The 57,671-nt window shown below is 36.9% G+C and carries 49 protein-coding genes and 3 pseudogenes (1 of these 52 running past the window's edge); 2 read left to right on the plus strand and 50 right to left on the minus strand.

Annotated elements, in window-relative coordinates; genetic code table 11:
- The 4 genes from PY093_RS00005 to yneA all read right to left on the minus strand — a co-directional run.
- Positions 1–687: reverse transcriptase domain-containing protein (locus tag PY093_RS00005; protein WP_275643805.1), on the minus strand; the 687-nt coding region annotated here is incomplete at its 3' end.
- Between the two features lie 475 nt (positions 688–1,162).
- Positions 1,163–1,396: a DUF896 domain-containing protein gene (locus PY093_RS00010; RefSeq protein ID WP_275643806.1), complete on the minus strand. Its 234-nt coding sequence runs from the start codon at positions 1,394–1,396 to the stop codon at positions 1,163–1,165.
- A 66-nt stretch (positions 1,397–1,462) separates the two neighbouring features.
- On the minus strand, positions 1,463–2,116 hold the full coding sequence (locus PY093_RS00015) for a YneB family resolvase-like protein (RefSeq protein ID WP_275643807.1): 654 nt from the start codon (positions 2,114–2,116) through the stop codon (positions 1,463–1,465).
- Positions 2,117–2,118: 2 nt separating this feature from the next.
- A complete protein-coding gene (yneA, locus tag PY093_RS00020) occupies positions 2,119–2,445 on the minus strand; it encodes a cell division suppressor protein YneA (protein ID WP_275643808.1) in 327 nt (108 codons plus the stop codon).
- A gap of 161 nt (positions 2,446–2,606) precedes the next feature.
- On the opposite strand from yneA, the gene lexA reads away from it, so the two are divergent.
- Positions 2,607–3,230: a transcriptional repressor LexA gene (gene lexA, locus PY093_RS00025; RefSeq protein ID WP_275643809.1), complete on the plus strand. Its 624-nt coding sequence runs from the start codon at positions 2,607–2,609 to the stop codon at positions 3,228–3,230.
- A gap of 176 nt (positions 3,231–3,406) precedes the next feature.
- Here lexA and glnA read toward each other — a convergent pair whose 3' ends face one another.
- The 4 genes from glnA to hflX form a co-directional block, all read right to left on the minus strand.
- Positions 3,407–4,741 (minus strand): type I glutamate--ammonia ligase, encoded by a 1,335-nt coding sequence (gene glnA, locus PY093_RS00030; RefSeq protein ID WP_275643810.1) that lies wholly within the window; start codon positions 4,739–4,741, stop codon positions 3,407–3,409.
- A 55-nt stretch (positions 4,742–4,796) separates the two neighbouring features.
- Positions 4,797–5,195: a MerR family transcriptional regulator gene (locus tag PY093_RS00035; protein ID WP_275643811.1), complete on the minus strand. Its 399-nt coding sequence runs from the start codon at positions 5,193–5,195 to the stop codon at positions 4,797–4,799.
- Positions 5,196–5,316: 121 nt separating this feature from the next.
- Positions 5,317–6,597 carry a methionine gamma-lyase family protein gene (locus PY093_RS00040; RefSeq protein ID WP_275643812.1) on the minus strand — a complete coding sequence of 427 codons (1,281 nt, stop codon included), beginning with the start codon at positions 6,595–6,597 and terminating at the stop codon, positions 5,317–5,319.
- Positions 6,598–6,608: 11 nt separating this feature from the next.
- A complete protein-coding gene (hflX, locus tag PY093_RS00045; protein ID WP_481769255.1) occupies positions 6,609–7,874 on the minus strand; it encodes a GTPase HflX in 1,266 nt (421 codons plus the stop codon).
- A gap of 179 nt (positions 7,875–8,053) precedes the next feature.
- Between hflX and PY093_RS00050 the strand changes: the two genes are divergently transcribed.
- Positions 8,054–8,683 carry a trimeric intracellular cation channel family protein gene (locus PY093_RS00050; RefSeq protein WP_275643813.1) on the plus strand — a complete coding sequence of 210 codons (630 nt, stop codon included), beginning with the start codon at positions 8,054–8,056 and terminating at the stop codon, positions 8,681–8,683.
- Between the two features lie 99 nt (positions 8,684–8,782).
- Here the strand turns inward: PY093_RS00050 and spoVK are convergent, their stop codons facing one another.
- The 42 genes and pseudogenes from spoVK to PY093_RS00250 form a co-directional block, all read right to left on the minus strand.
- The gene (gene spoVK / locus PY093_RS00055) at positions 8,783–9,712 is read right to left on the minus strand and encodes a stage V sporulation protein K (RefSeq protein ID WP_275644172.1); all 930 of its coding nucleotides are present in this window, start codon (positions 9,710–9,712) and stop codon (positions 8,783–8,785) included.
- Positions 9,713–10,448: 736 nt separating this feature from the next.
- Positions 10,449–10,673 (minus strand): RNA chaperone Hfq, encoded by a 225-nt coding sequence (gene hfq / locus PY093_RS00060; RefSeq protein ID WP_275643814.1) that lies wholly within the window; start codon positions 10,671–10,673, stop codon positions 10,449–10,451.
- Between the two features lie 42 nt (positions 10,674–10,715).
- Positions 10,716–11,669 (minus strand): tRNA (adenosine(37)-N6)-dimethylallyltransferase MiaA, encoded by a 954-nt coding sequence (miaA, locus tag PY093_RS00065; RefSeq protein WP_275643815.1) that lies wholly within the window; start codon positions 11,667–11,669, stop codon positions 10,716–10,718.
- Between the two features lie 334 nt (positions 11,670–12,003).
- The gene (mutL, locus tag PY093_RS00070) at positions 12,004–13,878 is read right to left on the minus strand and encodes a DNA mismatch repair endonuclease MutL (protein WP_275643816.1); all 1,875 of its coding nucleotides are present in this window, start codon (positions 13,876–13,878) and stop codon (positions 12,004–12,006) included.
- Positions 13,879–13,902: 24 nt separating this feature from the next.
- Complete coding sequence (mutS, locus tag PY093_RS00075; RefSeq protein WP_275643817.1) at positions 13,903–16,509, minus strand: DNA mismatch repair protein MutS; 2,607 nt, start codon at positions 16,507–16,509, stop codon at positions 13,903–13,905.
- A 301-nt stretch (positions 16,510–16,810) separates the two neighbouring features.
- Positions 16,811–17,359: an outer spore coat protein CotE gene (locus PY093_RS00080; RefSeq protein ID WP_275643818.1), complete on the minus strand. Its 549-nt coding sequence runs from the start codon at positions 17,357–17,359 to the stop codon at positions 16,811–16,813.
- 302 nt (positions 17,360–17,661) lie between these two features.
- Positions 17,662–18,093 carry a YlbF/YmcA family competence regulator gene (locus PY093_RS00085; protein WP_275643819.1) on the minus strand — a complete coding sequence of 144 codons (432 nt, stop codon included), beginning with the start codon at positions 18,091–18,093 and terminating at the stop codon, positions 17,662–17,664.
- 1 nt (position 18,094) lies between these two features.
- Positions 18,095–19,624 (minus strand): tRNA (N6-isopentenyl adenosine(37)-C2)-methylthiotransferase MiaB, encoded by a 1,530-nt coding sequence (gene miaB / locus PY093_RS00090; RefSeq protein WP_275643820.1) that lies wholly within the window; start codon positions 19,622–19,624, stop codon positions 18,095–18,097.
- A 221-nt stretch (positions 19,625–19,845) separates the two neighbouring features.
- Entirely contained in the window at positions 19,846–21,021 is a 1,176-nt protein-coding gene (locus PY093_RS00095; RefSeq protein ID WP_275643821.1) for a glycine C-acetyltransferase, read from the minus strand.
- 112 nt (positions 21,022–21,133) lie between these two features.
- Positions 21,134–22,174 (minus strand): L-threonine 3-dehydrogenase, encoded by a 1,041-nt coding sequence (gene tdh, locus PY093_RS00100; RefSeq protein WP_275643822.1) that lies wholly within the window; start codon positions 22,172–22,174, stop codon positions 21,134–21,136.
- A 381-nt stretch (positions 22,175–22,555) separates the two neighbouring features.
- The gene (locus PY093_RS00105; protein WP_275643823.1) at positions 22,556–23,422 is read right to left on the minus strand and encodes a 2-oxoacid:ferredoxin oxidoreductase subunit beta; all 867 of its coding nucleotides are present in this window, start codon (positions 23,420–23,422) and stop codon (positions 22,556–22,558) included.
- Entirely contained in the window at positions 23,423–25,162 is a 1,740-nt protein-coding gene (locus PY093_RS00110; protein WP_345774203.1) for a 2-oxoacid:acceptor oxidoreductase subunit alpha, read from the minus strand. It abuts the gene before it with no gap.
- Between the two features lie 538 nt (positions 25,163–25,700).
- Positions 25,701–25,961, minus strand: coding sequence for a stage V sporulation protein SpoVS (spoVS, locus tag PY093_RS00115; RefSeq protein WP_009330666.1), 261 nt, complete (start codon positions 25,959–25,961; stop codon positions 25,701–25,703).
- 405 nt (positions 25,962–26,366) lie between these two features.
- On the minus strand, positions 26,367–27,161 hold the full coding sequence (locus PY093_RS00120) for a TIGR00282 family metallophosphoesterase (protein ID WP_275643824.1): 795 nt from the start codon (positions 27,159–27,161) through the stop codon (positions 26,367–26,369).
- 126 nt (positions 27,162–27,287) lie between these two features.
- Complete coding sequence (gene rny, locus PY093_RS00125) at positions 27,288–28,850, minus strand: ribonuclease Y (protein WP_275643825.1); 1,563 nt, start codon at positions 28,848–28,850, stop codon at positions 27,288–27,290.
- Positions 28,851–29,249: 399 nt separating this feature from the next.
- Positions 29,250–29,672 (minus strand): annotated as a pseudogene (locus tag PY093_RS00130) (recombinase RecA family protein); the annotation flags it as partial.
- 86 nt (positions 29,673–29,758) lie between these two features.
- Entirely contained in the window at positions 29,759–29,962 is a 204-nt protein-coding gene (locus PY093_RS21315; RefSeq protein ID WP_481769256.1) for an HNH endonuclease, read from the minus strand.
- Complete coding sequence (locus PY093_RS00135; RefSeq protein ID WP_275643826.1) at positions 29,889–31,817, minus strand: reverse transcriptase/maturase family protein; 1,929 nt, start codon at positions 31,815–31,817, stop codon at positions 29,889–29,891. Before PY093_RS00135 ends, PY093_RS21315 begins: the two co-directional genes overlap by 74 nt.
- 725 nt (positions 31,818–32,542) lie before the next feature.
- A pseudogene (locus tag PY093_RS00140) lies at positions 32,543–32,902 on the minus strand (recombinase RecA); the annotation flags it as partial.
- 363 nt (positions 32,903–33,265) lie between these two features.
- Positions 33,266–33,664 (minus strand): reverse transcriptase domain-containing protein, encoded by a 399-nt coding sequence (locus PY093_RS21320; RefSeq protein ID WP_481769259.1) that lies wholly within the window; start codon positions 33,662–33,664, stop codon positions 33,266–33,268.
- Complete coding sequence (locus tag PY093_RS00145; protein ID WP_275643827.1) at positions 33,634–33,885, minus strand: hypothetical protein; 252 nt, start codon at positions 33,883–33,885, stop codon at positions 33,634–33,636. The genes PY093_RS21320 and PY093_RS00145 overlap by 31 nt, the downstream gene beginning before the upstream one ends.
- A gap of 838 nt (positions 33,886–34,723) precedes the next feature.
- Positions 34,724–34,981, minus strand: a pseudogene (locus PY093_RS00150) (recombinase RecA); the annotation flags it as partial.
- A 279-nt stretch (positions 34,982–35,260) separates the two neighbouring features.
- Positions 35,261–36,496, minus strand: a complete 1,236-nt coding sequence (locus PY093_RS00155) for a competence/damage-inducible protein A (protein WP_275643828.1) — start codon at positions 36,494–36,496, stop codon at positions 35,261–35,263.
- A 188-nt stretch (positions 36,497–36,684) separates the two neighbouring features.
- Complete coding sequence (gene pgsA / locus PY093_RS00160; RefSeq protein ID WP_275644174.1) at positions 36,685–37,263, minus strand: CDP-diacylglycerol--glycerol-3-phosphate 3-phosphatidyltransferase; 579 nt, start codon at positions 37,261–37,263, stop codon at positions 36,685–36,687.
- A 179-nt stretch (positions 37,264–37,442) separates the two neighbouring features.
- Positions 37,443–38,366, minus strand: a complete 924-nt coding sequence (locus PY093_RS00165; RefSeq protein ID WP_275643829.1) for a helix-turn-helix domain-containing protein — start codon at positions 38,364–38,366, stop codon at positions 37,443–37,445.
- Between the two features lie 11 nt (positions 38,367–38,377).
- On the minus strand, positions 38,378–39,169 hold the full coding sequence (locus tag PY093_RS00170; RefSeq protein ID WP_275643830.1) for a YmfK family protein: 792 nt from the start codon (positions 39,167–39,169) through the stop codon (positions 38,378–38,380).
- A 475-nt stretch (positions 39,170–39,644) separates the two neighbouring features.
- The gene (locus PY093_RS00175) at positions 39,645–39,905 is read right to left on the minus strand and encodes a DUF3243 domain-containing protein (protein ID WP_275643831.1); all 261 of its coding nucleotides are present in this window, start codon (positions 39,903–39,905) and stop codon (positions 39,645–39,647) included.
- 84 nt (positions 39,906–39,989) lie between these two features.
- On the minus strand, positions 39,990–40,718 hold the full coding sequence (gene ymfI / locus PY093_RS00180) for an elongation factor P 5-aminopentanone reductase (RefSeq protein ID WP_275643832.1): 729 nt from the start codon (positions 40,716–40,718) through the stop codon (positions 39,990–39,992).
- Between the two features lie 215 nt (positions 40,719–40,933).
- Positions 40,934–42,223, minus strand: coding sequence for an EF-P 5-aminopentanol modification-associated protein YfmH (yfmH, locus tag PY093_RS00185; protein WP_275643833.1), 1,290 nt, complete (start codon positions 42,221–42,223; stop codon positions 40,934–40,936).
- On the minus strand, positions 42,223–43,503 hold the full coding sequence (yfmF, locus tag PY093_RS00190) for an EF-P 5-aminopentanol modification-associated protein YfmF (RefSeq protein ID WP_275643834.1): 1,281 nt from the start codon (positions 43,501–43,503) through the stop codon (positions 42,223–42,225). Before yfmF ends, yfmH begins: the two co-directional genes overlap by 1 nt.
- Positions 43,504–43,782: 279 nt before the next feature.
- On the minus strand, positions 43,783–44,742 hold the full coding sequence (locus PY093_RS00195) for an ABC transporter permease (protein ID WP_275643835.1): 960 nt from the start codon (positions 44,740–44,742) through the stop codon (positions 43,783–43,785).
- Positions 44,743–44,745: 3 nt separating this feature from the next.
- Positions 44,746–45,804: an ABC transporter permease gene (locus PY093_RS00200; RefSeq protein ID WP_275643836.1), complete on the minus strand. Its 1,059-nt coding sequence runs from the start codon at positions 45,802–45,804 to the stop codon at positions 44,746–44,748.
- Positions 45,804–47,330, minus strand: a complete 1,527-nt coding sequence (locus tag PY093_RS00205; protein ID WP_275643837.1) for an ABC transporter ATP-binding protein — start codon at positions 47,328–47,330, stop codon at positions 45,804–45,806. Before PY093_RS00205 ends, PY093_RS00200 begins: the two co-directional genes overlap by 1 nt.
- Positions 47,331–47,534: 204 nt before the next feature.
- Positions 47,535–48,623 (minus strand): BMP family lipoprotein, encoded by a 1,089-nt coding sequence (locus tag PY093_RS00210; protein ID WP_275643838.1) that lies wholly within the window; start codon positions 48,621–48,623, stop codon positions 47,535–47,537.
- 101 nt (positions 48,624–48,724) lie between these two features.
- Positions 48,725–49,450 (minus strand): GntR family transcriptional regulator, encoded by a 726-nt coding sequence (locus tag PY093_RS00215; protein WP_275643839.1) that lies wholly within the window; start codon positions 49,448–49,450, stop codon positions 48,725–48,727.
- Positions 49,451–49,803: 353 nt separating this feature from the next.
- Positions 49,804–52,125 carry a DNA translocase FtsK gene (locus PY093_RS00220; RefSeq protein WP_275643840.1) on the minus strand — a complete coding sequence of 774 codons (2,322 nt, stop codon included), beginning with the start codon at positions 52,123–52,125 and terminating at the stop codon, positions 49,804–49,806.
- A 186-nt stretch (positions 52,126–52,311) separates the two neighbouring features.
- Complete coding sequence (locus tag PY093_RS00225) at positions 52,312–52,530, minus strand: YlzJ-like family protein (protein ID WP_275643841.1); 219 nt, start codon at positions 52,528–52,530, stop codon at positions 52,312–52,314.
- On the minus strand, positions 52,527–53,285 hold the full coding sequence (locus PY093_RS00230; protein ID WP_275643842.1) for a ClpP family protease: 759 nt from the start codon (positions 53,283–53,285) through the stop codon (positions 52,527–52,529). The genes PY093_RS00225 and PY093_RS00230 overlap by 4 nt, the downstream gene beginning before the upstream one ends.
- A 192-nt stretch (positions 53,286–53,477) precedes the next feature.
- Positions 53,478–54,344, minus strand: a complete 867-nt coding sequence (dapA, locus tag PY093_RS00235) for a 4-hydroxy-tetrahydrodipicolinate synthase (RefSeq protein ID WP_275643843.1) — start codon at positions 54,342–54,344, stop codon at positions 53,478–53,480.
- Between the two features lie 18 nt (positions 54,345–54,362).
- Entirely contained in the window at positions 54,363–55,604 is a 1,242-nt protein-coding gene (dapG, locus tag PY093_RS00240) for an aspartate kinase (RefSeq protein WP_275643844.1), read from the minus strand.
- Positions 55,605–55,752: 148 nt separating this feature from the next.
- On the minus strand, positions 55,753–56,802 hold the full coding sequence (gene asd / locus PY093_RS00245) for an aspartate-semialdehyde dehydrogenase (protein ID WP_275643845.1): 1,050 nt from the start codon (positions 56,800–56,802) through the stop codon (positions 55,753–55,755).
- A 302-nt stretch (positions 56,803–57,104) separates the two neighbouring features.
- Positions 57,105–57,671: the 3' portion of a dipicolinate synthase subunit B gene (locus tag PY093_RS00250; protein ID WP_275644175.1), read on the minus strand. The gene runs 33 nt beyond the window's last position; the window shows 567 of its 600 coding nt (coding positions 34–600); its start codon lies beyond the right edge, outside the window; its stop codon occupies positions 57,105–57,107.

A 57,671-nucleotide genomic window follows, 5' to 3' on the forward strand; every position in this document is an offset into this window, starting at 1 on the left:
TGGAGTTCCTTCTTTGGATGCTTGAACTAAACCGTTTACCATAATACCGCTTTTGAGGTATTGGCGGATAAGATGTAAAACACGCTTATCTTTTACCTTTTCCTCGATGTAGTACATGAGTTTATCGTGGTTCACTGTGTCAAAATAAGCTTTCATATCCATATCTACAACGTATCTGTACCCTTGCTCGTAGTACGACTTCGCTTGTATGATAGCCTGGTGTGCACTACGCTTCGGACGAAACCCAAAGCTATTATCGGAGAACGTAGGGTCAAATATTGGTTGTAAGACTTGATTGATTGCTTGCTGAATCATCCGGTCGATAACAGTTGGAATCCCTAATTTTCTTACACCACCGTTAGGTTTTGGAATTTCAACCCGCAACACGGGTTGTGGGCTATAAGTTCCGTCATGTAATTTCGTTAGTAACTCTTCCCTGTGCTCCTTCAAGTGCGGGAGTAACTGGTCGTAAGTCATACCGTCTACGCCTGCGGCTCCCTTATTTCTGACAACTTGGAGGTAGGCTTGATTGAGATTATTCCTTGTAAGAATTCTCTCATACAGATTTACACCATTTTGATTGTTCAGTTCACCATGGAAATTACTATGCACTCCGTTATACTCTTCATGTTCCACATTATCTCTCTGACGGTAGCCAGGTTTCCCTGTTTTCTGCGGTTGTCGCAATTTCCACACCTCCTTGTATCCTCAAAATTATTATTGTTCAGTCCTTCACGTCCTGTCAGCGAACGCTACTATGACCTCGGCTGACTTCTTACGATTCATCCTCATGTCACCATGAAGATTGCACTGGTTCGTTATCACTTAACTTGCACTGTGCCCTCGTAAGACCTCCCCTGGTAAGAGTGAATACTTTCCTCCCATGTAACTGCTAGATTTACTGTATAGGTTTCGAGCAGTATTGGACTTCAGTTTGTCTTGCAACCTTATCCGACCTAATTCAGCCTTATATCTAGTTTCTGTTCGTCAGTTCAGGAGTTTGCGTCCGACTTCCTTCAGCCACTACCTCACGATAGCCACCTTGTCTTTCGCTAACAGTTCCTACTGCCAAGCCTGTAGTGGACTTTCACCACCGAGTATTCACCCATGCAGGGCGCACAAAAAGAATACATAATCTTTTTATGTATTCTTGGGATCGTGTTTAATTCATCCGTTTTCTGATCTTACTCTTTTTTAATTTTTCAGGTGTAACATCAGCACCCGTTGAATCAACAATTTTCACATTATGAAGGGTATCAGTCATTGAACTCTTAAACGTTTGAAGATATTCTTGACGTAGTCTTTGTTGCTCATTTGTTTCTTCTGCAGATAAGCCTTCGCTTTTTGATTTTCTTGAAAGCTCATTAATTCGAGCAATTTTATCTTTTGATAGCATTATAATAGGACTCCTTTTACTTCTTAAGTCAATATAATAAAATATGTTACTAAAAAGGAGTCCATATTACAAGTTATCCGTCTTTAGTATAAATTCTTTATACCTTCTATGTACAGTCGCTTTAGAAACATTGTATCCGAGCCCTCTTAATGTGGATGCTATTTCTGAAAATGTTAAATCTTTTTCTCTTAACTTTACAATCTCTTCAACAGGAATATCAAGCTTTTCACGACCCGATCGATCATGAGGAAGATGGGGAAAATTTTTTTCCGGGCGATAGCCCCTCTTAATGGCTCTATTCATACCTCTTCGTATTTTAACATTATGGATTTTGCGTTGATATTCTTCGACGATACTTACTATATCTAGTACCATGGAGTCCGTTTCAGAAAGCTGCAATTCACCGTGGTTGCTAATTGTAAATATCTTTACATTTGTTTTATAGATACACCGTAGGATAGCAATCCTTGCATTCCCACGACCCAATCTTGTTTCATCTTGAATTAGAACAGCCTCCACCTCTTCGGATTTTAATGTAGATAATAAATCTAGTATGCCGTCTCGATCTACTTCATATCCACTTTCCTTTTCTTCAATCACCTTTATAACGTCCATCTTATAGAAATTTGCTAATTTAGTCAGCTCCTCTATTTGTCTTGCTATTGACGCTTCCTGGGTATTCTTGTTTGTACTAACTCTGGCATAGATTATAGCTTTCATTATCAGTACCCATTGCTTGCATAAGCAGGGACATTTTTAAGATCATCTGTCATTTTAATAGGAACATATAATTTATCACCAGGATTTAAACTATCATGCTGAACATTATTTTTACTTTCAACCCATGAGACAAATTCACTAAATGAAAGATTATGTTGATTCTTAAACGATTCATTAATACCCCATAACGTGTCACCATTAGTTATTGTGATTACAATGTATTTATTTTCATTCTCATAATTAACACCTGTGCTAATTGCTAAAGTCATAGTTATTAATAATATGAGAAAAAGTATGTAGTAAACGATTGATACTTGTCCTTGTTTCATGTAAAAACCCCCAATAAGAATATTTGTTCCCATTACTCACTTTTATTATAATAAGAACAAATGTTTCGTGTCAATATCTTTTTTCGAACTTATGTTTGTACAAATAGGAAAATCATGCTATAATCTAGTTAAATATTAGGAAGATTCGAGGTGCAACGAAAATGACGAAAATATCAAAAAGACAACAGGATATCTTAAATTTTATTAAAGACGAAGTGAAAGCGAAAGGTTATCCACCTTCTGTCCGTGAGATAGGGGAAGCTGTTGGACTGGCTTCCAGTTCAACTGTACATGGCCATTTATCTAGACTCGAAAGTAAAGGACTCATTCGAAGAGATCCTACTAAACCGCGTGCAATTGAAATATTAGAAATCGATTCTACTAGCCATATACCTCGCAGTGAGGTGATAAATGTACCTATTATCGGTAAAGTTACTGCTGGGCACCCCATTACTGCCATTGAAAACGTGGAGGAATACTTCCCTCTACCTGACAGGTTTGTTTCTCCAGACGACAATGTTTTCATGCTTGAAATTATGGGAGAAAGTATGATTGAAGCTGGAATACTTAATGGAGATTTAGTTATCGTAAGGCAACAACAAACAGCAAATAATGGGGATATTGTCGTGGCTATGACCGAAGATGATGAAGCAACTGTAAAACGCTTCTTTAAGGAGAAAGATTATATTCGATTACAACCAGAAAATTCAAGCATGGAACCAATTATCCTACGTAATGTTTCAATATTAGGCAAAGTTATAGGTGTTTACCGAACTGTACATTAGAATGAATTTGGGGTACTAATAAAAAAGCGCTAAACACCCGGAGCTAGACGCCATAACTAGGTATAAAATTTTATACTTTCATAAATTTCACACAGCAATTTGGGACATTTGCCCAAATTGCTTTTTTATAACCCTAAAAAACCTTACCACTGAAAAAGTGATAAGGTTTTGGCTTTTTAATACATTGACATATATTGCTCGCGTTCCCAAGGATGAACTTGTGTGCGGAACATATCCCACTCAATTTCTTTCGCTTCAACAAAGTGTTCAGCCAAGTGTTCCCCTAGAGCATTAACAATAATTTCATCTGCCTTAAATAGATCCAGTGCCTGAGCTAATGTTGCAGGTAAATCAACGATTCCAGCTTCTAGTCGTTCTGCTTTGTTCATGACGTAAATGTTACGATCTATTGGAGCTGGAGGAGTTAATTTGTTTTTAATTCCATCTAGTCCAGCCGCTAGTAGAACAGCCATTGCTAAGTAAGGATTTGCTGCAGGATCAACACTTCTAACCTCTACACGAGTACTTAGTCCACGTGAAGCAGGTATACGAATTAACGGACTTCTGTTACGCGCTGACCATGCCACATAACAAGGAGCCTCATATCCAGGAACCAAACGTTTATAAGAGTTAACTGTCGGGTTAGTAACAGCCGTAAAATTAGGCGCATGGTTAATAATTCCAGCGATAAATTGTCTCGCCACATCACTTAATTCTAGCTCGTTGTTAGTGTCGTAGAAAGCATTTTTCCCATTAGTAAATAATGATAAATTACAGTGCATACCAGATCCATTTACCCCAAATAGTGGTTTGGGCATAAAGGTTGCGTGCAGACCATGCTTACGTGCAATTGTTTTTACTACCAATTTAAACGTTTGAATATCATCACAAGCCTTTAATGCGCTCGCATACTTAAAATCAATTTCATGTTGACCTGGAGCAACTTCATGATGTGAAGCTTCTACTTCAAAGCCCATTTCTTCTAGTTCAAGTACGATATCACGACGACAGTTCTCACCTAAATCCATTGGCGCTAAGTCAAAATATCCTCCACTATCATTTAGCTCTAAAGTCGGCTCGCCTTTTTCATCTAGTTTAAATAAGAAGAATTCAGGCTCTGGCCCAAGGTTGAAATCCGTGAATCCTAATTCTTCCATCTCTTTTAAGACTCTCTTTAAATTAGTACGAGGGTCACCATCAAATGGAGTTCCATCTGAGTTATAGATATCACATATTAAACGAGCGACTTTTCCTTTTTCTGCAGTCCAAGGGAAAATTACCCATGTATCTAAGTCTGGGAAAAGATACATATCTGATTCTTCAATACGTACGAAGCCTTCAATAGAAGAACCATCAAACATCATTTTATTATCTAATGCTTTTTCTAACTGACTTACAGGTATTTCAACGTTTTTAATTGTGCCTAAAATATCAGTAAATTGTAAACGGATATACTTCACATTTTCTTCTTTCACAATACGAAAAATATCTTCTTTAGAAAACTTAGACATAAACAATGTCCTCCCCGAAATAATTTTATTTAGTGATATTACACTAATCGTGATTTTAATGAAAAAATCTTGAAATGTCCCCTTGTCTTAAGGTTGATTTATTAAATCTTCCTGCATCAATGAGCTCTGCTTTTAACAATCGTCTCAATTCATTATCTGTCAAGTCTTTTTTGACTGGAGCGGCTGGCGTTTCCTTAATAAGTTCTGCTTCTTGTTTAACCGCAAATAGTTGTTTAATTCCAGCTAAATTTACCCCTTGTTCAATCAACTTCTTAATTTCTAAAAGCCGATCGACGTCATTGAATGAAAACATCCTTCGATTACCCTCTGTTCGAGCCGGAAAAACTAATCCATTCTCTTCATAATAGCGGATTTGCCGAGCAGACAACTCTGTTAATTGCATCACTATTCCAATCGGAAACAATGGCATGGTACGTCTTATGTTGTCACTCAATGCAGCGCCTCCTTTATTTACTAACTTATAAAACTACTATAACTCATGTTAGTTTACCTGTCAATATTACGTGAGGAAATATAACATTAAAATTTTAAAAATAAACAAGGATAACTAAATGTTATCCTTGTTTTCCTACTTTTATTAGATTCTTTGTAATTAATTGGTCTAATGCTATACATATTGATATTTTCACGTGTGAATAGGTTAATCCACCTTGTACATAAGCCACATACGGTGGTCTTAACGGTCCGTCTGCTGTCAATTCAATACTAGCACCTTGGATGAAAGTCCCAGCAGCCATAATAACATCGTCTTCATATCCTGGCATATAGGCAGGGTATGGTGTTACATGTGAATTAATTGGGGAAGTGTATTGAATTGATTGACAAAAGGCAATCATCAGGTCTTTATCATCAAATTGAACTGATTGGATTAAATCAGTACGTGGACCATTCCACTTTGGATTTGTGTTTAAACCCATCTCCTCGAGTATTGCAGATGTAAATACAGCACCTTTAAGGGCTTGTCCAACAATATGGGGAGCCAGGAAAAATCCTTGGTACATTTCTTGTAGGCTATACAAAGAAGCTCCCGCTTCTGCCCCTATTCCTGGAGATGTCATTCGGTAGGAACACGCTTTTACATAATCTTTTTTCCCTACAATATATCCGCCAGTTTTCGCAAGTCCCCCACCTGGATTTTTAATAAGTGAACCCGCGATTAAATCTGCACCAACATGACACGGTTCAATATCCTCAACAAATTCACCATAACAATTATCCACAAACACAATTATATTAGGGTTTATTTCTTTAACAAACGCAATCATTTCTTTCATTTGATTTATAGTAAATGACGGTCTCGTAGCATATCCTTTTGAACGTTGAATACCAATCATTTTTGTTTGCTCATGAATTGATCTTCTTATTTCTTCATAGTCTATATTTCCATTATCGATTAATTCAACTGTGTTATATCCAATATTAAAATCTTTTAAGGAACCCACACCCGAACCGCGTATTCCGACTATTTCTTCCAACGTATCATATGGTTTCCCAGTAATATAGAGCAGCTCATCATTTGGTCTTAGAATCCCAAATAACGCTATTGAAATGGCATGGGTTCCTGAAATTATTTGCGGACGAACTAGCGCTGCTTCACCACCAAAGACATCTGCATATATTTTTTCAAGTGTATCTCTGCCCATATCATCATAACCATACCCGGTTGACGGAATGAAGTGTGAATCGCTTACTTGATATTTCTGATAGCTTTGCAATACTCGGTATTGGTTATTATCTATCCTTTGATCAATTTCCTTATGGATACCAGCGATTTGCGCTTCGACTTTTACAACTAGCTTAGATAAAACTTCCCCATTATTTAGTTGACTAAACATTTTGTTCTCCTTTATGCTTGAAAATGTCTTAGTTGCCCTGATAACGAATGACTTGGTAGAATAAAACCCATACATTCATAAGTTTCAGTATCATCATTATAATGTAAATCTTTTAGTATTGTATCTGTTTTTAAACTCGAAAGTAATTTACCCTCAGTGCTTGGCAAAGAAACACGATATTCATTCATCGTTATGATCATTTCATCTTCGATTTGTCGTTTTAACGTAAGAATATCATTTCGTTCAAAAGCGCTTATAACAACTGAATCAGTTGTTGAACTCGGAACAAATTCATGGTGTTTCTTATCAGCTTTATTATAAACAGTTAAAATTGGAATACCCTCAATTCCTAGATCATTTAAAAGATCATACACTGTTTTTTCATGATTAAAATAATCAGGATTTGCAGAATCAACAACATGAAGAATAAGGTCAGCTTCTTTCACTTCTTCTAGAGTTGAACGGAATGCTGCAATTAGAGTCGTCGGTAGGTCCTGTATAAAACCGACAGTATCGGTTAATAAAGTCGTTAAACCACAAGGCAAAATCATTTTTTTAGTCATTGGATCAAGTGTTGCGAAAAGTAAATTCTCTTCAAACGTACCCGCTTCAGTGATTCGATTAAATAAAGTAGATTTCCCGGCATTCGTATAACCAACTAACGCTATTTGAAGGGCATTATTCTTCTTTCTGCGTTCACGATAACGCTCCCTGTGCTCGACAATAACCTTAAGCTGATGTTTAATATCATCAATACGTCTATGAATATGTCGACGATCGCTTTCGAGTTTTGTTTCACCTGGTCCTCTTGTTCCAATACCCCCTGCTAATCGGGAAAGCTGAAGCCCCTTTCCTATAAGACGTGGTAATAAATATTTTAGCTGTGCTAACTCAACTTGAAGCTTACCCTCTTTCGAATTGGCCCTGGATGCAAATATATCTAAAATCAGCTGGGTACGATCAATCACACGCGCTTGTAGCTTTTCAGATAAATTACGAACCTGACTTGGCGAAAGCTCATCATTAAAAATAATGACATCTGGTTCAAGCTCAGCTTCAAGGGAAACAAGTTCCTCAACCTTACCTTTTCCTATGTATGTTGCTGGATGTCGTTTTTCCCGTTTCTGGGACAATTCAGAAACAACCTGACCCTTTGCAGTCTTAGTTAATGATTTTAATTCATCAAGAGAATATTCAAAGCGAGTATCATCATCACCAGGTAATTGACAACCTACTAATATTGCTTTTTCTAACGAATTTTTCTCAATATTATTCAATACCGTTCCTTCTTTCATAAAAAAGTCAAAGTCTTATCTATAGCTATATTAACAAAATTAATGATAATACTCTAATTTTCTATATTATTTCTTAAACTGTTGCTTTCTTGCAGCAAAGTAGCTAAAATTTTAGGGTGGTACTTCATCATTTAATGACAGGACAGAGAGGAAAATACAAGATGACATGGGATGTCCTAAGTGTTATTGGAACCGTTGCATTTGCAATTAGTGGAGCCATTGTAGCTATGGAAGAAGAATATGATATATTAGGTATTTATATTTTAGGAATTGTTACAGCGTTTGGTGGTGGGGCTATTCGTAATTTGTTTATCGGTGTCCCAGTATCAGCACTTTGGGATCAAGGTAGTCTCTTTCAAGTAGCTTTACTTGCAATGACAGCAGTTTTCCTTTTTCCAAATGGATTATTAAAACAGTGGAAAAGGTGGGGAAACTTCTTTGATGCTATCGGCCTAGCTGCATTTGCTATTCAGGGAGCACTGTTTGCATCAAATATGAACCATCCTATCAGCGCAATTGTAGTTGCAGCGGTTTTAACTGGAAGTGGTGGAGGTATTATCAGAGATCTACTCGCCGGTCGTAAGCCACTTGTACTACGTTCAGAAATTTATGGATTCTGGGCAATTCTTGCTGGATTAATTGTCGGTTTAGGATTTGCCAATTCTCCTTTTGAACTTTATACACTGTTTATAGTAATCGTGGCACTGCGAATGCTTTCATACATTTACAAATGGAAATTGCCAAACAGAGCTTTTAAGCGAACTAAAACCTATCAAAATCATAATCTATAAAACTACACAGAAAATTTATTTTTTATAGAAACGGTAAGAAAAAGGAGGAATCAACACCTTTTTCTTACTGTTTTTAATGTCTCCATATAACTAATAACTTTATAAGTCATGAAATACTAAATCTTGGTTTTTTATTGTCATGAGCTCTTCTCGATCATCTGTCTCATTAATTAATAGTCTCATTGCTTGAGTACGAATTGATTTTTCAATAATATTTCTAATATAGCGACCATTGCTAAATGTTGATACGCTGGTATCATTTCTGATTGTATACAAATGATCCCTTAACTTCCACTCTGCCTCTTTACTGAATATATATTCTCTTTCATCCATCATTCGTTTAGCTATCTCTAATAATTGTTCCACTGTATAATCAGGAAAATCTACTACAAGCGGGAATCTTGAATAAAGTCCTGGGTTTAAGGATAAAAAGTGATCCATTTCTTTTGAGTAACCAGCAAGTATTAACACAAACTCGTGTTGTTTATCCTCCATATGCTTTACAAGTGTATCGATCGCTTCCTTACCAAAGTCCTTTTCCCCACCTCTTGCCAGGGAGTAAGCCTCATCAATAAACAAAATTCCACCAAGCGCTTTTTTTATTAGATCACGTGTTTTTTGAGCGGTATGGCCGATGTATTCACCTACTAAGTCAGCTCGTTCTGCTTCAATTAAATGACCCTTTGACAATACATTCATTTGTAAAAATAACTTACCTAATAGTCTAGCAACTGTTGTTTTTCCCGTTCCAGGGTTTCCTTTAAACATCATATGAAGAGCTTGCTTTCCTGCCTTTAATCCTTGTTCTTCACGTTTTTTATTTACATAGAGCCATGCGTATATTTCTTTAACCACCCGTTTCATTTCATCCATACCGATCAAAGCACTCATTTCTTCTTCGATTTCTTTAAGTGCAGAATGCTTGGTACTGGTTTTCATTGGAACTATTTCATTTGAGGAGGAATTTAACACTTTTAGCTTCTTCTTTTGGCCATTTAAAATCACATTTATCTGTCCATTGTTTTTCATTGTAATTGGTTGATCCAAAAGCTCTCACCTCTCATTCTATACCATTATACGCCCATTATTTAACATTTGTGACAAAAGCCTAAATAATATCATAGGCAAATGCCTTATATTAAAAATTCATCATTTTTCTTATTTCATCAAAATCATACTTATTTCACCAACAACTGCTAGTTTTTTGTCTAAACATGCGGTTTCCCAAGAAATATTTTTCCTTCTACAACATATAAACTTTTTGCTACTTTTATGAGGGTTATATTTAATAATATCGCTTTTTCCTATACTAAATAAGAAAAGCGCAGGGCGCCCGCTTATCGGCGACAAGCATAAGACGAGCCGTCTGGAAGGTTGTTCTTTGACCTTTCAGACGGATTGGCTTATGACCTCGAGCCGATGGCGCCCGGAGCTAGACACTAAAACTAGGTACAAACTTTTATACTTTCTTATCTTTCAAGAAAAGCGCAGGGCGCCCGCCTATCGGCGCGTCGATTAAAACCCGCCACGTCCTGTGGCGAACATCGACATCAGCACATCCTGTACAAGTCAAGCATAAGACTAGCCCTGACTGAAGGCGTTTTTTGCCTTCGGGAAGGGATTGGCTTATACCATAGAGCCGATGGCACCTGGAGCTAGACGTAGATAGACAAAGACACGAAGTTATACACAAACTTACAATTTTATAAATTCCTTAACAAAAAAAACAGCCTGTTTTTAAAGGCTGTTTGTGAAATAGATTAGTTTATTCTAAATCTAACTGGATGTTCTTTTGTGGTGAAAATGTTGAGATTGCATGTTTGTAAATAAGTTGTTGTTTTCCTTCAGTCTCTAAAAGAACTGTGAAATTATCAAATCCTTTTATTAACCCACGTAGTTGGAAGCCATTTAATAAGAAAACAGTTACAAAAGTATTGTCCTTACGAAGTTGGTTTAAAAATTGATCTTGAATATTGATTGCTTGTTTCATGTTCGTCGTCCTCCTCTATTCTCTATACTGATTAGTATTCGATTAAATCTTAAGCTTTCCTGCTATATATTTTAAAATTTCATCTAACATTTGATTAAATCTCCCTTGATTTGCTTCGGTCATATCAAACCATCTTACATTCATTTTATTTCTAAACCATGTTAATTGCCTCTTTGCGTATCTTCTGGAGTTTTGTTTTAACTGTTGGGTAGCTTCTGCCAAAGATATTTTTCCATCTAAATATTCATAAATTTCTTTATAGCCAATTGCCTGTATTGATTGGCATTCTTTTACTCCCTTATTGTATAAAGCTGATACTTCTTCTAGAAGACCGTTATCAATCATATGGTCCACCCGTAAGTTTATCCTGTCGTAAAGTATGTCTCTTTCCATTGTCAAACCGATAAGTACAGTATCGTATACTAACTCGGTTTCTTGCTTTTCCTGGTACTGACCCATCGTTAAACCAGAACTACGGAAAATTTCTAACGCTCTAATAACTCTTCGTATATTATTAGGATGTATTCGATCTGCACTTTCCGGATCAATTTCACGTAACATATTATGTACAGCGAGAACACCCTCAGTTGCTGCAATAGCTTCTAAGCTATCACTGTATTCAGGATCTGAGGTATTCTCAGTAAATTGATAATCATAAATGACTGATTGTATATATAGACCTGTTCCACCTACAATCATCGGCAAACACCCACGCCGATGTATTTCATCAATACGTTCCCTTACTATTAGCTGAAACTCAGCTACGGAAAAACTATCTGTTGGATCTTTAATATCTATTAAATGGTGGGGTATTCCATCCATTTCTTCTTTCTGTATCTTGGCAGTACCTATATCCATGCCTCTATATACCTGCATCGAATCTCCACTTATTATTTCTCCACCAAGCTTTTTAGCTAATTCAATACTAAGTTTTGTCTTTCCGACAGCAGTGGGACCAATAAGAACCACTAATTTTCCTTTATCTTTCTCTCCCAAAAAATCATCACTACTTTCATACTATTAAGTACTGCTATCGTATCATATTGTAACACTATAATTTAATAGTATTATGTAAATATTATTTCTAATAGCAAAAATGCTAACACCAAATTATTATATCCATAAACCGTTAAAAAATATCAATTCCTCAATAAAAAAATTCATAGGTCGCTGTTTAGTGATTATCTAAATCGAGCAACCTTACAATTTTATAAATTCCTTAACAAGAAAAAAGAGCCCATAAAGAGCTCTTCTATTACATACATGCGATTAATAGGGGGAGATTTGCCCCTAAAAATGAATTAATCATTTTCCTCTGGCTCTGAGCCGATTACATAACGCGTTTAAACATTTTTTCCATCTCATAGGTTGAGTAATGAATGATGATTGGTCGTCCATGAGGACATGTAAAAGGATCAGAAGTTTTCCTTAAAGCCTCAAGCAGAGCAAATATTTCTTCATTCTTCAGATAGTGATTTGCTTTAATTGAAGCCTTGCAACTCATCATAATGGCAGCTTCTTCCCGAAGTTTTTTTATATCCACTTTCTTTAAAATTAACACTTGCTCTATCATTTCCTCTATGATTAATACTTCTTCTCCAGCTGGAAACCACTGGGGATGGGACCGAACAATAAAGCTATTGTGACCAAACACTTCTAAAAAAATCCCCACTTTTGCTAGTTCTTCAATGTTTTCTGAGATCAGAATACTTTCGTTCGTAGAATATTCCAGTGTGATTGGCACTAACAACTCCTGTACCTCTGAAATAACCTGACCAACCTTTTCTCGAAAATATTCATATTTAATTCTTTCTTGGGCCGCATGTTGATCTATAATATAAAGTCCGTCATCATTTTGTGCTAGAATATACGTTCCATGCATTTGCCCTATCGGATACAGCGGAGGAATTCGATCTTCAATATTCATACCCGAGTCAATTTTTTGTATATCCGTTTCTAGTCTTTCTTCTTCCATTATAGGTTCAGTAGGAAGCTTCAGATCTTCAATTGGCTTATTGTGGGTTGCCACAGTAGTATACTTGAATATTTCCGCTTCTTCTACCTCGGGCTCCAATGATTCTTCCTCTCGAATTACAAAAGCATTAAGATTAGATGGAGCTACTACCATTTCTGTTTGTCTATTTTGATGTTCAAATGTAAAACGCTGTTGTTCTAGCACGGCAGACGCCTTCTTCTTAGGTGCAACATCCGGAATTAACTGCTTTTGTTTAAATACAGCTTTAATTCCTGTTTCAATTAACTCATTTAATTCAACTTCCTTACTAATCCTTACTTCAAGCTTAGCTGGATGTACGTTTACATCGACGATCAATGGGTCCATTTGAATTTCTAAAAAGGCGATTGGATATCTGCCTATAGGCAATAACGTATGGTAACCTTGTTGCACCGCTTTAGAAAGTGAGTAATTTTTAATAAACCTACCATTAATGATCGTCGACATATAGTTTCTTGAAGCACGAGTCACTTCCGGAAGTGATACATACCCATTTACTTTAAAATCTAGTGATTGCAAGTCTAATGGGATCATTTTTTTTGCGATGGAAAATCCATAGATAGCTGCTATTACTTGTAAAACATCGCCATTACCCGTTGTATATAGCATTCTTTTGCCATTATGTGACAATCTAAATGATATTGATGGATGTGCCATGGCAATTCGATTGATTATATCAGTAATATTTCCTAATTCTGTGTGAATGGTTTTCATATACTTTAACCGAGCAGGCGTGTTAAAAAATAGATTTGAAATAGTAAGATCTGTACCTTTTCTGCTATTTGTCCGTACATGCTTTATTATTTCTCCGCCTTTTAAAATAAGCTGCGTACCAGAACTTTCTCCAGTACTCGTTTTCATGTCAAGCTCTGAAACAGACGCTATACTCGGTAGGGCCTCACCTCTAAAACCAAGTGTCCGAATTCGAAACAAATCGTTCTCGTCTTTAATTTTACTAGTGGCATGACGATGAAACGCATTAAGACAGTCATCTTCTTCAATTCCGTCGCCATTATCAATAATTCTTATTTTGGCAAGTCCCGCTTCTTCAACTTCGACCTCAATAATCGTACTGTTTGCATCAATAGCATTTTCAACTAACTCTTTTACAACAGATGCCGGACGTTCGACAACTTCACCTGCTGCAATTTTATTCGAAAGCTGGTCATTAAGCTTAATAATTTTCCCCATCCGTACAACCACCTTTCTTCTAATCTACGGTTTTAGCCTTTTTTGAATTTCATAAAGCTTATTCATTGCATCTAGTGGTGTCATATCCAAAAGATCAAGTGACTTTATAGCATCAAGTATTTGTTTATCCTTTTTTGGTATACCAGGAGTATCCTCTTTAATCAACTTTGGTTGGGCCACTTCAAAGAATGATAATTGCGCATTAGCTTGTACACTATTATTTGTTTGTTTCTGCTCAGGAGCTGACATTGTTTTACTGTTATGTTCGAGTCTTTCAAGAATTTCTCTCGCTCTAGCAATCAAACTACTTGGTAGCTCCGAAAGCTCAGCAACATGAATACCATAACTTTTATCTGCCGCACCTTCTTTTATCTTATGAAGAAAAACAACCTTTCCGTTATCTTCGATTGCACTAACATGGATATTATTTAAACTCATTAATTCTTGATCAAGAATCGTTAATTCATGGTAATGAGTTGAAAAAAGTGTCTTTGCACCAATATTGTCGTGAATATATTCAATAATAGCTTGAGCTAAGGCCATTCCATCATAGGTAGATGTTCCACGGCCAATTTCGTCAAATAGCACTAAGCTTCTCTCAGTTGCATTTACAATCGCATTCTTTGCTTCTAGCATTTCTACCATAAACGTACTTTGACCTGAAATTAAATCATCCGCAGCACCTATTCGTGTAAATACTTGATCAAAAATCGGTAGTTCAGCTTCAGCTGCAGGAACAAAACAACCGACTTGAGCAAGGATTGTAGTTAATGCCAACTGTCTCATATACGTACTTTTACCCGACATATTCGGACCTGTTATAAGCAGCATATTTCTAGTGTCATTCATGACACAATCATTAGGTACATATTCCTGTGCATTCATGACCTTTTCAACAACAGGATGTCTACCATCTTTAATAAAAATATCTCCATTTGTAAATGTTGGTTTCGAATAGTGTCGCTCTTCACTAACTGTTGCAAAGCATTGTAACACATCAAGTTCGCTAATAATTTTCGCTAAGTCTTGTAGTCTAGAAATATATTTCTTAACCGTTTCACGAATATCAGCAAATATATTGTACTCTAACTCAATAATCTTTTCTTGTGCTTCAAGGATCAATGATTCCTTTTCTTTTAATTCAGGAGTGATATAGCGTTCAGCATTAGATAATGTTTGTTTTCGCTCATAAAGCCCTTCAGGAAGTAGATGTATATTGGCTCTTGTCACCTCAATAAAGTAACCAAACACTCTGTTATATCCGATCTTTAATGTTTTAATTCCTGTTCTTTCACGCTCTTGCTTTTCAAGAGCTGCAATCCAGGTCTTTCCATTTCTACTTGCATCGCGGTATTGGTCTAATGTTTCATTAAAGCCGTCTTTGATGATACCGCCATCTTTTATTGATAACGGGGGATTCTCTTCAATTGCTTGCTCCAAAAGTGTCATCAGGCTGTCACAGCCATCAAGTTTGTTTGATAAGGAAGCTGCATATTGATGCTCAATCCCTAAAATAACCTTTTGTATGATTGGTACTTGCAGTAACGACTTTTTTAATTGAATTAAATCTCTAGCGTTCACATTTCCAAAAGCCACTCTACCAGCCAGTCTTTCTAGATCATATACTTCCTTTAACAACTCTCTTAATTCTTGTCTCTCGAAAAATTGATTTATTAATGTCTCTACCATGTCTAAGCGATTATTAATTTCATTCTTATTTATTAAAGGTCTATCAATCCATTGCTTTAATAGGCGTCCACCCATTGCAGTCATCGTAGAATCTAGTAACCATAACAACGACCCTTTTTTTCCCTTCGAGCGAATGGTTTCTGTTAATTCAAGGTTTCGTTTTGAGTGGAGGTCAATTTTCATAAATTGGTTTACATTATATGATTGAACAGGCTGTAAATGATCTAAGCTTCGTTTTTGTGTCTTTTGTAAATAGTTTAAAAGACGTCCGAAAATAACGACTAATGAATCTTGTTCAAGGTGTTCCATCAATTTTTGAAAATTGGCCGGAATTGTTGTTTCATCCTCGATCGAAATTGTTACATTACAACGCTCAATAAGCTTTTTCTTGACACTTTCATCTAAAGTAGAAGCTACAACAACCTCCTTGACACCATTTAAGTAAATTTCACTAATTACTTCATCAATATGATTGCCGAGAAGAGTAACTAGACTTTCACCAGTCGTTAAATCATTAAAAGCTATACCAAAGGATTTATTTTCAAAATAAGTAAGTGCAGCAAGGAAGTTATTTTCCTTATCTTGAAGTCCTTTGCCCTCCATCATTGTTCCTGGTGTTATAAGCTGTACTACCTCTCTTCTCACAACACCTTTAGCTTGTTTAGGATCTTCCGTTTGTTCACATATAGCAACTTTATAACCTCTTTCAACAAGTTGTTCAATATATCCCCTTGCAGCATGATGGGGAACCCCGCACATTGGAATTCTATCTTCACTACCACCATCTCTACTAGTAAGTGTTATCTCTAATTCCCCAGAAGCATTAATTGCATCCTCAAAGAACATCTCATAAAAATCTCCAAGACGAAAAAATAAAAAGGCATCTGGATAATCTGCCTTAATTGTTAAGTATTGCTTTATCATAGGCGTATACTCTGCCATCCTAATCCCCCAAAAATCTACAAGTCATTTTTTATATGATATATTATAACATAAATATACCATCCTTTAGTGTGGTTTTAATCCCTAATTGACGTTTAGTAGTACTTACCAAGCTTTTACTGGTACTTACCCTTTAGTATAACTTTTTAGTTGCATACTGTTAATTGCCGCAGAATACATCTTCATTTTTTATTCGTTAGCTGTTGTTACATAATCCCCACATTAATGGTTAGGTTTTTATAGCGTAAACATATTCCATAACCAAGAAAAAAACTAGGAAGATAGTCCTCCTAGTCCTAATTTACTCCTCAAAATCTCCTACTAAAAAGTCAGGATTTAAATCTTCAAATTCTTCATCATCAACGTCAGAATCCCAATCTTGATCTTCTTCATCGCAACCATCTGGGTTTACCGCAACACACACTTTTGTTTCACCAATTACTTCTACAAGAAATTCTCTCTCTACTTCAACAACAACTCTATTTCCATTTGGAGAAATTGTTGCTTCTAGACAGTTTGGCTGTTGAAGTACACGTGCAATTACTTCACAATCGTCTCCTAAGAAGTTATCATCTTTATATTTTAGTTTGATAACATCAGAGTATGAAACAGTATCAGTAACTACCTCAGTCTTCGTATTATCGTTGTAAGAGTACCAAACGTTAATATCGTATCGACCATGAACTTCAACAGTATTGTCACTTTTCTTTGCTTCGTATTGGTGGTTGATGATCCAACAACCTAGAATACTTGTAGGGCGGTGTGATGGAGAAATCGTGTGTGTACATTGAGTAAACTTACGACCTTTTCCTACAACAGCTTTTGTAATAATCTCTCTGTATTCAGACATTCGAGCATACCCTCCTCAATCAATCTTCAATTCATCCTATGCGGGACAAATGACTAGTGTGCTACACTTTTTAAAAACATTAGAAATCTTTCTTACCTAATGCCCGTGTGGTAGTTAAAATTACATTATTTTATCCAGATTAAAACATGAAACCATATAATTAATTGTATGCGGGTGCGCCCAGATATGTACCAAATTTACCTAGAAAATATCAATATTAGTATGAAAACTTGCGTTAATAGGCCGTTTAAATAAAAAGAACCAAACTGTAAATACAGTTTGGTTCTCGATAATAATGATCTTTAGCTACAACCGCAACTACTATCATCATTTGTCTTTGAGCCTGTTTCGCCACGTAGCAGATCTCCACCAGTTGAGATAATAACCTCATTTGTTACATGGTTAGAGATTGTATGAGCAACTAATTGTAGTAAATCATTTACTTCAACCTGTGAGCTTTTAAACTCTTGTACTACAGGAATGCTATCTATCTCTTCATGTAGCTTTTCGATCTTTTCTTCAACTTGTCTTAAAGCCTTCTCTTTTCCAAAATGTTGAAAATTGACAGCTTGTTTTTGTAAGCTTTTAATACTTGCAATCATTTCTTTGACTTTTTTATTTTCATTAATTTGTGCTTCAGCACGTTTAAAAAAGTCAACTTCTTCTGTTTCAGCAATCATTTTTGCTAGTTCTTTTGCACGTTCAACGATTTGTTCTTTTGTGTATTCTGCCATATTATTTCACCTCTACCGCTTCTTCAATTATTTCTCCATCTAATGACCATGTCTTAGCTTGAGTAATTTTCACTTTAACGAGCTTCCCAATCGAAGATGTTGGAGCTTTAAAGTTAACTAACTTATTCTTACTTGTATACCCAGCAAGAATTTCTGGATTTTTTTTACTTTCACCTTCAACTAAAACCTCGACAATTTGATCTTGTAAAGCAAGATTTTTCTTAGCCGCAATTTCATTTACAAGTGCATTAAGACGCTGTAGACGTTCTTTTTTCACTTCCATTGGAATGTTATCTTCCATGCTTGCTGCAGGAGTTCCCTCACGAGGTGAGTAGATAAAAGTATATGCTGTATCAAACTCAACTTCACGATATAAAGACATCGTTTCTTCGAATTGTTCATCTGTTTCATTTGGGAACCCAACGATAATATCTGTTGTGAATGACGCATTCGGAATTCTTTCCTTCATTTTACGAACAAGCTCTAAATATTGTTCACGAGTGTATTTACGTGCCATGAGTTTAAGAACTTCAGAGCTACCTGATTGCACAGGTAAGTGAATATGCTCCATCAGGTTACCACCTTTAGCTAACACCTCGATTAAGCGATCATCAAAATCACGAGGATGGCTCGTTGTAAAGCGAATACGTGGTATATCAATTTTACGAAGCTCGTCCATTAACTCGCCTAGCCCGTATGTCATGTCAGTAAAGTCTTTTCCATACGCATTAACATTTTGACCAAGAAGAGTGACTTCTTGATACCCATTACGAGCGAGATGACGGACCTCTTCAATAATATCCTCTGGTAGACGACTACGTTCTTTACCCCGAGTATATGGGACAATACAGTACGTACAGAACTTGTCACAGCCATACATAATGTTAACCCAGGCCTTGATATCACCTTTTCTAACTCGAGGAAGGTTTTCAATAACGTCACCTTCTTTAGACCATACTTCGACAACCATTTCCTTACTAAACATTGCCTCTTTTACAATTTGGGGTAACCGGTGGATATTGTGTGTACCAAAGATCATATCAACAAATTGGTGCTTCTGAAGAATTCTATTTACAACTGATTCTTCCTGTGACATACAGCCACAGATACCAATTAAAAGGTTAGGATTACGTTTTTTATAGGTTTTTAAGTGGCCAATCTCACCAAACACTTTGTTTTCTGCATTTTCTCTAATCGCACATGTATTTAACAGGACAATATCAGCTGTTTCGACCGAATCAGTAGGTTCATAGCCCATTTCTGTTAAAATACCAGCCATCACTTCTGTATCATGCTCATTCATTTGACAGCCATAGGTCCGAATATAAAATTTCCGTCCAGTTCCAAGGCCAATCATATCATCAGGAATTGTGAAACCGCGGTCAATGTTTATATCCTCTTTTCCACGCTTCTTTGCATCCTTTAAAGATGGTGGTTGATATACTGCTTGAAAATATTGCCCATAATCCTTAACGGATTTTTTGTCCGCTGGATTTACTTGGTCAATTTCAAGGCGTTGCTTTTCGTTCATTTGAATTCTCCTTTCCTTTTAACTGATAATTAACTTAGTAAAAGGTAAACATAAAAATTTATGCACATTAACATAGTATATAGCGTAAAAGTAATTTAAACAATTAATTAAGCAATTTGTAGAAAATTGTACAATTTTAATCGAAAAATTACTAGTGTAAAGTATTGTAAAGTCTTTTCATAAGTCAAAAAAAGAGAGGAGATTACCCTCTCTAGATAATATTAAATAATCCCTAGTTCTTTCCCTGCTTTTCCAAAGATATCAAGAGCTTGCTCTAATTCTTCATTCGAATGCTCTGCAGTAACAATCGTACGTACACGGCCTAATCCTTTCGCAACAGTAGGGAAAGCAATACCTTGAGCAAATACACCATATTCTAAAAGTTTGTCTGAAAATTGGTGTGTTAATGTTTCATCCCCAACAATAACAGGAGTAATAGGCGTTTCACTCTTACCAGTATTAAAACCAAGTTTCATTAAGCCATCTTTAAAGAATTTAGTATTTTCCCAAAGTTTTTCAATCAACTCTGGCTCTTCAAGTAAGACATCAATCGCCTCAATACACGCAGCAGTTACAGCTGGTGGATGTGACGTACTAAACAAAAATGGGCGCCCTTTTTGAATTAAATAATCAATCAATGTTCTAGTGCTAGCAACATACCCACCTAGCACACCGATTGCTTTACTGAGTGTGCCTACTTGAATATGAACACGTCCATCAAGTCCAAAATGATTCACTGTTCCACGTCCATTTTTACCAAGAACACCAGAAGCATGTGCATCATCTACCATCACTAATGCATCATACTTTTCAGCCAATTCAACAATTTTAGGAAGAGGAGCAATGTTACCATCCATTGAAAAGACACCATCTGTGACAATTAGTCGTTTACGATAGTTTTGTGTTTCTTGAAGGGCTCGCTCTAAATCTTCCGTGTCTACGTGCTTGTATACTTTACGACCTGACTTTGTTAGACGAATACCATCAATAATCGATGCATGGTTTAATTCATCTGAAATAACTACGTCGTCTGGAGTTAAGATAGCTGATAACACACCTTGGTTTGTTGTAAAGCCAGATTGGAATACAAGTGAGGCTTCAGTATGTTTAAACTTCGCTAGTTTTTCTTCTAGTTCATCGTGCATTGAAAAGGTTCCTGCAATTGTACGAACTGATCCGGTACCTGCTCCATATCGCCCAACGGCATCTAAAGCAGCCTTTCTTAATCTAGGATGTGTAGTAAATCCTAAATAGTTGTTAGATGATAATTGTATCACTTCTTTTCCTTTGATTATTACTTTAGAGCCCTGATCAGACTCAAGCGGTACGAGCCTACGGAAAGTACCATTTTTTTGCATTTCATTAATTTCTTCTTGTAAATATTCAAATCCCTTCAAAAAAATACCTCCTCTTTTTAGTAACGATTTAGTAATATGTATAGTTGATGCTACCTATATAATAACAAGCGCCTAGACACTTTTCTAGTAACTAGACGCCATATTGATAACTTTAAGGTAGTAAGACTACTTTCCCACATTTCCCTTGAATCATTAGGTCAAACCCTTTTTCAAAATCTTCAAGTGGCAAATGATGAGTAATCATTGGTGATAGGTCTACTTGACCTGATTTTAAAAGGCGAGAAACCTGTTGCCACGTCTCATACATTTTTCTGCCGGTGATACCATGGACTTGAATACCTTTGAAAACAATATCATTCGTTACATCAATTTCAACTGGGCGAACAGGTAAACTAAGAATAGACACACGCCCACCGTTTGTAACCATTTTAAATCCTTGATTCATCGCAATTGGGTGTCCTGACATTTCACAAACAACATCAACACCATTTCCATCGGTAAGCTTTGAAACCACTTCAAGTGGGTCTTCGTTTTTAGAGTTTACTACAGTAGTAGCGCCCATTTGTTTTGCAAGATCAAGACGATAGTCATTCAGATCAAATGCAATAACTTGGGATGCCCCTGCAGCTTTTGCCACTCCAACAGCCATTATCCCAATTGGTCCACAACCAATTACAGCCACACTCTTACCCGCTACATCTCCAGAAAGAACAGTATGAACAGCATTACCCATCGGCTCTTGTACTGATGCTACATCAAAAGGCATATCCTTAGGGTTTTTCCAAAGATTTGTAGATGGAAGTGCTACATACTCGGCGAAACAGCCATTTGTGTCAACACCTATGATTTTTGTGTTTTTACAGATATGGTATTGGCCCGTTAAACATTGAGGGCATTCTCCACAAACTAAATGGGTTTCAGCAGATACAAAATCACCTATTTGAAAATTTGTAACCTTTGAACCGATTTCAACAACCTCACCAGCAAATTCATGTCCGAACACATAAGGCGGATTTACACGACTTTGAGACCATTCATCCCAAGTATATATATGAACATCTGTACCACAGATTGATGTTGCTTTAACTTTAATAAGAACTTCATCATCTTTTATTTGAGGTATATCCACCATTTCAAGCTTTGCACCTACACCGCGATGATGCTTCACTATCGCTTTCATCGTTCCATTCATCGTGAACACTCCAATCGTAATAAATAGCTATTTAAATACATTCTAACACTACTTATTGAAACGGTAAAGTATGCAGTCCACCTCAAGAAAACACTTGAACACCTCAAACAAAAAACTTATAAAATTTTTTTATGTTAGAGTTCATATTTTTATGCACCAAGAAAAGCGCAGGGCGCCCGCCTATCGGCGACAAGCATAAGACGAGCCTTGCCTGAAGGTGTTTTTTGCCTTCGGGAAGGGATTGGCTTATGACCTCAGGTCCGATGACGCCTGGAGCTAGACGTAGATAGACAAAGACACGAAGTTATACACAACCTTACAATTTTATAAATTCCTAAACATCAAAAAAACCCTCCAAAAAAAGAGGGTTTTAAGTAACAATTACATAAATTCTGATACCAATTTGCTAAACTTTTCTTCACTTAAGTTTAGATCAGCTTGTGACAATGGGGATTCGCTATAACCATGAACAAGTTCTTGGTATGATTTTTGGTCTTTATTTTGATAGATTAAACCAGTCACAAGTCCTTTATGTTCCATCAATGTTTGCATTGCTGCGTTACGATTGTGTGGATCATAGCCTTCAATATCACTTAATTTTGTTAAGTTTTCTTTAAACCAATCATAAGTGTTCACTTTATTATAAGTTACACATGGGCTGAAAACGTTAATAAGTGAGAAACCTTTATGGTTAATACCAGCTTCGATAAGTGCAGTTAAATCCTTTAAATCAGTTGAAAAGCTTTGTGCGACAAAAGTTCCACCAGCAGTCAATGCCATTTCCATTACTGATAAAGCAGATTCGATTGAACCTTGCGGCGTACTTTTCGTTTTAAAACCAACATCACTACGAGGAGATGTTTGACCTTTTGTTAAGCCGTAAATTTGGTTATCCATTACGATATACGTAACATCAATATTACGACGAATAGCATGGATTGTATGACCAAGACCGATTGCGAATCCGTCTCCATCCCCACCAGAAGCAATAACTGTTAAATCTTTATTAGCCATTTTAACACCTTGAGCAATTGGAAGTGATCTTCCGTGGATTCCGTGTAACCCATAGGCATTTATATATCCAGAAATACGACCAGAACATCCAATTCCTGAAATTACAGCTAATTGTTCAGGCTCTAATCCAACATTAGCAGCTGCTCGCTGAATTGCTGCTTGTACGGAGAAATCTCCACAACCAGGGCACCAGTTAGGCTTTACATTATTTCGAAACTCTTTAAATGTTGCCATTTAGAACAACTCCTTACATTTCGTGTGAATTTCATGAGGTAGGAATGGGTTCCCATCATATTTCAATAGATTTGTAATTTTTTCAGCATTACCTGCATTCATTTTGATAATGTTTGCAAGTTGTCCAGTTGCATTATTTTCAACAACAACAACCTTCTTAGCTGATTGAAGTAATGGTAATAATTCATTTGTTGGGAATGGATGAAGTAGACGAATGTGCGCATGGTTTACTTTAATACCATCATTCTCAATTCTTGTCATCGCCTCTTCAATTGTTCCACGAGTAGAGTTAAAACCAATAACTAGTAGGTCAGCTTCCTCATGTTTAGCATTTTTGTAAACAGGAGTATCAAACTTAATATTATTAAGTTTTCTCATACGTTTGTCCATTTGTGCTTTACGGTTGTCTGCACTTTCAGATGGTTTACCTGTCTCATCATGCTCAACACCCGTTACATGGTAAATTCCATTTTTAGTTCCTGGAATAATACGTGGTGAAACACCATCTTCAGTTACTTCAAAACGCTTAAAGTAACCTTTGTTCTCTCTCTCAGGAAGTTCAGAAGTTAAATCTAACTTTCCACGGCGAATTTCAATTTTACTATAATCTAATGGCTCAACCGTTTGTTTACCTAATGAAAGCTGTAAGTCAGTAAGTAAGATTACTGGTACTTGATATTCCTCTGCTATGTTAAAAGCATCAACAGCATCATAGAAGGCTTCTTGAACTGTACTTGGAGCCATAACTACCTTTGGAATTTCACCATGTGTACCATAAATCATTGCCATAAGGTCTGATTGTTCTTGTTTAGTAGGTAAACCAGTACTTGGACCTCCACGTTGCGTATCTACAATTACTAGTGGTGTTTCAGTAATACCTGATAGACCGATAGCTTCCATCATTAGCGATAGACCAGGACCTGCAGAAGCAGTTAGTGCTCTAACTCCAGCGTAGTTTCCACCAATTGCCATTGTACAAGCAGCAATTTCGTCTTCGGTTTGAATAACAGTACCACCAAATTCAGGTAACTTCTTTATTAGGTATTCCATGATTTCAGATGCAGGTGTAATAGGGTATGCTGGCATAAAACGAGCTCCACCTGCTAATGCACCCATAGCTATAGCATCATTACCAATCATGAACATACGTTTTTTACCATCAGCTTTTTCAAGTTCCATAGAACCAACATTTTCACCTAACTGTTCTTTCATGTAGTCTGCTCCACTTTTCACAGCTTCCATGTTTTTAGCAACAACTTGTTGGCCTTTTTTACCGAAAATTTCTTCAACAACTTCTTGATACACTTTAATATCAAGGTCTAATAATGCACTTGATGCTCCAACAGCAACCATGTTCTTCATTAAAGAAGTACCTAGTTCAGTAGCAATATCTGTAAATGGCACAGCATACAATGTACCTTCAGAGTCGGCTGGAAGAGTAGGCTTAAATTTCGCATCGGCAATTACAATGCCACCTTCACGTAATTCACTGTAATTCACATCAATTGTTTCTTGGTCAAAAGCTACTAATATATCAAGATCATCTGAAATTGAGCGAACCTGTGTAGTACTTACACGAATTTTATTATTGGTATGTCCACCTTTAATACGAGATGAAAAGTGGCGATAACCATATAAATAATAACCTAATCGATTAAGTGCAATAGAAAAAATTTCTCCTGTACTTTCGATTCCTTCCCCTTGTTGTCCGCCAACTTTCCACGAAAGTTGATTGATCATGTCTTACACCCCTTTGGAATACGTTCATTGTTATATGTTTAAATACGTATATTAGTGTAGCACTTTTCCAACTAAATCACTAGAGAATAACTTCAACTTAAAGAAAAATTGATCATATCCACTAAAATAATGGATAGTGTCTTTACTAATGATTAGAATTAATTAATGGTTGGATATGTACTAAACGCTTTCAATTCTAGACCTATCAACTCAAAAAAGCAACCCTTAGAAGTCAAATATTGACGAAAGTACGAATATTTTTTTAATGATATGAACTATTATTATTGAGATCAATTTATTGCTGCTATAAGTAGATTATCACTCGTTTACAAATATATCCTTTGCAATTAAATACTTCCAATTTTTATTGTAAACCCACTTAAAGATTTTGTCTTTTACACAGCTATCTCTTTTATTGTTCATTTCTAGACTAGTAATCAATTAAATTTAGACTCACTATTTAAAAACCATAAAAAACACCCATTCGCTAAACAACAGCAAACAGGTGTTAATCAGCTCCATAATTCAGTTAAGTCGTTTAACGAGGTTCTACAATTAATTTGATTGCCGTACGTTCTTCTCCGTCGATTAAAATATCTGTAAATGCAGGAATGCAAATTAGGTCTACGCCACTAGGTGCTACGAATCCTCTAGCAATTGCTACTGCCTTAACTGCTTGATTTAATGCACCTGCTCCTATTGCTTGGATTTCTGCGTTCCCTCTTTCACGTAACACACCAGCAAGTGCACCAGCTACAGAGTTAGGATTAGATTTTGCTGAAACTTTTAATATTTCCATTCCTAATTTCCTCCTTGTTCTCTACAATGTATCATGAGTGTTCTTTAGAACAGTCAGGGATAAATGATTCCACTGCTACTATATTCACTAATTCCTAACTGTATTCCTGCTTGTTCCAAATATTATTCTAAAAATTCAAACTACAAGGAAAAACAAAGGGCGTCCGTGGGAGGTACGTAGGTAAAACTACAGCGTACTAACGGCATTGTAGATCCTTTGTACTTTTTTTAAAAAAAGACTCCCTTTACGGATGCATTCTTTGTTTTTGTAGATAGAGTTGAATTTACTTCGAATGGATTAACTTGCTCTAGACACGCCTATACTGTCAGTCTCTGGCAATCAGGACTTATACCAGATACCAAACCAAGTGCAAACTTTATCCCTTTTTTCTTACCTTTTTAATCTTTAATCAAAAAATGGGAAGTCATCATTAATTAAAATTCGGTTTATCTTCTTTGCTTGACCTGTATTTTTATCTACCTCTACCAACACTCCGTTTAGCTGACTTCTACCGCCTGTCACTTCAAACCTTACAGGTAATGTCGTGATAAATTTCTTTAGCACGGCTTCTCGTTCTACCCCAAGAATACCGTCGTACGGTCCTGTCATACCAACATCTGTAATATAAGCTGTGCCCATCGGTAAAATTCGATTATCTGCTGTTTGCACATGTGTATGTGTGCCTACTACTGCTGTAACTCTCCCATCTAAATACCATCCCATCGCTTGCTTTTCACTAGTGGCTTCAGCATGAAAATCAACAAAAATGATTGATGTTCTCTTTTTAGCTTCTTCAATTAATTTATCAACCTCTTTAAAAGGGCAATCGATTGGAGGTAAAAATGTTCGACCTTGGAGATTAATAATGGCAACTTCTTGACCGTTACTATTAATGAACACCATTCCCTTCCCGGGTGTCTCTTCTGGAAAATTTGCAGGTCGCACTAATTTTTTTGCAGAATCTATGAATTCAAAAATCTCCTTATTATCCCATGTATGGTTACCTAACGTAACTGCTTGAGCACCGGATTCCAAAAAACTCCGATAAATCTTTTCTGTTATTCCCTTCCCATTTGCGGCGTTTTCACCATTTACAATCGTTATGGTTGGGTGAAACTTAGCTTTTAGCTTTGGTAAGTATTCACTAATCATGTCTCTACCTGGAGATCCAACTACATCCCCTATAAATAAAATTCTCATAAAGTAGCTCCTTCAACCTTTTTCTTATAAGTTTGGCATAAAAACTCATATTTCGCAATTGAACCCCAGAATCATTCCATTTTAAAGACAAAAAAAAATAAAGTGGTCAAAATGACCACTTTATTTTTATTTTGCATATTCTACTGCTCTCGTTTCACGGATTACAGTAACTTTTATATGACCTGGATAATCAAGCTCTTCTTCAATTCTTTTACGGATATCTCTCGCAAGGCGATGTGCCTCGAGATCATCAATTGTGTCAGGCTTGACCATAATACGAACCTCTCTACCCGCTTGAATGGCAAAGGACTTTTCTACACCTTCATATGACTCTGAAATCTCTTCAAGCTTCTCAAGTCTACGGATATAGTTCTCTAACGTTTCACTTCTGGCACCTGGTCTTGCTGCAGATAAAGCATCAGCAGCAGCAACTAGCACTGCAATAATTGATGTTGCTTCTGTATCACCATGATGGGAAGCAATACTGTTGATAACAATTGGGTGTTCCTTGTACTTTGTAGCAAGTTCCACTCCAATTTCAACATGGCTTCCTTCTACTTCATGGTCGATAGCTTTTCCAATATCATGTAGTAAACCTGCCCGACGAGCTAGAGTTGCATCTTCACCTAATTCTGCTGCCATTAGACCAGCTAAGTAAGCAACTTCTGTAGAGTGTTTTAACACATTTTGTCCATAACTTGTTCTAAACTTTAATCGCCCTAAGATTTTAATAAGATCCGGATGTAGTCCATGAACGCCAACCTCGAAAGTTGTTTGTTCACCCATTTCACGAATATACTCATCAACTTCTCTTCTGGATTTTTCAACCATTTCTTCAATCCGAGCTGGATGAATTCGTCCGTCTTGAACAAGCTTGTCTAGTGCGATTCTTGCAGTCTCACGTCGAATTGGATCAAAACCAGATAGAATAACGGCTTCTGGCGTATCATCAATAATCAAATCAATACCTGTTAATGTCTCTAATGTTCTAATGTTTCGTCCTTCTCTACCAATGATACGTCCTTTCATCTCATCATTTGGTAAATTAACAACTGAAACGGTGGTTTCTGCAACATGGTCTGCAGCACATCTTTGTATCGCAAGTGAAAGGATCTCTTTTGCTTTTTTATCGCCTTCTTCTTTGGCACGATTTTCAGCATCCTTTACTAAATATGCTACATCATGAGACAGCTCATTTTCAACACGCTCAAGTATGATTTGTTTAGCTTCATCACGTGTTAAACTAGAAATGCGTTCTAGTTCAACTTGCTGTTTTCGCACCATCTCTTCCACTTTGCTTTCCATCTCTTCAATATGCTGTTGTCTTAGAGTCAGAGAATCGTCCTTTTTTTCTAACATTGTTTCACGTTTGTCCAAGGATTCGTTCTTACGATCAAGATTCTCTTCTTTTTGCATTAAACGATTTTCTTGTTTTTGAAGTTCGCTTCTTCGATCACGAATATCTCGTTCTGCGTCTGTACGAAGCTTGTGAATTTCATCCTTCGCTTCTAATAATGCTTCCTTTTTCAGGGAGTCTGCTTCACGTTTTCCATCATCAATGATCTGTTCAGCAGCACTTTTAGCACCTGCGATTTTTGCTTCCGCAATGGATTTACGAACAAAAAAGCCAACAACTGCACCGACGATTAGGCCAAGCAAAGCGGAGATGATAATCATAATTGCGTCCATCGTTTCACCTCCTCTTGCTATGAACTTTTTTCTTGCTAGATCAAAATGTCGGCATGTACATTGTTACATAGTTTCAACATACAGCAAAAAAGGCATATTAAACGTTTCAATTCTAACAAAGTCTAACATTTTAATAAGATATACATACTAATTTTAAATGTGTGAAATTTTATTGTCAAGACCTGTCTCAGTAATTCATACATGATAATGGAAATTACGACGAAATTTTTACTATAATTTTAATTTTCCAACAGAAAATGAAGGTAAATGTTTAGTGGCAAATATACTAAACTGAACCGAATGACTTAATTATATTAATTTGGATTGTAAGCTGTGAAGCTTAGCAATGAAAAAAGAGACACAGTCTCGTGTCCCCTTTTTCGATCATTAACTACAATATTACTCATTAAACTCTACTTCATCCTGCTCTAGCTCAGCAGAAGCACCGCCCTTATCCAGTCCATAATGTTTACGGATTTTTTCATGTATTTCTTTTCGAAGACTAAGATTTTCTCTAAGGAATTGTTTAGCATTCTCACGGCCTTGTCCTATACGCTCTTCGTTGTATGAATACCAAGATCCACTCTTTTGAACAATTTCTAGCTCAGATCCAATATCGATAATTTCACCTTCTTTAGAAATACCTTCACCGTACATGATGTCGACTTCAGCAGTTCTAAAAGGAGGAGCAACTTTATTTTTAACAACCTTTAGTTTTGTTTTATTACCAACAAGGTCATTACCTTGTTTTAATTGCTCAGCACGACGAACCTCTAAACGAACAGATGAATAGTGGGATAGGGAGCCGTTGCCTTGTTGAGTTGCCTCAATAGGTTCACTTCACCCCTCCCCCGAACCAAACGTACACCTTTCAGTGTATTTGGCTCTCCAATTGTACAACCAAGCCCTTATAATGTACCGTTGTGTAGCTTTCTGTGACAGTTATTTTTTGAGCCATGTCCGCACAGCACCATTGTTTTACGATTTCTTGCAATCATAAATTTTTCCCATGGTTCAAGGTGTTTTTTCTTGGACAGGTCACTTAACTTTCTTGACGTGGTGAACCTCGAAAGGTACGCCAGTATCTCCACATTTTTCACATCGGTTGGCATTTAGTCTTTCGGTGATTGAAGTTCTACCGTAGAAAATACCAGAATTAGGTACAACGTTTATTTCAGGTTCGACATTAAATGTCTTTTTAACAAACTGTATTTCGTTCCTGTCCATAAGGGGTAGGAATTTAGGTTCGTCCTTTTTAATCGTGTACGTTATTCCCCATTTACCATTGCGGTAGAATTTCTTGTATTTCTTCCCATTTATTTCGGTTTCCATCTTCATTAGCTTGGAAACTTGTGTTTTGTATTTTCCTGCAAGAGTTTTGGTGACACTTTTTTGGAATAACCAGTGTATATTCAGCAGCTTTTCTCGAACATCAAACGCAAGTTTGTAATATTGATAAAAGCCTCTGAATTCTGCATTACACTGTTTAACTATTTCCAAAGGTTCATTGTTTAAAAGATTAGGTCTATGAATTTCTTTCCATCGACCGTCATCCAAGACTTTGGCATATCCTTTTCCAATCATAAAGTCTTTCATGTTCTGATGTGGTACGGATAATTTTATTTGTCCTGTAAGAGAGCGTCTTGTAATTATTTCACCTGTACCCATATGATTTACTTTCGATACCTTATCGTCGTTTTTTGCAACGAAAATGTCATATCCGAGAAATCCAACTTTTTCACTATTATGTGTGATAAGTGTTTTCTCTTGACTTAGTTCAAGGTCGAGTTCGTTTCTAAGGTAGTCAGTGAGTAATTGTTTTGTTTCGGTTGCCTCTTCTTTTGAGCCAATGATGCCTATTAGAAAGTCATCGGCGTATCTTGTATACCTCATTCTCTTGTAGTTAGGGTCGAAAATGTCCATTGCAGGTAGCTTACGTCTTTGAGCGGTTAGCTCTTTTATTTCAGTTATGAGTTTCTTACGTTCCTCTTCATTGAGGTTTTTAATTCTCTGCCTAAGTTTGTAGAGTTTCTTATTGTAATTTTTGTAAGTTTTATCTTCTTGCCTAATCGTTCCTTTAGGAAGTGATACTGCATAAGTTTCTCTTTCTTCAAGAAGTTGTGCTTCTTGTTTTTGGTACTCCTTTAATTCATCTTCCGTAGGTATTCTAAGTTTTCTTTTTCTCTGCTCAATCCGTTCTGAAATGAGTTTGTATTCCGAATTCGCTCTTCTTTGCCTTTTGGTGGTGTTGAACGCATCGATAGTTCTTATCATGAACTGGTCAAGTTCGTTCAGGTATATGTTAGCCAATATTGGGCTAACGATACCTCCTTGCGGAGTACCCCCGTAGGTGTGATGGAACTGTTTTTCGTATACATAACCAGCTCTTAGAAATTTCCATATAAGTCTTAAAAACTTTTCGTCTTTAATTCTTCTTTTTAGGATTTTAATGAGTGTGTGATGGTTGATGTTGTCAAAGAAACCTTTGATGTCACCCTCGACCCACCATTTAACTCCGTTGAAGTTATGTTTGACTTCTAAGAGAGCCGTATGACAGCTTCTATCGGGTCTGAACCCATGTGAACTGTCAGAGAAGTTAGTTTCATATATTGTTTCCAATATACTTCTTAGAATTTCTTGTACCAATTTGTCATATACCGCAGGCATTCCTAGCGGTCTTTTCTTGGTACTGTTTTTCTTGTCGATTAGGGTCCTGCGAGCAGGTTTAGGCTGATACGTTTCATTTCTCATAGCTTCAATAACCCTTTGGACTTCATCGAGACTGAAACCATCTATTGTTTGCCCATCAGAGCCTGCTGTCATATTGCCTGGTTTGGCGTATATTTTAGCGTAGGCTTTCTTATAGAATTCTATGTTATAGAAGTTTCTATATAGTCGGTCAAACTTGTAGTTTGGTTCTTTTGCCTTGGACTCAATTACTCCTAATACTTTGTCTGGATTTTGCATGGTCTTTCACCATATCCTTTCTTCTTAGGAATACGACAATCTGCTCCCCTTCGCCATGTAATGGGCTTTCCCCTAAGAGGCGTTACCCTCTGTTCAGACATTCCATTGTTATGTCTTACATCTCGGACTACTATGGGAGCTCCGTTACCATATCCGATATTCAGCTCCTTTGAGCATAGCTATATTTAGAATTGTATAACCACCAGTTAAATTGAAATCGAAATGATTTCGTAGTCTCAAATTCTCGCAAGAGGATTTCTTGCATCATTCATAGCATTCGGACTTAGGTAATCCCCGCTTAGCATACCTTGGACACTTTTCCACTTTACTTAGGTTCCCGTTCGACTTTATAACTCCGATTGGAGTTGAGAGAGAGTCGTTCATCAGCATTGTGCTAAATTCTAAAACACATGCGTACTCTCATCATACCAATAATAGTGTCAACGTAAGGTATGAGTTGCCCTTTCTAACCTCAAGTCTGGGTTTAAAGCAGTATAGCCTTGACCATATAAAGTGATTTCTGAACTCGACATTCAGTTGCGGTGGTGACACTCCGCCCGACTTATGCCTTTCCGAGCATGCTACACTCCCCATCAAGTTTCCCATCAGGATAAGCTCGGTGTTCACAAGGGGATGTTTCCCTTGGCTCGTGCAATTATTAAATTGCAGTCATAACATTCCAAAGTACGCCTCGAACATGCGTATACATGTTCTTACGGGCGCACGAACTTTAATGCTCGTCCACCAGGAGTTGTTTCTGGATTACCAAACATTACACCAACCTTTTCACGGATTTGGTTAATGAAGATAGCAATCGTTTTAGACTTATTAATAGCACCAGATAGCTTTCTAAGCGCCTGTGACATTAAACGAGCTTGTAACCCAATATGGGAATCACCCATTTCACCCTCGATCTCTGCTTTTGGCACTAACGCAGCTACTGAGTCAATAACAAGAATGTCAACAGCTCCACTTCTTACTAAAGCCTCAGCAATCTCTAACGCTTGTTCACCAGTGTCTGGTTGAGATAATAATAATTCATCTATATTTACACCTAATTTTTGTGCATAGTCTGGGTCTAGCGATAGCGATAGGTGACAGACATCCTCGGCTTACCCGTTAGGAGCTGCTTTCCCCCGCTTCACACCGTACGTGCGAGTTTCCCCGCATACGGCGTTCCAACAATTATTATGCGATTAGTTTACCTAATTTTTCCCTAAAACCTTGTATCCTTTTTCTTACTGCTTGTGGTACGCCAGTTATTTCGCTTTTGGAGTGAATGAGATGATGACATCTCTTACAAACAGCCGCAAGGTTGTTTACCTTGTTTACCTCATTCAGCGGTAGATTCGGTCTTGTGTGGTGTATATTAACATTATTACTGCTTAGGAATTCTCCACAGCACCTGCATTTGCCCCTGTCTCGATTGAACGTGTACCCACGGTTCATTAGGAATTCAAAGTTGTATATTTTGCTTTTTGTTTCATCGACCATAGGGTTTTTAATAACACCCTGTGATTTACCTCATCAAAGAATTTACTAATGTCACCTTCAATGCACCAAGTATATCCCGTCCGCTTCATGACATGCCCAAGATATTCAACTGCCTGTCCTGCTTCCCTCATTGGTCTGAAACCATACGAATGGTCGTAGAATTGGGGTTCAACAATAGGTTCGATTACTGACCTTATTATTTCCTGAATGACCCTATCTACAATTGCAGGTATACCCAGTGGTCTGAATTCGCCTTTCTTTCCGTTTTTAGGAATTAACTTCCTTCTAACGGGAATCGGCGTGTAATTGTTGAGTTTTTCTTTTACATCTTCATTACCCTTTGGTAGTCGGATGTTAGAATTTCTTCAATTACCATTCCATCTGTTCCAGGTGTCTTGCTTCCTTTGTTTGCTTTGAGTTTGTGTATTGCTGTTATAACTACAGCGTCACTTTTCATTATCTCAATCAAACCTTTGAAGCGTGGGCGTTTGCCGTTCGATAATTCTGTTTGAGTTTTGGCGAAATATCTGTCTTGCAGTTGTTTGAATTGTTGCTCTGTTTTAGGAATTGACAAGTTTTTGAACCTCCTTCACTCAACTTCGTTTAAGAAATAAGGGTTGAGTATTGCACTGAAGGATTTGTGGTTTTAGTCAGTTTCGCTCATTGAAATAACCTTGATAGGTGATTCCTTAACGGCTTCCTTGTCTTATTAGTTACTAATCTACTCTTATTACATAATAACTATCTATGCCCCTTCGCTCCACACCTTATTATCAGTGTTTCATAGCTACTACGGGCTGCTGCCACCGAGATTCATCAATCATTTCCTATTGATTAGTGTCATTGGTTCCGCAACCTTATCATTCACTTCTCGGCTTCATTTGTTCCGTATGTCCTAGCTTTACATATTCCCTTAGTGTCCAACTCTAACCCGCCAGCTAGAAATCCAACCACAGCGAGCGGTCAAATTTCCGAAAAACCTTTTGTGGTTTATCACAGACTTGGCAAACACGAATACCAAATCCACAACTGGTCATCCTTACGGATGTGAGTACCTTCATTTCGGTATCTCCACGCCTTTCGAGCCGTACTTCCGTTGATTCGTTCCAGTCCAGAGGACTCTCTACACATAGGAATTTTATAGCCCCCCGACTACTCCTGTCCCATCTCAGGGCAAGTTTCGCCGTCCTCTCCGAGCTTCACACCATGATAGTACGGACTTATCACAGCATGTCGGGGTATTAGGGTGGGAATGCTCGCTTTCATCCCAAGCAGGAACTTCCCCTGCCTATTCGGTCATACAGTTCGAGTTTAACCACCAGTTTAGTGAGAGAAGATTTCTCCCGTAGTCTAACTCGGCTAAGCTTTAGCCCATTGTTTCCAATAGATTTAACTTAGCAACAAATCGCACCATGCTCGGCATCGATAAACGCAGCTTGTCCACCATTTTGTTGTACTTCTGCAATCGCATGAAGTGCTACTGTCGTTTTACCAGAGCTCTCTGGTCCATATATTTCAACTATACGCCCACGTGGATATCCACCCACACCTAACGCTAAATCCAATGCTAATGATCCACTTGGAGATGTTGAGATTTTACGATCTGTTTGTTCCCCAAGTTTCATAATTGAACCTTTACCAAATTGTTTTTCTATTTGTTTTAAAGCCATATCTAAGGCAGCTTGACGGTCGTTCCCCACTTTATTTCCTCCTCTTTTTCTTTACCTAATTACTACTATAACTTGTTTTGTCTCATTTGCCAAGTAAAAAATAGAACATTCATTCGATGTTTTTATACTATATTTAATGGTGTAAAATCCAATTTTCACCTAGTAATAATTGAATTTCCTGATTAAAAGATGCCTAAAGAATGAAAACTGTTAAAGTAAAATACTTTAAAGTAAAGAGGTCGAACTCAATAGTGTAGAGCCGACCCTTCTTAATTCTTTTTAATTGTGCATTTTCAACAAATAAAAATATCCATATTTAACAGCTCTTTCTCTTATTCCTTGGCGACTGCCGGCTAATGAAAGCTTATGAACCTTTGTTGGTTGAGTTCCAGAAGAAATTCCAATATACACTGTGCCAACTGGTTTACCTTCAAGTTCATTTGGCCCCGCTACACCCGTGAAGCTTATTCCAATATCAGCATTGAATAATTTCCTAACATTGTCTGCAAGCTCTTTCGCACACTTTTCACTAACTGCTCCATCATTATTCAAAGTAGCCTCATTAACATTCAAAATATCGCGCTTTGCATCATTTGAATAGCAAACAACCCCGCCTTTTACGACAGATGATGCACCGCCCATACTAGTTAGTTGTTCTTGAAAAAGCCCCCCTGTTAAACTTTCAGCACTAGCTATTGATCGCTCATTAACCTTTAGGTATTCCAATACCTGGCTCACTAATGTAACAGATTCATAGCCGTATAGATACTGACCTACTCTTATAGTTATCTCCTTCTCAAGGTCATCTAAGAGTTTCTTAGTAACTTCAAAAGAACTATGTTTAGCTGAAAGTCGTAAAGTAACTTCACCATCTGAGGCTAGTGGTGCAATCGTTGGATTGGTTTGAGCGTCAATGAGATCCTCGATTTCTGTTTCGAGTTGGGATTCTCCTATTCCAAAGAATCTCAACACTCTTGATTCAATTCTCTCAACCGTTCCAACACGCTCCAAAAGATACTTTTTGCCGTATGATGTAAACATCGGATTCATTTCTTTTGGGGGACCGGGTAATAACATATATGTAATTCTGTTAATTTCAATTCCCATACCTGGGGCCATTCCATTATCATTTCTTAATACTGTAGAGCCCTTTAACACTAGTGCTTGCTTCTTATTATTTTCTGTCATCACTCTATTGGTCTTCTGAAAATAATCCACTATGCTTTTTAGAGCCTTATCATCCATTACAAGAGATCTTCCAATAAGACTAGCAATTGTCTCCTTTGTTAAATCATCTTTAGTCGGACCTAAACCACCTGTAAAAATTAGTAAATTAGATCGTTTCTGTGCTGTCTCAATAACCTCTTGCAATCGAGACGGGTTGTCGCCAACAACTGTGTGATAATACACATTGACTCCGATGTCAGCAAGCTCCCTTGACAGGAATTGGGCATTACTGTTAACAATCTGTCCTAATAATAATTCAGAACCTACAGCAATAATCTCTGCATTCATATCGTATCCTCCTCAGGGCATATTATTCTGACTTAAGAAAAGCGCAGGGCGCCCGCCTTTAGGCGACAAGCATAAGACGCGCCCTGATTAAGGCGTTTTTTGCCTTCGGGAAAGGATAGGCTTATGACCTCAGGTCCGATGGCGCCCGGAGCCAGACACTAAAACTAGGTACAAACTTTTATACTCTCTTATCTTTGAACAAAAACATGAGTATTTTTTGCAAAATAATCCCATCCTGAAATGACTGTAAAAATAACAGCAACCCAAAGAGTAATCATATCAAAAGGAAAATTGATGAGTGCAAAAGGAAAATTGTGTAAAAGTAACGCTGAAATAGCTACAACCTGGGCCCACATTTTTATTTTACCAAGCATCTTGGCCGCTGAAACCTCTCCACCTTCGGCTAGTAGTAGGCGCAGACCTGTAACCGCAAATTCTCTACTTATAATGACAACCACCATCCATGCGGGCGCAAGATCTAACTGTACTAGTGTAACTAATGCAGCTGACACCAGAAGTTTATCGGCGAGGGGATCTAAAAATTTCCCAAGATTTGTTACTAAATTATATTTCCTAGCATAATAGCCATCAACCCAATCAGTAGATGCAGCAAAAATAAAAATAAGTGCACCTATTAAATGTGTAATTGGTAATGATTCAGTACCGATATTTAAATTCCCCCACGAAAAAGGTACTAGCATAATCACTAGAAATAATGGGATCAATAAAATCCTTGCTACGGTAATTTTATTTGGTATATTCACAATTCAAACCTCCACGTACTAGGATGATAAAGCAAACCTCATACAGGGTATATCACCAACAACACCTGTCTCTTTAGAGTCAGCATGTACGAGTTATTTTTAATCTTCATAAGTGATAATACACTTATAAGAGAAAAAAAGCCATCAAAAGTGATGACTTTTTGAGCTCCAATCTCTGAATTTTATTGAACATCTGGGTTAAAGAGAATCGTTATTTTTTGTTGAACTTTTTCTGATGGATCAAAAGGAAATTCCAGGATCTGACCGTTTACTTTTATAACCGTATCAAGCGTCCGCCCAATATTTAAACGTATATCGGTTTCCTTGGACAAATCATATTGTTCAGTTACACCGTCTTTCATAAGGCCAGAGAAAAATGTGTTTCCTTTACCATTCATAATTCCAACCCAAGTTTCACCATTTTGAATCGCAGAAACATCTAAAATAAAACCTTCAGAGCTCTTTAATTCATAAACAGCAGATAATCCATTTTTTTCCTTTAACAATAATTCTGAAGTAGGGATAGTCTCTTTAGGTTCAGGTTCAACCTCATCTTCTACTACCGCAGGTTCCTCTTTTGCTTCATTTTCGTTTTCTTCATTGGTAGATGTGACTTCTTCATTCTTCAATTTCGACTCCTCTGGCTGCTCAAACTCCGTTTCCTCGCTATTATTAGTGCTTTGCGGTTCACCAGCACTGTCACGATTTTGCAGAAAAAGCCATAAAGCCACTAATCCTCCTATGATAAAAACAGTCAGTAAAAGAATAGGTAATAAGTCGAGAACTTTTGAACCCTTTGATGATATTTGTTTCTTATTCGTACGAACACGTGACAGTTGAGTTGGTAGTTCTTCCTTATGGGAGGTCGGAATATCATTTTTATATTCCTCAAAAATCACATCCGGATCCAAATCCACAGCCTCACAGTATTGTTTTATAAAGGCTCTGACATAGAACTTACCTGGCATAACAGCATAATTACCTTCTTCAATCCCAACTAGATAGCGCTTCTGAATTTTTGTTAAGGTTTGTAAATCTTCCAAGCTGAAGTTCTTTTCTTCTCTCGCCTCTTTTAACCTATTTCCTAGTTCTGTCAATGAAAACACCTACCATTAATTTAAAAATCAAACGCAGAAAAATCAGAGCCATTTATCATTTGCTGTTCATCGACAACCTCGTACGTTATTTCTTCATCTGGATCATTTCTCAGTTCAATGATATAGTCGAAATCATCTAGAGTGTATTCAGTATTTCTTACAAATATATCTGGATGCTCTACAACTTTAACTGCAGGCAATCTCATAATTTCACGAACTAATTGCCAATGTCTTTCAGATGCTCGTTTTGTAGAAACAATGCCGTCAATAATAAAAAGGTTATTTTCACTGTACTCATCTTCAATAAGCTGACTTCTGATAGTCTGTTTAAGTAGTGTGGATGATACAAATAACCATCTTTTATTAGCACAAACACTTGAGGCTACAACCGATTCAGTTTTTCCTACACGAGGCATACCCCGAATACCAATTAATTTGTGGCCTTCTTTTTTAAATAGCTCGGCCATAAAATCAACAAGTAAGCCTAGCTCATCTCTTACAAACCTAAATGTTTTTTTATCATCAGCATCACGCTGAATATAACGCCCATGCCTGACAGCTAACCGATCTCGCAATTTAGGCTTTCGAAGCTTTGTTACTGTTATGTTATCCATAGTATTTAAAATCGATTCAAGTCTCTCAACTTGTTCATTATTATCACAAAGTAATAACATTCCACGACGCATATCATCCACACCATTTATTGTAACGATATTAATGGATAGCATTCCCAATAATGAAGAAATATCTCCAAGTAATCCAGGACGATTTTTAGATATCTCATATTCTAAATACCATTCTTTCTTTTCCATGTAAAATCCATCCCCCTTTTCAGGTTCTGATAAAGAATAGGTTTTTATAATGATTGGGAGGTTAATTCTAGAGTGGACAACTGTGACAAGTTCCTTCATTTTTCTACCTATAAATCAATAATAAATGATTTTAAACTAATAAGAAAGGGAATTTCTCGAAACTAAAGAAAAACTTGGTAAGCGCAAGGCGCCCGTCCCCGAGGTACGTCGACCGAAAACTCGCCACGTCCTGTGTCTAAGCGCCGACATAAGCACAACCTGTGCAAGTCAAGCATAAGACGAGCCTTCTGAAAGACTGTTCTTTACCTTCTGGACAGATTGTTCGAAATGTGTAAGCGCCTAGGAATTGGACGGGTACAGAGGGATATTGTACAAAGTTATACACAACCTTCGTTTTTCACTTTCTAAAAACACAAAAAAACTCAGCAAGATAAGCCGAGTTCAAAATAGATACAAAGAGAGGATCTCCCTCTCTTTACTGTGAATTACCATCATTTTCAACTAACTTTACCATCATGTTTGCAATAGCGTGCTGCTCCTCTGGTGAAGCTACACTCCAAAGATCAGCAAGGACTTTTTCTTGCGCATTTTTAGGTTCAACTTGTTTAGCAAGATAATCCCCAACCTGAAAAGCCATGTCAGAAATAACATTTTGATTCATGCCTTCATTTTGCGCACTATTCAAACGATCACCTAAGAAATCTTTCCACTGTTCAAAGTTGTCTAATACAGACATGTTAACCCCTCCTATTAGGTTTGTACATTGTATAGTTTGTCTTCCCCACAAAGTTTTATTCACAAAAAAATTAAAAGGGTCTTTTTAGCAATACCAGCCACCATTAACCGACAAGATCTGACCTGTAATATAAGAAGCGTTGCTTGATAACAAAAATGAAACTGCTTCTGCAACTTCATTAGGATCCCCGATTCGCCCCATTGGAATATCATCACGTAAATGGCGTATTTCCTCTTCCGAAAAATCAGCCATCATTGGAGTATTTATCGCACCTGGGGCAACAGCATTCACCCTTATTCCACTTAGAGCAACTTCTTTAGCAAGGGCTTTAACAAATGAATTTTGGCCACCTTTTACCATCGAGTACAAAACTTCACATGAACCACCTGTTAAACCCCAAATAGAAGAGATAAACACAATACTACCGTTCTTTTTGGAAATCATAGTAGGCAGCAAGGATTGGGATAACATAAATGGACTTTTCAAGTGTATTTGAACAAGTTCCTCAACAGTTTGTTCAGTTGTCTCGGTAATAACTCCATAATGACTAACTCCAGATGTGTAAACAATAGCATCTACTTCCCGTTCAAGCTGCTTTATTAATACAGCAACTCCATTTGGGACAGACAAATCAGCCTTAATCACTTTAAAATCTACTCCAATTTGTTTACATTCCTTTACTAGTTCTTTCATTCTTAATTCGTTCTGATGATAATGGAGATAGAGGTAGTATCCTCTGTTCGCTAATGTTTTAGCAATAGCCTGGCCAATTCCACCACTAGCCCCTGTTACCAATGCCACTTTTTGGACCAATATATTCACATCCTTAAGAAAAGCACAGGGCGCCCGCCTTTCGGCGACAAGCATAAGACGAGCCGTCTGGAAGGTTGTTCTTTGACCTTCTAGACGGATTGGCTTATACCATAGAGTCGATGGCGCCCGGAGCTAGACATTAAAACTAGGTACAAACTTTTATACTTTCTTACGTTTTAAAAAAGCACCCTCCACATTAGGAAGGATGCCTACACTCATTTTTGTTTTGGAACGACTTGACACACTGTAAAACATTCATCTTTAAAGAAAGATTTTGTGCTTTGTTTAATATCTTCAACCGTTATTTTTTCCATCGTGGATACTACGTCAAATAAATTCATATCGTTAAAGGCATATCTAGTAAATTGGTTAGCAATAAATTCTGGTGAATTAAGTGAACGTAAGAACCCACCGATTTTTTTCTTCTTCACGCGGTCTAACTGTTCTTGGGTAAATGACGCCTCTTTCGAATCAAGCAATACTGTTTTAATGCGGTCTGCTAATAAATCAGGTTCACTTGTATCTCCACCAACAATTGCAAAACCGAAGCCACTTTCTTCAGTATAATCAAAGGAGAATGTTTCATCAATTAAACCATCGTTATATAAGCTTTCATATTGTGCTGAACTTTTACCAAAAAGTAAATCAAGAATTATGTTTAAAGTAAGTTCTTGTCTTAATAGTTCCTGTCCAAAACGATTAGCATCGATTGCCTTTACTCCAACTAAGCACTTAGAGGATTGAACATTCATTTCTAAAATCTGCTTCTTCTGTGCTACCTCTGCAGGCTCATTATCAAAGTGTCTCTTGATTTCTGATTGATCCTTATAATCCTTCTTCGCTTGATTTGACCTGATCTGATCAAGTATAGAAGTAGGGTCTACTGGTCCAACGACAAAAAGCAACATGTTACTTGGGTGATAAAATGTTTCATAGCACTCGTAAAGCATATCTTTTGTGATTTTTGCTATCGACTCTATCGTACCGGCAATATCAATTTTAACGGGATGATTTTTAAACATGTTTTGAATCACACCAAAATACAATCTCCAATCAGGATTGTCATCATACATGGTAATTTCCTGACCAATGATCCCTTTTTCTTTTTCAACCGTTTTCTCTGTAAAATATGGACTTTGTACGAAATCAATTAATGTTTCGAGATTTTTCTCTACATTGGATGTACTTGAAAATAAATAGGCTGTTCTAGTAAAAGAAGTGAAGGCATTAGCTGATGCTCCTTGTTTACTAAAATCCTGAAAGACATCTCCATCTTCTTTTTCAAATAATTTATGCTCTAAGAAATGAGCAATACCATCTGGAACTGTAACCATTTCATTTTTATCAAGTGGTATAAATTTATTGTCAATTGACCCATATTTGGTAGTAAACGTAGCATAGGTTTTATTAAATCCCTTTTTTGGTAAAACATAAACCTCTAATCCGTTAGGTAATTTTTCATGAAATAACTCTTCCTGTAGTTGATCAAATGCAATTTTCTCCATTACTCTGCTACCTCCGATCCTTTGAGGAAGTAAATAGTGTCTAGCTCTATTTTATTTGCAACAGCAATTACCTCAGCTTTTGATACTCCATCAATACCTTCTATCCATTCATTTATTGATCTATTTTTCCCAGCAGTTGCGTTTTGGTATAGTACTTCTATGCTTCCACGTGCAGTATCAATCGTTTCTAACAATTGATTTTTAATCACAGCTTTCGTTTGAGATAACTCTTGATCCGTAAAATCACCTTTTTTCATCGCTTCCATTTGTTCGCTAATGATTCTTACTGCTTTTTGGTACTTGTCAAATTCAATCCCTGACATTACCATTAAAAGACCTTTATGACTTTCTACACGGCTTGCCGCATAATAGGCTAAACTTTCTTTTTCTCGGACATTAATGAACAATTTCGAATGTGAAAATCCTCCAAATACACCATTAAATACTTGTAATGCATCGTAATCCTTATCACCAAAAACAGTGTTTGTACGGTAACCGATATTCAACTTACCCTGTTTTACATCTTCCTGGTCGATCACTTCGTTTACTTTTTCGATTTTTTTTGTTGCTGGTCTTTTTTCATCAATCGCAGCACGACTAGAAAACGGAAAGTATTTCTCAACAACATTTATCGCCTCTGAAGTATTGATATTACCAACAATATATAGGTCTGCTTGATCATCTTTTAAGATCTGCTGATAATAGTCATATAAAGAATGTGGTGTAATTTCCTCAATATCTTCAATACGTCCATTTACATGAAGTTGATAAGGCTCATTTTTACACATTTCCTGTACTAGCCGCAGGCTTGAATATCTCATCTTATCATCGTAGACTGCTTGGATTCTTTGCTTAAGAGTCCGCTTTTCCTTATCAACTGTTGACGAGTTAAATGCACCATTTTCAACAATAGGAGAAAATACAATATTCCCTAACAATTCAAGTGCCTTGTTAAGTAGCGGAGTTTGGTCTGTCAAAAATTTCTCATTAACTACCTCAACCCGAAATGTAATAATATGATGTTCACCTTTTTTAGACAAATCAACATGTAGGGTTGCCCCATAAAGTTCATCTAAATAACTTCGTAACTTTGTAGAAGATGGATATTCATTTGTTTCACTTTGCAAAACATAAGGTAACAATGCTCTTAGCGTTACATGTTCTGCATCTAATGGTGCTTTTAATTTAAGGACGATGGTATTGGTTTTATACTTGTCTGTTTCAACAGTATGTAATGTTAGGCCATTCACACTGTTTATAGTCTCTTGTAACAGATTCATTGTATCTCCTCCTTAATTGAGTATTATGGAATGTTTTTAGTGTCGGTTTAATTTAACTTATTTAATCTTTTATTCAATATAACCTTAAATCGTTAAAATTATCAAGTAATGGGGCATTTTGGTAAGCAAGAGGAGGAGAATTTATCGTTATAAAAAACGAAAGCTTTAACATTTATACTATAAATATCGAAAAAAAGAACCCCGCTGTAGTAAGCAAGATCCTTTTATACTTAACCACCAATAAAATGATTATCTCTCTCACATTTTATTGCTGTTTTCTTAACGTTTACCTTTTTCATAAGGTACACCTGAAGCTTTTGGTGCCTCGGCACGACCGACAAAGCCTGTTAATGCTAAGATCGTCAAGACGTATGGTGCAATGATTAAATATACAGATGGTATCTCTTTTAAAAAAGGGATTTGTGCTCCGGTTATGCTTAATGATTGAGCAAAACCGAAAAATAGCGCCGCACCCAATGCTCCAAGGGGATGCCACTTACCAAAAATCATCGCGGCAAGTGCAAGGAATCCTTGCCCAGATATTGTACCGCCAGTAAAGTTACCTGAAATTGACAGTGCATAGACTGAACCACCAATTCCTGCTAAAACACCTGACATCATTACTGCAATATACCTCATTCTATTAACATTAATACCCATAGTGTCAGCCGCCATTGGGTGTTCACCTACTGAACGAAGCCTTAATCCAAATGGTGTTTTAAATAGGACATACCATAATATGACCGCTATCACTATTGCAAGATAGGAGGTATAAGGAATTCTAGAAAAAAAGATGTCACCAATCACTGGTATATCGGATAAGAACGGTACATCCTCTTTATTTATTCGAAAGTCAACAAAATCAGTTTGTCCTTTATTAAAAATCTTTTTGATTAAAAACACTGACAATCCAGCAGCTAAGAAGTTAAGCGCAACACCACTAACAACTTGGTCTGCTTTGAAAGTTATACTCGCAACAGCATGCAATAATGAGAATATCCCAGAGGCAATTGCTGCAACAAGTATCGCTATCCAAGGAGAAGCAGCACCGACAGTATCCTGGATAAGCAGAGTTGTAAGTACCCCAGCAAATGCTCCAAATAGCATTAAACCTTCAAGCCCAATGTTTACTACACCTGAACGTTCACTAAACACTCCACCTAACGCTGTAAAAACAAGAGGGGCTGCCGTGTACAATGCAGCAGGAATAATAATAATTAAAATATCTAGAAAAGTCATTGATTATTTCCCCTCCTTACTAAAGTGTGAAAGGACTATGCGTATTATATAACTTGAAGCCACAAAGAAAATAATTAAGGCTATAATAATCTCTACTAATTCCGAAGGAACATTCGCATCAAAATTCATTTGAGGAGCTGCGGTATTGAGTCCGCCAAAAAGAATGGCAGCTAAAACGATCCCGATTGGATTATTTGCTCCAAGTAAAGCCACAGCAATTCCGTCAAATCCTGTCCCAGTAAATGCAGATAATACTGTCATGTTTTGGAAGGTACCGAGCCCTTCCATTGCCCCTGCCACTCCAGCAAAAGCACCTGAAATAGACATTGACAGTACAATATTTTTTGGAACATTCATACCAGCATACATGGAAGCATGTTGGTTAAAACCAACAGATCTTAGTTCAAATCCTCTCGAGGTTTTTTCTAAAATAAACCACATGATCATAGCTGCGATCAGTGCAACAACGATCCCCCAATGTAATCGGGAATTTTCAGTTAAAGTTGCTAAAAATTGAGACGATAACGTGGCGCTTTCCTGAACCTTATATGATTTCTCATTTCCTGCATAAAGATAGGTTTTAATCAAATTTGCAGTAACATGCAGGGCTACATAGTTTAACATGATTGTTACGATAACTTCATGGACTTTGAACCTTGCTTTTAAGAATCCTGGAATCATTCCCCAAATTCCACCGGCAATTGCCGCCGCTACTATTGCTAAAGGTACATGGATGATCGCAGGTAAATTAAAAGCATATCCTACCCATACTGACGCTAACCACCCTACTAATAATTGTCCTTCTACACCAATATTAAATAGACCTGTTCTAAATGCAAAAGCAACTGCAATACCAGCTAATATTAATGGTGATGCTGCACGAATCGTCTCTCCAAAAGCCTTAGGGCTTCCGAACATGCCGTCAAAGAGGGCACTAAAACCTGCTACTGGATCATAATTACCTAGTAGCATAATGATAGCTCCAACTAACATACCTAAAATTGCAGCTAGAATAGGTACCGTTACACTAAATAGTTTCTCATTTTTTAAGAGCTTTTGCATTATGAAACACCTTCTCTTTCTCTCTTACCACCAGCCATTAGTAAGCCCAGCTCTTGTTCATTTGTTTCTTTAGGATTAACAATATCAACTATTTTCCCCTCATATATTACAGCAATACGATCGCTTACATTCATAACCTCTTCAAGCTCTAACGATATTAATAACACGGCTCTATCTTTGTCTCGTTCTTCAATAAGCTTTGAATGAATGAACTCTATTGCTCCAACGTCAAGACCACGTGTAGGTTGTGCTGCAATTAATAAATCTGGACTTCGGTCTACCTCCCGAGCAATTATTGCTTTTTGCTGATTACCACCAGATAGTGCACGTGCTTGAGTATATTCAGAAGGTGTTCTTACATCATACTCTTTAATTAGCCCCTTAGCTTTTTTATAAATACTACTATAGTTTAAGATACCTGAGTTAGAATGGGGCTTTTGATAATAAGTTTGTAAAACGATATTTTCTCCTATCGTAAAATCGAGTACTAAGCCATGCTTATGCCTATCCTGTGGAATATGACCTATGCCCGACTCCGTGATTTTTCGCGCCGGTAAATTAGTGATTTCCTTACCATTTAAAAGAATAGTTCCAGACTTCACCTTTCGTAAGCCTGTTATCGCTTCGATTAACTCAGTTTGTCCATTCCCATCTACACCGGCAATACCTAAAATTTCACCAGCTTTGATAGATAAACCAAGGCCATTTACACTAGGAATATTTCTTGCATCATGCACAATTAAATTATCTATTTCTAAAACAACTTCTTTGGGAGTTGCTTCCGTTTTTCCTACTTCAAAATGAACTTCTCGCCCTACCATTAACGCAGCTAGCTCATCTGGATTTGATTCTGACACATTAACAGTTCCGATCCCTTTTCCTTTTCGGATGACAGTACAGCGGTCACATACTTCCATAATTTCTTTTAATTTATGGGTAATTAAAATAATAGATTTTCCTTCTTCAATCAATCTTTTCATAATCTGGATAAGTTCTTTAATTTCTTGAGGAGTAAGTGCAGCAGTAGGTTCATCAAAAATCAAAATTTCTGCACCTCTATATAGCGTTTTTAAAATTTCAACACGTTGTTGCATCCCTACCGAAATATCTTCTATTTTTGCATGTGGGTTAACGGATAATCCATAGCGACTCGAAAGTTCCTCTATATCTTTTGCAGCTTGATCAATGTTAATTTTACCACCCTTAGTCGGTTCACTACCTAAAATGATATTTTCAGTAACTGTAAAGTTATGTACTAACATAAAATGTTGATGTACCATTCCAATTCCAAGACGATTTGCAACATTAGGGTCAGTTATTTTAACAGGCTGACCTTTAACTTTTATTTCACCCTGTTCTGGTTGGTATAAACCAAAAAGCACATTCATTAATGTCGATTTCCCTGCACCATTTTCTCCAAGAAGAGCATGAATCTCTCCTTTTTTCACTTGTAAAGTAATATTATCGTTTGCTACAATGCCAGGAAATTCTTTGCGAATGTTATTCATTTCGATAACATATTCCACCACATGTATCACTCCTAAAAATCCTAAAAGGTAAAAATCAAAAAAGCAAAAGATTTGTTAAACATCAAGCTTAATTTCTATCGACATAAAATCTTACATGAGTAAAAAGTAAACTTGGTTAATAAGGAAAGTAAAGGCTAGTAGTTTTCCACTAGCCTTTACTTTCAAAATATAAAAGAGATTCAAATTGCGCTTTTACTTTACTTATTGAAACGATGCAAATTCTTCATCAGTTCTTGGAACAGTAATTTCACCACTTAGGATTTTTTCTTTGTACTCGTCAATTTGTTTTAGTGTATCTTCACTTAAATTTTCTGTAGTAGGAGAAATTCCTACACCATTTTCTTCAAGTCCGAATACAGTTTCTTTTCCACCTGGGAAATTACCTTCCATAGCTTGTTTAGCAATTTCGTATACAGAAACGTCAACACGTTTAATCATTGAAGTTAACGTTACGTTTTCAGGCATACCTTCTTCGTGTTGATCACGGTCAACACCGATTACCCAAACATCTTCACCATTATTCTTACGGTTTTTAGCTTCAGTGAAAACACCATTACCCGTACCACCTGCAGCGTGGTAAATAATATCAGCGCCTTGTGTATACATTGTAGAAGCAATACTTGTACCAATTTCAGGTTTGTTAAAGTCACCCGCATATTGAGGAATAACTTCAATAGATGGATTAACAGCTTTAACACCTGCTTTAAAGCCATTCTCAAATTTCTTAATTAAAGGAGAATCTACTCCACCAACAAATCCAACTTTATTTGTTTTAGTATGTAGCGCTGCCGCAACGCCAACTAGAAATGATCCTTCATGCTCTTCAAATGTTACGTTAGCAACATTATCCAACCAAACTGTGTTCCAATTTTCATCAGCTAATAGGCTGTCAATTAACACGAAATTCGCACTAGTATTTTGCTCAGCAGCTGTTTGTACAGCGTCTTCTAACAAGAAACCAGCAGCAAATGTTACATCATAGCCACCATCTGCAAACTTACCTAAGTTCGGAATGTAATCCGCTTCCTTTTCTGATTGTAAGTAACGGTATTCTTCGCCTTCTGTTAATCCAAATTCATTACCGAATTGAGTTAAACCTTCCCAAGCAGATTGGTTGAATGATTTATCATCAACACCACCAGTATCAGTAACAAGACCCGCTTTAAAATCTACAGCTTCTACTGTCGTTCCTTCGCCTGCATTTTGTTCCTCGTTTGCACCACACGCTCCAAGGATTGTGCTAGCTGCTAGTACGAAAGATAGAGCCATTCCAAATTTTCTTTTCTTCATGATATGAACCCCCTAATTAAAATATTGATTTGTAAGATATGATAAAAAAACGGATAAGAACCCTCTCACCTCCTTAAATTGCACAACAAACTTGCAAATTATTAGCTTCTCTTTCGTAAAACATGAAAATCAAATTTATCTGCCTTAAAGTAATTCATCGAATAAAGAACTGCATTTTCATTCAAGTCAAAGTGCATCTGTTTTAACAACAACAACGCAATTTCCGGTTCACACTCAAGTATTGGTGAAATTTTTTCATGATAGCCAATTGGTTCAATATGGGTCACAGCATAAGAAATGTTCCTACCAGCCTTTTTAATAAAAGCATCAAATAATGATTCCTGATCATGTTCAAAACCTGTAGGTAAGATATTGAGTGGTATTTTATCTACACAGTAAACCACTGGATCACCATTAGCCGTTCTAACCCTTTCTATCAGTACTAATTCCTCATTTTCAATAAGGTCAAACTTTTTAACGTCCTCATCTGTCGTCCCTTGAATGGTTGATCCAAGAAAGACTGTGCCAGGTTTCATTCCTGCTTGAACAATCATCTCGGTAACACTTGAAAGCTGCTCGATTCCTGCAGAAAATAATGGTCTAGCATTTACAAAGGTTCCAACACCATGGCGTCTAATGACAACGTTTTCTTCCTCTAGTATTCGGAGAGCCTCCCTAAGCGTTGCACGACTTACACCTAAATTTTGAGCTAGTAAGAATTCGGAAGGAAGCTTTTCTTTTTCTTTATAGAACCCTACTTCAATGTCTTTCTTAATTTTATCGATGACCTGTAAATACAAGTGGCGATTATCTAATTTTATGGACAATTTTCTTTATACCTCCATAGAAAGACTACATACAATACAGGATAACTTCGTTTTTTCTTATCCTTTGAATTTATGTAAATCTTATCCGGATCAATTATTAGTAAAATATTGAATATCAAATCAGACTTCAGACCTCTGATGTTTGACAAATATAACATCAATCGAAAATACTATAGCATTTTTTACTAAATAACAAAAGTATAATTTGTCGAATGTTGAAGATTTTCAAGATAAATACCTGTAAAATTCATCTTAAGATCCTTATACTAAAAGTGATTGACCGATACCCAAAGGACACTCCGGGAGTATAGAAAAAAAGTAAGAGACAGGCCCCTTACTTTATAATCTATCTTTTAACTTCCGATATCTTCATTTTGAACGCTAACTAAAACAGTCCGAGGCTTACTACCTTCATACGGACCAACTACACCCCTAGCCTCCATTGCATCTATTAGTCTTGCTGCCCTTGTATAGCCGATCCGAAAGCGTCTTTGCAACATTGATACAGAAGCCGTTTGCATTTCTATAATTAACTGGACTGCATCATCGTAGAGATCATCATTTACCTCTTCAATCGTTTCAGTTGATTCTTGTGGAATCATCTCTTGTTGATACTGAGCTTTTTGCTGAGAAATGACAAAGTCTACGACGTCCTCCACCTCTTCATCTGAAAGAAATGCACCTTGTACTCGTACAGGCTTAGAAGCCCCAACCGGTAAAAAAAGCATATCACCTCGTCCTAGAAGTTTTTCTGCTCCTCCCATATCAAGAATTGTACGTGAATCTGTTTGTGAAGAAACACTAAATGCTATTCTTGAAGGGATATTAGCTTTAATAACACCTGTAATAACATCAACTGACGGTCTTTGAGTTGCAATGATTAAATGAATCCCAGCTGCTCGCGCCATCTGGGCAAGTCTTGTGATCGAATCCTCTACATCTGAGGATGCAACCATCATTAAATCAGCCAGCTCGTCCACAATAACTACAATATAAGGAAGTGAGGGTTGTTGCCCTTCTTCATGATCATTATGCCTTTTTATATAATCATTATAGCCTTCAATGTTCCTTGTTCCGGTATGTGAAAAAAGCTCATACCTACGTTCCATCTCGTTTACAACTTTTTTCAAAGCCTGGGATGCTTTTTTCGGATCAGTTACAACCGGTGCAAGTAAATGTGGTATCCCGTTATATACATTTAACTCAACCATTTTGGGATCTATCATCATCATTTTCACTTCATGGGGTTTTGCCCTCATTAAGATACTCGTAATAATACCATTAATACATACACTTTTCCCGCTACCGGTTGCACCTGCAACAAGCAAATGTGGCATTTTATTCATCTCAGCTAAAACAGCATCACCAGAGATATCTCTACCTAAACCTATTAAAAGCTTTGCATCAGGCCTATCATTTTCTTTTGCCTCAAGCACCTCGCGCAGTGAAACCATTGCAACCTCTGAATTCGGCACCTCTATTCCAACTGCAGATTTTCCTGGAATGGGCGCCTCAATTCGAATGTCCTTGGCTGCTAAAGCCAGTGCAAGGTCGTCATTTAGATTAACTATTTTACTTACCTTAACACCCACATCTGGGTATACTTCATATTTAGTAACTGCAGGTCCTAAGTGAACTTTTGTCACTTTTGCTTTAACACCAAAGCTTAGGAAAGTACGCTCTAGCTTTCTCGCATTGGCATATATACTTTCATGCTCTGAGCTTTGATCAGTTGGTTTTGGTGCCTTTAATAAATGAACGGGTGGTAATTCATAATCAACATTTTCTACCTCTGTGAATGTAATCGGTGGTACTTTGTCATCTGGAGCTCCGATTTTTTCAGATGGAGTCTTTTGTTGAATGGCGGGAGCAGATTCATATGCCCGATCAGCAAAATTAGAAATTATCGGTTGCATAGCTTCCTCTTGCTCATCATTAACATCTATTTCTTCCAAATCACTTTCAGGATGTTCATCTTCAGGCTTTACAGCTTTAGATTTGCTAGGCTTTTTAACACGAGTTGGTCTATTCTTAAGATTGTTGCCCCATTCTTTGAGATCCTCAATAAAGGCAAGCCACTGCTTTTTTATAAATAAAAATACTGGAGCAAATAGTTTTAAGACTGTGTCATTTAGAGACTTACCAGTTAGTAATATAACACCACTAATAATGAGAAAAATAGCAATAATATTCGTTCCTGGCTCATCAAAAAGAAAATAAGAGGCTGCAAAGAGTATCGCGCCTATTAGGCCACCACCTAAGTCAGTCGTACTAATCTCACCATTTCTTTCAAGCCAATAAAGCTCCCAAGTATTAACAATAACACTTGGTTCAGTAAAAGTACCTTCATTGGACAAAAGTTTAAATAAAGTAACATGGCTTAATAAAAGAATAGATAATGTTATTAAGTATGTACCGATTAATGGTCTAGTAAAAAAATCAGGCCAAGATCTCTTCCATATGATATAAAATGATAAAATTAATAAGCCTAATAAACAGAGCATGTACCATTCTCCGACAAAAAACCGGAACAATGACACTAGAGCATTCCCAACAACACCTAGTTTCGCTATCCCAATAAATGTTAGTGCTAAAAATAATAATCCTAGTAATTCAAATTGGAACGTTTTTTTCCATTCGGCCTTTTTCTTAGACCGTTTTTTTTGTTTTGTCATATATAGACACCCCATTCAACATATAACAGTAATAATTACGTTTTTATAAAATATTAAAACTTACCTTCCTATGTATGAAGAAAAGCAGCCATTAGACGGCTGCTAAATAAACAATCATAATTAAATTATAACACATAATCAGATACTAATGTTACCAGTAAGTTAAGAGTTAATTGGGGGATTATACTAGTTTACTGACATTGTAACTTTTTGCCCAGGTGAATATTGATCATCTAGAAAATGCTGTGGATCACTACTTAGTACTCTTAAAATTACATATTGATTCTGCGACGTCTCATTAACGAGTAGTGAAACACCATTCATTTCGACAATTTTCTGCTTACTGAAATCAGTTTCAGCTGTTGGGAAAATTAATTCTTCCGGCATCATTGTATATAAAATCATTGCAACAACCGCTCACTTTCTCCGTGAATATTCCGTTCCTCCATTAGCTCATGTAACTTTTTAATTGCTTGTCCGACCCCACCAACTTCGTCAATCAACCCATATTTAACAGCATCTGCTCCAACTACATTTGTACCGATATCTCTTGTTAGGTTACCTTTTGAAAACATCAATTCTTTAAATTTTTCTTCGGAAATATTAGAGTTTTTCATTACGAAATTCACAACTCGTTCCTGCATTTTATCTAAATATTCAAAGGTTTGAGGGACCCCGATTACTAGCCCTGTTAAGCGTACCGGGTGTATGGTCATCGTCGCCGTTTCTGCGATAAAAGAGTGATCACAAGAAACAGCTATAGGTACACCAATAGAGTGACCTCCGCCTAATACGAGTGAAACAGTTGGTTTGGATATAGACGCAAGCATTTCAGATATAGCAAGTCCTGCCTCAACATCCCCACCTACTGTATTTAGTACGACTAGTAACCCCTCAATTTTTGGATTTTGTTCAATTGCGACAATCTGTGGAATCACATGCTCATATTTTGTTGTCTTATTCTGAGGCGGTAACTGCATGTGACCTTCAATTTGGCCTATTATGGTTAAACAATGAATTTTTGAATCTAGCCCCAATTGTGGAACATTCGTTTGTCCTAATTGTTGTATTTTATCAACGAGACTCGAGCCTTTAGTCTCACTATTTTTATCTGGTTCCTCACCTGGTTGTTCTGATGAATGTATGTAATCGTTACTCATAATAATCTCCTTTCAACCCAAGTTATCCTTTAGTATGAACGAGTTGTCATTTTTCATTCGATTATGAAAAACTTATTTATCCATCAAAGACAATCGTTGGGTAAACCCCCTCAGTAAAGATGCTATTTATTTTATGAATGAATTAAAACTTTGTCCAATATAAAAAGGCAACCGGATGGGTGCCTTTTTATATTATTTCAGTAAACTTTGAAGTTTTATTCGTTCTTGTTCTGTTAAAGGAACTAATGGTAAACGAACAGAACCAACATCCAGCCCTTTCAATTGTAGAGCTGTTTTAACTGGTGTTGGACTAGGTGCTGTAAACAATCCTTTTATAAGTGGGAGAATGGACTGGTGGATACGTGCTGCTGTTGCAGTATTTCCTTCCTCGAAATTCCAAATCATTTTTTGCATTTCATTACCTAAAATATGGGAAGCTACAGATACTACCCCATTTCCACCAATCGAGAGAACAGGCAAAGTTAAACCATCATCACCACTATATAACATGAAATCCTCAGCGGTTTGGGCAATAATTTCAGTCATTGCATCTAAATTCCCGCTAGCTTCCTTTACAGCAACAATGTTTGGAATTTTCGAAAGCTTTACAATCGTTTCAACTGATATAGTAACAACCGATCGACCAGGAATATTATAAACCATCACAGGAAGGTTTGTGCTTTCTGCAATTACTTTAAAATGCTGATAAAGACCAGCTTGATTTGGTTTGTTATAGTAGGGTGCAACAATCATTACTGCGTCTACACCAGCTTCTTTGGCTTTTTTTGTTAATTCAACAGAAGCATACGTATTATTGCTACCAGTACCCGCAATAACAGGAACTCTCCCATCAACCACTTGAACGACATGACGGAAAAGAGCAACCTTTTCTTCAGAAGACAAGGTTGGTGACTCACCTGTAGTGCCTGCAATTACTAGGGAGTCACTTCCATTATGAATCAAATGATTAACAAGCTGAGTCGTTTTTACAAAATCAATATTTCCCTTTTTATCAAAAGGTGTTACCATTGCCGTAGCTATTTTACCAAAATTAATCATTTTTCCACTCCTACCTCATTAGCTCTCATGTTCAACTTCATTGGCTATATCAGAAAGATTAAATGCCTTATGGAGAGCATTAATTGCGTTTATCATATCATCTTGTCTAACAAGTACCCATATGGTAGTATGACTATCAGCAGATTGAAGAATTTGAATACCTTTGTCTGATAATGCGGTAACGATTTTAGAGGTTACACCAGGTACACCATTCATACCCGCACCAACAGTAGAAACTTTCGCACAATGTCTTGTCACAGCAGGATCAAATCCCTGATCCTCCAATACTTCAATCGCTTTATTAGTTGCCTCTCCTGTAACAGTATAAACAACGCCATTTGGTGTTATATTAAAAAAGTCAACACTGATTTTCGCATTCGCCATCGCTTTAAACACTTTTGTTTGTAAATCATATTGTCCTTTTTTTGCTTGAACCTTAATTTGAGTTACATCTGCAACATGTGCAATACCAGTAATTACTCTTTCATTAATATCTCTACCCTTACTCCCTTTTTCAATGGATGTAACGAGAGTACCGGGTAAGTCAGAGTATGTTGAACGAACACGGATCGGTATATTTGCTTGCATCGCAATTTCTACAGCGCGAGGGTGTATTACCTTTGCACCTTGATATGCCATATTACATATCTCAGTGTAAGTAACAACCGATAATGGACGAGCATCATCGACAATCCGAGGATCAGCAGTCATTACACCTTCTACATCTGTAAAAATATCAATCCATTTAGCGTTTAATGCAACCCCTAAAGCTGCAGCCGATGTATCACTGCCACCTCGACCAATCGTTGTTACATCACCCATTTTTGAGATACCTTGAAACCCTGTTACTACTACAACATCGTTTTCTTCTAGCGTTTCAATTAGACGATTACATTTCATTTCAATAATTTTTGCATTAGTATGATCATTGTTTGTTCTAAAACCAGCCTGTGCCCCATTTAGAGCAGTGGCTTTTATTCCATGGCTATTTAACATATGTGAAAAAACAATGCTAGAAATTAATTCACCACAAGATAACAGCATATCTGTTTCACGATTACTAATTTTAGACTCGGTATTGTCAACTAAACTTAATAGCGTATCAGTTGAATAAGGATCTCCAAGGCGTCCCATTGCTGATACTACGACAACAACTTTATATCCTTCGTCCAGAGCATTCTTAATATGCTTCTCAGCTAATAATCTAGTTTTTTCATCCCTTACAGAAGTTCCGCCAAATTTTTGGACGATCACATTCATATATACACCCCATAATAGTGTTAGAGGTCAGTAGACTAGCTACTCCCCTTTAAAAAAAGTTAATAAAATCCAGCTATAACGGGTAGTTGGAATTCACCAAATCAATACAAAACTACCCGTAAGCTAAACAGGTGAAGGTTTGCCTGTTTTATTTTATTATACCAAGCCTAACAAGGCCCTCAGCAATTTGTACTGAATTCCAAGCAGCACCCTTTAATAAATTATCAGATACCACCCACATATGAAACCCATTATCACGATCTAGGTCCTTACGAATTCTACCTACAAAAACATCATTTTTGCCTACACAATTAGCAGGCATTGGATAAATTTGTTGTGAAGGGTCATCCTCGAGTACCACACCTGGTGCTTCAGATAGTATATTTTTAATTTCTTGTACTGTGACATTTCCTTGTTCTATTTCAAAATAGACAGATTCTGAATGTCCAGTTTCTACAGGAAGTCTGACGCATGTTGCAGCAACATGTAGGTCTCCTAACCCCATGATTTTTTTCGTTTCATTAATCATTTTCATTTCTTCATAAGTAAATCCATTTTCCTCAAATCTATCAATTTGCGGGATAACATTAAATGCAATTTGATAATGTTTTTTATCGCCCTTAACAGGAAGTACTTCAGGCGTATATTCACTTCCATCAAGAATTGCTTTCGCTTGTTCTTTCATTTCATTTATAGCAGCATCACCAGCACCAGATACAGCCTGGTATGTTGAGACAATAATTTTATTTAACCCGAATTTTTTACGAATTGGTTCTAGTGCAACAACCATTTGGATTGTGGAACAGTTGGGATTAGCGATGATTCCATTGTGGTCTTTCAGTGCTTCTTCATTAACTTCTGGAACAACTAAAGGTACATCCTCATCCATGCGATAAGCACTTGTATTGTCTACAACAATTGCACCACGTTTAACAGCTTCTGGCGCTAATTGTTTAGAAACACTTCCCCCCGCACTAAACAAGGCAATTTGAACTCCTTCAAAACTTTCTGGAGTGGCTGCCTGTACGATGATTTCCTCCCCTTTAAACTTTACCTTCTTTCCAGCAGAACGTTCTGATGATAATAGTGTAAGTTTTGAAATAGGGAAATCACGATTTTCAAGTGTTTGAATCATTTGTGTACCAACTGCTCCTGTTGCGCCGACAACTGCTACATGTAATCCATTTGGATGTGTCATTTTCTTACCCCTTCCAGTAAATGCTTATAAAAAGCAATGTTTATTCAAGAATTATTTCTACAATTGTAGAGGTTGGTTTATTTTCCACTGATGATTATACACTACGTTTACCCATTCATAACGATAAGTCCTACGTGAAATGGAAAGAACCCCATTTGGTTATATATAACTAAAGGTATAGTCACCCGTGAATAATAATACAAGAAATCATATCATTTATTTTATCATATTCACGCAGTAAAGAAGAGAAGATTTTTATTACATTAAGAAATCCTCTCTTCTTATTGTATCAGCTTGATTTGTCATTCGCCATCTCGAAATTTTTCAATAATCACTGGTTGAAGTTGCTTCCCTTCCATTGCGGAAAGAACTGTTTCTTCTAACATTTCCATACGAGCAACCATCGAACTTGGTTTCTTTGTTGGTGCATCCTGCCCAAACGGTATAAAGTAAATATTTTTTGTTGCCATTAGTCTCATTAAGTTAACTCCATTTAGACCTAATGCGTCATTCGTTGAGATAGCAAGAACAACCGGTTTTAAATTACGTAAAGTTGCCTTTGCTGCCATCAACACAGGTGAGTCAGTCATGGCATTTGCAAACTTACTCATTGAATTTCCCGTAAACGGTGCTATAACCATACAATCTAATGGTATCTTAGGCCCAAGAGGCTCTGCTCCAACAATAGAGTCAATTACTTTGTTACCAGTAATATCTTCAACTCTTTTAATCCAATCTTCACCTTTTCCAAATCTTGTAGTCGTTGTCTTAACCGTATTAGATACAATAGGTATAACTTCTGCACCTGCCTTAATTAACTTTTCAATCTCAGGCATAACTGCATCATATGTGCAGTGTGAGCCTGTTAA

This window comes from Cytobacillus sp. S13-E01, from assembly GCF_029193815.1.
In the GTDB taxonomy this organism is placed as follows: domain Bacteria; phylum Bacillota; class Bacilli; order Bacillales; family Bacillaceae_L; genus Bacillus_BV.

What these genes read in the sequence shown, in the direction of transcription:
- yfmH (WP_275643833.1), bottom strand. Translation starts at nt 42,223, where the DNA reads ATGGAGAAAATTGCATTTGATCAACTACAGGAAGAGTTATTTCATGAA.
- mutS (WP_275643817.1), bottom strand. Translation starts at nt 16,509, where the DNA reads ATGGCAGAGTATACGCCTATGATAAAGCAATACTTAACAATTAAGGCA.
- PY093_RS00120 (WP_275643824.1), bottom strand. Translation starts at nt 27,161, where the DNA reads ATGAGAATTTTATTTATAGGGGATGTAGTTGGATCTCCAGGTAGAGAC.
- rny (WP_275643825.1), bottom strand. Translation starts at nt 28,850, where the DNA reads ATGGACGCAATTATGATTATCATCTCCGCTTTGCTTGGCCTAATCGTC.
- dapA (WP_275643843.1), bottom strand. Translation starts at nt 54,344, where the DNA reads ATGATTAATTTTGGTAAAATAGCTACGGCAATGGTAACACCTTTTGAT.
- PY093_RS00175 (WP_275643831.1), bottom strand. Translation starts at nt 39,905, where the DNA reads ATGTCTGTATTAGACAACTTTGAACAGTGGAAAGATTTCTTAGGTGAT.
- PY093_RS00220 (WP_275643840.1), bottom strand. Translation starts at nt 52,125, where the DNA reads ATGACAAAACAAAAAAAACGGTCTAAGAAAAAGGCCGAATGGAAAAAA.
- yfmF (WP_275643834.1), bottom strand. Translation starts at nt 43,503, where the DNA reads ATGAATCTGTTACAAGAGACTATAAACAGTGTGAATGGCCTAACATTA.
- lexA (WP_275643809.1), top strand. Translation starts at nt 2,607, where the DNA reads ATGACGAAAATATCAAAAAGACAACAGGATATCTTAAATTTTATTAAA.
- PY093_RS00015 (WP_275643807.1), bottom strand. Translation starts at nt 2,116, where the DNA reads ATGAAAGCTATAATCTATGCCAGAGTTAGTACAAACAAGAATACCCAG.
- PY093_RS00195 (WP_275643835.1), bottom strand. Translation starts at nt 44,742, where the DNA reads ATGACTTTTCTAGATATTTTAATTATTATTATTCCTGCTGCATTGTAC.
- tdh (WP_275643822.1), bottom strand. Translation starts at nt 22,174, where the DNA reads ATGAATGGAACGATGAAAGCGATAGTGAAGCATCATCGCGGTGTAGGT.
- PY093_RS00200 (WP_275643836.1), bottom strand. Translation starts at nt 45,804, where the DNA reads ATGCAAAAGCTCTTAAAAAATGAGAAACTATTTAGTGTAACGGTACCT.
- PY093_RS00225 (WP_275643841.1), bottom strand. Translation starts at nt 52,530, where the DNA reads ATGATTTTATATACAATGATGCCGGAAGAATTAATTTTCCCAACAGCT.
- PY093_RS00085 (WP_275643819.1), bottom strand. Translation starts at nt 18,093, where the DNA reads ATGGCAGAATACACAAAAGAACAAATCGTTGAACGTGCAAAAGAACTA.
- PY093_RS00230 (WP_275643842.1), bottom strand. Translation starts at nt 53,285, where the DNA reads ATGAGTAACGATTACATACATTCATCAGAACAACCAGGTGAGGAACCA.
- asd (WP_275643845.1), bottom strand. Translation starts at nt 56,802, where the DNA reads ATGACACATCCAAATGGATTACATGTAGCAGTTGTCGGCGCAACAGGA.
- PY093_RS00135 (WP_275643826.1), bottom strand. Translation starts at nt 31,817, where the DNA reads ATGCAAAATCCAGACAAAGTATTAGGAGTAATTGAGTCCAAGGCAAAA.
- spoVK (WP_275644172.1), bottom strand. Translation starts at nt 9,712, where the DNA reads ATGAAAAACAATGGACAGATAAATGTGATTTTAAATGGCCAAAAGAAG.
- spoVS (WP_009330666.1), bottom strand. Translation starts at nt 25,961, where the DNA reads ATGGAAATATTAAAAGTTTCAGCAAAATCTAATCCTAACTCTGTAGCT.
- yneA (WP_275643808.1), bottom strand. Translation starts at nt 2,445, where the DNA reads ATGAAACAAGGACAAGTATCAATCGTTTACTACATACTTTTTCTCATA.
- PY093_RS00010 (WP_275643806.1), bottom strand. Translation starts at nt 1,396, where the DNA reads ATGCTATCAAAAGATAAAATTGCTCGAATTAATGAGCTTTCAAGAAAA.
- PY093_RS00110 (WP_345774203.1), bottom strand. Translation starts at nt 25,162, where the DNA reads ATGATCAATCAACTTTCGTGGAAAGTTGGCGGACAACAAGGGGAAGGA.
- PY093_RS00155 (WP_275643828.1), bottom strand. Translation starts at nt 36,496, where the DNA reads ATGAATGCAGAGATTATTGCTGTAGGTTCTGAATTATTATTAGGACAG.
- dapG (WP_275643844.1), bottom strand. Translation starts at nt 55,604, where the DNA reads ATGAATGTGATCGTCCAAAAATTTGGCGGAACTTCTGTAAGGGATGAA.
- PY093_RS21315 (WP_481769256.1), bottom strand. Translation starts at nt 29,962, where the DNA reads ATGCCAACCGATGTGAAAAATGTGGAGATACTGGCGTACCTTTCGAGG.
- PY093_RS00170 (WP_275643830.1), bottom strand. Translation starts at nt 39,169, where the DNA reads ATGGAAAAGAAAGAATGGTATTTAGAATATGAGATATCTAAAAATCGT.
- miaB (WP_275643820.1), bottom strand. Translation starts at nt 19,624, where the DNA reads ATGAACGAAAAGCAACGCCTTGAAATTGACCAAGTAAATCCAGCGGAC.
- PY093_RS00105 (WP_275643823.1), bottom strand. Translation starts at nt 23,422, where the DNA reads ATGGCAACATTTAAAGAGTTTCGAAATAATGTAAAGCCTAACTGGTGC.
- PY093_RS00050 (WP_275643813.1), top strand. Translation starts at nt 8,054, where the DNA reads ATGACATGGGATGTCCTAAGTGTTATTGGAACCGTTGCATTTGCAATT.
- mutL (WP_275643816.1), bottom strand. Translation starts at nt 13,878, where the DNA reads ATGGGGAAAATTATTAAGCTTAATGACCAGCTTTCGAATAAAATTGCA.
- hfq (WP_275643814.1), bottom strand. Translation starts at nt 10,673, where the DNA reads ATGAAACAAGCAATCAATATTCAAGATCAATTTTTAAACCAACTTCGT.
- PY093_RS00080 (WP_275643818.1), bottom strand. Translation starts at nt 17,359, where the DNA reads ATGTCTGAATACAGAGAGATTATTACAAAAGCTGTTGTAGGAAAAGGT.
- PY093_RS00040 (WP_275643812.1), bottom strand. Translation starts at nt 6,597, where the DNA reads ATGTTTAGTCAACTAAATAATGGGGAAGTTTTATCTAAGCTAGTTGTA.
- glnA (WP_275643810.1), bottom strand. Translation starts at nt 4,741, where the DNA reads ATGTCTAAGTTTTCTAAAGAAGATATTTTTCGTATTGTGAAAGAAGAA.
- PY093_RS00210 (WP_275643838.1), bottom strand. Translation starts at nt 48,623, where the DNA reads ATGAAGAAAAGAAAATTTGGAATGGCTCTATCTTTCGTACTAGCAGCT.